General features: G+C 61.4%; 54 protein-coding genes and 1 tRNA gene. 26 read left to right on the top strand and 29 right to left on the bottom strand.

The annotated features are described in order from the left end of the window. Nucleotides 1-484: ATP-binding domain-containing protein (locus QZY01_RS16140; RefSeq protein WP_294539046.1), on the top strand; the 484-nt coding region annotated here is incomplete at its 5' end. Between the two features lie 325 nt (nt 485-809). Here the strand turns inward: QZY01_RS16140 and QZY01_RS16135 are convergent. After that, complete coding sequence (locus QZY01_RS16135) at nt 810-3,674, bottom strand: TrlF family AAA-like ATPase (protein ID WP_294539044.1); 2,865 nt, start codon at nt 3,672-3,674, stop codon at nt 810-812. Between the two features lie 40 nt (nt 3,675-3,714). Next, the gene (locus QZY01_RS16130) at nt 3,715-4,104 is read right to left on the bottom strand and encodes a hypothetical protein (protein ID WP_294539041.1); all 390 of its coding nucleotides are present in this window, start codon (nt 4,102-4,104) and stop codon (nt 3,715-3,717) included. A gap of 78 nt (nt 4,105-4,182) precedes the next feature. On the opposite strand from QZY01_RS16130, the gene QZY01_RS16125 reads away from it, so the two are divergent. Beyond that, nucleotides 4,183-5,457: a DUF2779 domain-containing protein gene (locus tag QZY01_RS16125; RefSeq protein ID WP_294539038.1), complete on the top strand. Its 1,275-nt coding sequence runs from the start codon at nt 4,183-4,185 to the stop codon at nt 5,455-5,457. Between the two features lie 320 nt (nt 5,458-5,777). After that, nucleotides 5,778-6,488 carry a hypothetical protein gene (locus QZY01_RS16120; protein WP_294539035.1) on the top strand — a complete coding sequence of 237 codons (711 nt, stop codon included), beginning with the start codon at nt 5,778-5,780 and terminating at the stop codon, nt 6,486-6,488. Between the two features lie 4 nt (nt 6,489-6,492). Here QZY01_RS16120 and QZY01_RS16115 read toward each other — a convergent pair whose 3' ends face one another. The 7 genes from QZY01_RS16115 to QZY01_RS16085 form a co-directional block, all read right to left on the bottom strand. Beyond that, on the bottom strand, nt 6,493-6,918 hold the full coding sequence (locus QZY01_RS16115; protein WP_294539050.1) for a TrmH family RNA methyltransferase: 426 nt from the start codon (nt 6,916-6,918) through the stop codon (nt 6,493-6,495). A gap of 417 nt (nt 6,919-7,335) precedes the next feature. Continuing rightward, entirely contained in the window at nt 7,336-8,013 is a 678-nt protein-coding gene (locus tag QZY01_RS16110) for a metallophosphoesterase family protein (protein WP_294539032.1), read from the bottom strand. Nucleotides 8,014-8,089: 76 nt separating this feature from the next. Then, entirely contained in the window at nt 8,090-8,641 is a 552-nt protein-coding gene (locus QZY01_RS16105; protein ID WP_294539029.1) for a hypothetical protein, read from the bottom strand. Between the two features lie 89 nt (nt 8,642-8,730). Beyond that, nucleotides 8,731-9,075, bottom strand: coding sequence for a hypothetical protein (locus QZY01_RS16100; RefSeq protein WP_294539026.1), 345 nt, complete (start codon nt 9,073-9,075; stop codon nt 8,731-8,733). Between the two features lie 136 nt (nt 9,076-9,211). Further along, on the bottom strand, nt 9,212-9,418 hold the full coding sequence (locus QZY01_RS16095; RefSeq protein ID WP_294539023.1) for a hypothetical protein: 207 nt from the start codon (nt 9,416-9,418) through the stop codon (nt 9,212-9,214). A 233-nt stretch (nt 9,419-9,651) separates the two neighbouring features. After that, nucleotides 9,652-10,860 (bottom strand): PD-(D/E)XK nuclease family protein, encoded by a 1,209-nt coding sequence (locus tag QZY01_RS16090; RefSeq protein WP_294539020.1) that lies wholly within the window; start codon nt 10,858-10,860, stop codon nt 9,652-9,654. Between the two features lie 38 nt (nt 10,861-10,898). Next, entirely contained in the window at nt 10,899-12,743 is a 1,845-nt protein-coding gene (locus QZY01_RS16085) for an AAA family ATPase (protein ID WP_294539018.1), read from the bottom strand. A 257-nt stretch (nt 12,744-13,000) separates the two neighbouring features. Here QZY01_RS16085 and QZY01_RS16080 point away from each other — a divergent pair, with 257 nt between their 5' ends. Next, entirely contained in the window at nt 13,001-14,083 is a 1,083-nt protein-coding gene (locus tag QZY01_RS16080) for a WYL domain-containing protein (protein ID WP_294539015.1), read from the top strand. Here the strand turns inward: QZY01_RS16080 and QZY01_RS16075 are convergent. Next, on the bottom strand, nt 13,987-14,358 hold the full coding sequence (locus tag QZY01_RS16075) for a hypothetical protein (RefSeq protein ID WP_294539012.1): 372 nt from the start codon (nt 14,356-14,358) through the stop codon (nt 13,987-13,989). The two genes, QZY01_RS16080 and QZY01_RS16075, sit on opposite strands and share 97 nt — an antisense overlap. A 576-nt stretch (nt 14,359-14,934) precedes the next feature. Here QZY01_RS16075 and QZY01_RS16070 point away from each other — a divergent pair. Further along, the gene (locus QZY01_RS16070) at nt 14,935-16,476 is read left to right on the top strand and encodes a Fic family protein (protein ID WP_294539009.1); all 1,542 of its coding nucleotides are present in this window, start codon (nt 14,935-14,937) and stop codon (nt 16,474-16,476) included. A 755-nt stretch (nt 16,477-17,231) separates the two neighbouring features. Here the strand turns inward: QZY01_RS16070 and QZY01_RS16065 are convergent. Together QZY01_RS16065 and QZY01_RS16060 are read right to left on the bottom strand one after the other, a co-directional pair. After that, nucleotides 17,232-17,531, bottom strand: coding sequence for a hypothetical protein (locus QZY01_RS16065; protein WP_294539006.1), 300 nt, complete (start codon nt 17,529-17,531; stop codon nt 17,232-17,234). A gap of 16 nt (nt 17,532-17,547) precedes the next feature. Beyond that, nucleotides 17,548-18,162 (bottom strand): DUF3489 domain-containing protein, encoded by a 615-nt coding sequence (locus QZY01_RS16060; protein WP_294539003.1) that lies wholly within the window; start codon nt 18,160-18,162, stop codon nt 17,548-17,550. A gap of 413 nt (nt 18,163-18,575) precedes the next feature. Between QZY01_RS16060 and QZY01_RS16055 the strand changes: the two genes are divergently transcribed. The 4 genes from QZY01_RS16055 to QZY01_RS16040 all read left to right on the top strand — a co-directional run bounded on the left by QZY01_RS16055 (nt 18,576) and on the right by QZY01_RS16040 (nt 21,545). Further along, on the top strand, nt 18,576-19,133 hold the full coding sequence (locus tag QZY01_RS16055; protein WP_294539000.1) for an ISAs1 family transposase: 558 nt from the start codon (nt 18,576-18,578) through the stop codon (nt 19,131-19,133). Continuing rightward, complete coding sequence (locus QZY01_RS16050) at nt 19,081-19,707, top strand: ISAs1 family transposase (RefSeq protein WP_294538997.1); 627 nt, start codon at nt 19,081-19,083, stop codon at nt 19,705-19,707. Before QZY01_RS16055 ends, QZY01_RS16050 begins: the two co-directional genes overlap by 53 nt. 104 nt (nt 19,708-19,811) lie before the next feature. Beyond that, nucleotides 19,812-20,240 carry a secondary thiamine-phosphate synthase enzyme YjbQ gene (locus QZY01_RS16045; protein WP_294538994.1) on the top strand — a complete coding sequence of 143 codons (429 nt, stop codon included), beginning with the start codon at nt 19,812-19,814 and terminating at the stop codon, nt 20,238-20,240. Between the two features lie 3 nt (nt 20,241-20,243). Continuing rightward, a complete protein-coding gene (locus tag QZY01_RS16040; RefSeq protein ID WP_294538991.1) occupies nt 20,244-21,545 on the top strand; it encodes a RuBisCO large subunit C-terminal-like domain-containing protein in 1,302 nt (433 codons plus the stop codon). A gap of 1,015 nt (nt 21,546-22,560) precedes the next feature. Here the strand turns inward: QZY01_RS16040 and QZY01_RS16035 are convergent. Continuing rightward, the gene (locus tag QZY01_RS16035) at nt 22,561-23,112 is read right to left on the bottom strand and encodes a Crp/Fnr family transcriptional regulator (protein WP_294538988.1); all 552 of its coding nucleotides are present in this window, start codon (nt 23,110-23,112) and stop codon (nt 22,561-22,563) included. 324 nt (nt 23,113-23,436) lie between these two features. Here QZY01_RS16035 and QZY01_RS16030 point away from each other — a divergent pair, with 324 nt between their 5' ends. The 5 genes from QZY01_RS16030 to QZY01_RS16010 all read left to right on the top strand — a co-directional run bounded on the left by QZY01_RS16030 (nt 23,437) and on the right by QZY01_RS16010 (nt 26,584). Continuing rightward, the gene (locus tag QZY01_RS16030; RefSeq protein WP_294538985.1) at nt 23,437-23,826 is read left to right on the top strand and encodes a hypothetical protein; all 390 of its coding nucleotides are present in this window, start codon (nt 23,437-23,439) and stop codon (nt 23,824-23,826) included. Nucleotides 23,827-24,416: 590 nt separating this feature from the next. After that, nucleotides 24,417-24,626: a cold-shock protein gene (locus tag QZY01_RS16025; protein WP_294538983.1), complete on the top strand. Its 210-nt coding sequence runs from the start codon at nt 24,417-24,419 to the stop codon at nt 24,624-24,626. A gap of 148 nt (nt 24,627-24,774) precedes the next feature. Beyond that, complete coding sequence (locus QZY01_RS16020) at nt 24,775-25,014, top strand: hypothetical protein (protein WP_294538979.1); 240 nt, start codon at nt 24,775-24,777, stop codon at nt 25,012-25,014. A gap of 160 nt (nt 25,015-25,174) precedes the next feature. Beyond that, nucleotides 25,175-26,137 (top strand): thioredoxin-disulfide reductase, encoded by a 963-nt coding sequence (trxB, locus tag QZY01_RS16015; RefSeq protein ID WP_294538975.1) that lies wholly within the window; start codon nt 25,175-25,177, stop codon nt 26,135-26,137. A 78-nt stretch (nt 26,138-26,215) separates the two neighbouring features. Next, a complete protein-coding gene (locus tag QZY01_RS16010) occupies nt 26,216-26,584 on the top strand; it encodes a response regulator (protein ID WP_294538972.1) in 369 nt (122 codons plus the stop codon). A gap of 155 nt (nt 26,585-26,739) precedes the next feature. On the opposite strand, the gene QZY01_RS16005 is transcribed toward QZY01_RS16010, so the two are convergent. From QZY01_RS16005 to QZY01_RS15995, 3 genes are all read right to left on the bottom strand, one after another. After that, a complete protein-coding gene (locus QZY01_RS16005) occupies nt 26,740-27,294 on the bottom strand; it encodes a GIY-YIG nuclease family protein (RefSeq protein WP_294538969.1) in 555 nt (184 codons plus the stop codon). A 162-nt stretch (nt 27,295-27,456) separates the two neighbouring features. After that, nucleotides 27,457-28,158: a response regulator transcription factor gene (locus QZY01_RS16000; RefSeq protein ID WP_294538966.1), complete on the bottom strand. Its 702-nt coding sequence runs from the start codon at nt 28,156-28,158 to the stop codon at nt 27,457-27,459. 112 nt (nt 28,159-28,270) lie between these two features. Beyond that, nucleotides 28,271-28,585 carry a hypothetical protein gene (locus QZY01_RS15995; RefSeq protein WP_294538963.1) on the bottom strand — a complete coding sequence of 105 codons (315 nt, stop codon included), beginning with the start codon at nt 28,583-28,585 and terminating at the stop codon, nt 28,271-28,273. Nucleotides 28,586-28,674: 89 nt separating this feature from the next. Here QZY01_RS15995 and QZY01_RS15990 point away from each other — a divergent pair, with 89 nt between their 5' ends. Together QZY01_RS15990 and QZY01_RS15985 are read left to right on the top strand one after the other, a co-directional pair. Then, complete coding sequence (locus QZY01_RS15990) at nt 28,675-29,073, top strand: flagellar export protein FliJ (RefSeq protein WP_294538960.1); 399 nt, start codon at nt 28,675-28,677, stop codon at nt 29,071-29,073. A 134-nt stretch (nt 29,074-29,207) separates the two neighbouring features. Continuing rightward, complete coding sequence (locus QZY01_RS15985) at nt 29,208-30,227, top strand: UPF0104 family protein (RefSeq protein ID WP_294539048.1); 1,020 nt, start codon at nt 29,208-29,210, stop codon at nt 30,225-30,227. A 134-nt stretch (nt 30,228-30,361) separates the two neighbouring features. Here QZY01_RS15985 and QZY01_RS15980 read toward each other — a convergent pair whose 3' ends face one another. Further along, a complete protein-coding gene (locus QZY01_RS15980) occupies nt 30,362-30,637 on the bottom strand; it encodes a DUF1153 domain-containing protein (protein ID WP_243066288.1) in 276 nt (91 codons plus the stop codon). Nucleotides 30,638-30,957: 320 nt separating this feature from the next. On the opposite strand from QZY01_RS15980, the gene mnmA reads away from it, so the two are divergent. The 3 genes from mnmA to QZY01_RS15965 all read left to right on the top strand — a co-directional run bounded on the left by mnmA (nt 30,958) and on the right by QZY01_RS15965 (nt 32,995). Continuing rightward, nucleotides 30,958-32,172, top strand: coding sequence for a tRNA 2-thiouridine(34) synthase MnmA (mnmA, locus tag QZY01_RS15975; protein ID WP_294538954.1), 1,215 nt, complete (start codon nt 30,958-30,960; stop codon nt 32,170-32,172). Further along, nucleotides 32,169-32,828 carry a class I SAM-dependent methyltransferase gene (locus QZY01_RS15970; RefSeq protein ID WP_294538952.1) on the top strand — a complete coding sequence of 220 codons (660 nt, stop codon included), beginning with the start codon at nt 32,169-32,171 and terminating at the stop codon, nt 32,826-32,828. The genes mnmA and QZY01_RS15970 overlap by 4 nt, the downstream gene beginning before the upstream one ends. Before the next feature lie 90 nt (nt 32,829-32,918). After that, nucleotides 32,919-32,995, top strand: a tRNA-Met gene (locus tag QZY01_RS15965). 121 nt (nt 32,996-33,116) lie between these two features. Here the strand turns inward: QZY01_RS15965 and QZY01_RS15960 are convergent. Next, on the bottom strand, nt 33,117-36,584 hold the full coding sequence (locus tag QZY01_RS15960) for an autotransporter outer membrane beta-barrel domain-containing protein (RefSeq protein ID WP_294538949.1): 3,468 nt from the start codon (nt 36,582-36,584) through the stop codon (nt 33,117-33,119). A 394-nt stretch (nt 36,585-36,978) separates the two neighbouring features. On the opposite strand from QZY01_RS15960, the gene QZY01_RS15955 reads away from it, so the two are divergent. Then, nucleotides 36,979-39,345, top strand: a complete 2,367-nt coding sequence (locus tag QZY01_RS15955) for an EAL domain-containing protein (protein WP_294538946.1) — start codon at nt 36,979-36,981, stop codon at nt 39,343-39,345. 156 nt (nt 39,346-39,501) lie between these two features. Here the strand turns inward: QZY01_RS15955 and QZY01_RS15950 are convergent, their stop codons facing one another. Next, entirely contained in the window at nt 39,502-39,717 is a 216-nt protein-coding gene (locus QZY01_RS15950; protein WP_294538942.1) for a hypothetical protein, read from the bottom strand. Between the two features lie 390 nt (nt 39,718-40,107). Between QZY01_RS15950 and QZY01_RS15945 the strand changes: the two genes are divergently transcribed. Then, a complete protein-coding gene (locus QZY01_RS15945) occupies nt 40,108-41,178 on the top strand; it encodes a glycosyltransferase family 4 protein (RefSeq protein ID WP_294538939.1) in 1,071 nt (356 codons plus the stop codon). A gap of 4 nt (nt 41,179-41,182) precedes the next feature. Here QZY01_RS15945 and QZY01_RS15940 read toward each other — a convergent pair whose 3' ends face one another. The 8 genes from QZY01_RS15940 to QZY01_RS15905 all read right to left on the bottom strand — a co-directional run bounded on the left by QZY01_RS15940 (nt 41,183) and on the right by QZY01_RS15905 (nt 48,447). Continuing rightward, nucleotides 41,183-41,827: a 2OG-Fe(II) oxygenase gene (locus QZY01_RS15940; protein ID WP_294538936.1), complete on the bottom strand. Its 645-nt coding sequence runs from the start codon at nt 41,825-41,827 to the stop codon at nt 41,183-41,185. A gap of 91 nt (nt 41,828-41,918) precedes the next feature. After that, on the bottom strand, nt 41,919-42,656 hold the full coding sequence (locus QZY01_RS15935) for a Sir2 family NAD-dependent protein deacetylase (protein ID WP_294538933.1): 738 nt from the start codon (nt 42,654-42,656) through the stop codon (nt 41,919-41,921). A 56-nt stretch (nt 42,657-42,712) separates the two neighbouring features. Further along, the gene (locus QZY01_RS15930) at nt 42,713-44,368 is read right to left on the bottom strand and encodes a CYTH and CHAD domain-containing protein (protein ID WP_294538930.1); all 1,656 of its coding nucleotides are present in this window, start codon (nt 44,366-44,368) and stop codon (nt 42,713-42,715) included. 231 nt (nt 44,369-44,599) lie between these two features. After that, nucleotides 44,600-45,613 carry a WD40 repeat domain-containing protein gene (locus QZY01_RS15925; protein ID WP_294538927.1) on the bottom strand — a complete coding sequence of 338 codons (1,014 nt, stop codon included), beginning with the start codon at nt 45,611-45,613 and terminating at the stop codon, nt 44,600-44,602. A 27-nt stretch (nt 45,614-45,640) separates the two neighbouring features. Further along, the gene (locus tag QZY01_RS15920; RefSeq protein ID WP_294538924.1) at nt 45,641-46,384 is read right to left on the bottom strand and encodes an ABC transporter ATP-binding protein; all 744 of its coding nucleotides are present in this window, start codon (nt 46,382-46,384) and stop codon (nt 45,641-45,643) included. After that, nucleotides 46,381-46,533 carry a hypothetical protein gene (locus QZY01_RS15915; protein WP_294538921.1) on the bottom strand — a complete coding sequence of 51 codons (153 nt, stop codon included), beginning with the start codon at nt 46,531-46,533 and terminating at the stop codon, nt 46,381-46,383. Before QZY01_RS15915 ends, QZY01_RS15920 begins: the two co-directional genes overlap by 4 nt. 34 nt (nt 46,534-46,567) lie before the next feature. Further along, complete coding sequence (locus QZY01_RS15910; protein WP_294538917.1) at nt 46,568-48,163, bottom strand: glucan biosynthesis protein D; 1,596 nt, start codon at nt 48,161-48,163, stop codon at nt 46,568-46,570. Between the two features lie 41 nt (nt 48,164-48,204). After that, entirely contained in the window at nt 48,205-48,447 is a 243-nt protein-coding gene (locus QZY01_RS15905) for a hypothetical protein (RefSeq protein ID WP_294538915.1), read from the bottom strand. A 395-nt stretch (nt 48,448-48,842) separates the two neighbouring features. Here QZY01_RS15905 and QZY01_RS15900 point away from each other — a divergent pair, with 395 nt between their 5' ends. The 5 genes from QZY01_RS15900 to QZY01_RS15880 all read left to right on the top strand — a co-directional run bounded on the left by QZY01_RS15900 (nt 48,843) and on the right by QZY01_RS15880 (nt 52,467). Further along, entirely contained in the window at nt 48,843-49,712 is an 870-nt protein-coding gene (locus QZY01_RS15900) for a peptidylprolyl isomerase (RefSeq protein WP_294538912.1), read from the top strand. Between the two features lie 219 nt (nt 49,713-49,931). Further along, entirely contained in the window at nt 49,932-51,179 is a 1,248-nt protein-coding gene (gene argJ, locus QZY01_RS15895; RefSeq protein ID WP_294538909.1) for a bifunctional glutamate N-acetyltransferase/amino-acid acetyltransferase ArgJ, read from the top strand. 16 nt (nt 51,180-51,195) lie between these two features. Beyond that, nucleotides 51,196-51,621 carry a (deoxy)nucleoside triphosphate pyrophosphohydrolase gene (locus tag QZY01_RS15890; protein ID WP_294538906.1) on the top strand — a complete coding sequence of 142 codons (426 nt, stop codon included), beginning with the start codon at nt 51,196-51,198 and terminating at the stop codon, nt 51,619-51,621. Then, nucleotides 51,608-51,781 carry a hypothetical protein gene (locus QZY01_RS15885; RefSeq protein ID WP_294538903.1) on the top strand — a complete coding sequence of 58 codons (174 nt, stop codon included), beginning with the start codon at nt 51,608-51,610 and terminating at the stop codon, nt 51,779-51,781. Before QZY01_RS15890 ends, QZY01_RS15885 begins: the two co-directional genes overlap by 14 nt. Nucleotides 51,782-51,879: 98 nt before the next feature. Beyond that, nucleotides 51,880-52,467, top strand: a complete 588-nt coding sequence (locus tag QZY01_RS15880) for a GNAT family N-acetyltransferase (protein ID WP_294538900.1) — start codon at nt 51,880-51,882, stop codon at nt 52,465-52,467. A gap of 176 nt (nt 52,468-52,643) precedes the next feature. On the opposite strand, the gene QZY01_RS15875 is transcribed toward QZY01_RS15880, so the two are convergent. Beyond that, entirely contained in the window at nt 52,644-53,423 is a 780-nt protein-coding gene (locus tag QZY01_RS15875; RefSeq protein ID WP_294538897.1) for a succinate dehydrogenase iron-sulfur subunit, read from the bottom strand. An 85-nt stretch (nt 53,424-53,508) separates the two neighbouring features. After that, a partial coding sequence (locus QZY01_RS15870) for an FAD-binding protein (RefSeq protein WP_294538894.1) occupies nt 53,509-54,169 on the bottom strand: 661 nt, incomplete at its 5' end.

The following is a 54,169-nucleotide window of genomic DNA, read 5'->3' as shown; positions in this document are numbered from 1 at the left end:
GAACATGGGCGAGAAAATCGAACGTTTCGGCTCGGCCTTCGCTCCCGGCGACAAGGTCATGCAGACCGAAAACGATTACGACCGCGAGGTGTTCAACGGCGATCTCGGCAGGGTCACTCGCATCGACCCGACCGACGGCGTCCTGATCGCCGATTTCGACGGGCGCGAGGTCGAATATCAGTTCGGCGAACTCGATGCACTCATCCCCGCCTACGCCACGACGATCCACAAGTCACAGGGATCGGAATATCCCGCCGTGGTGATCACGCTGGCGAAGCAACACTACACCATGCTCGCCCGCAACCTTGTCTATACGGCGGTCACCCGCGGGAAGCGGCTGGTCGTCATCGTCGGGCAGCGAAAAGCGCTGGCCATCGCCATCCGCAGCCATGGATCAAGGCGGCGGTGGACGAAGCTTCGGGAGTGGCTGATGGGCGACCGAGGCGTTCCGGAATCGAATGAAGGCGGTCTGCGCGTGATTTGACCTTGCTTATCCGGTTCCGCCAGCTCGGAACACAACTCCCAAGCCACGCGGAAACTCCCTACGCGCATATAGCTGCCGTTCGAAATGGCGGCTGTACGCCGGCTCGGCGCCAACACCAGAAATTCATTGATGCACAAAGGCGCAAAGCGTTTTTTCAAGAAGCGGCCGTTCCCGCAGACGCCATTGATAAGCGGAGTTTATAAGTCCAATCACAATACACGTGCTACTCGCACGGATCCAGGCTTCCGATTTAAGGCCGCCAATTACCTCGGCGTCATGATCTGTTGGAAACAATTTGCCACTCGGCTCCCGATGGCTCTGCGGCTTACCTGCCTTCCCCCTCGAAACGGTATTTCTTTCTCCGGAGGTCGAAGGCCTTCTGGCCGCCCTCCATGACGGTGGTGATTGCGGCGCGCACCGGCGGCGTCTCGATCGCTCCGTCAACGTCGATGACGACGCGGGCGGCGTTTTCGAACGGCCGTCCGTCCGACACTAGCGAAGCCATGGCAATGACCTTGTCCGCGTCGCCGTTGACGACGAGATTCGGGTTATGCGTGGCGAAGATCAGCTGCCTTATGTTCTTGGACGTCTTGATGAGGTCCACGATCCGCATGATGACGCGATTGTCGAGATCGTCCTCCGGCTGGTCGATCACCAATGTTCCGGCGGCCTGGTTCAGGAGAAGCTCAAGGAGGGCCGAGGCCTGCTGTCCCGGCGAGGCAAGATCGAAGGAGACCTTGTCCCCGCGCTCGTCGATGTATGTCAGCTGGATGTAGTCGCGCGGGACGGCGGAAATGATCTCGCCCACGATCTGGTCCGAGAGCTTGGCGTAAATCTTGGCGGCAGCCTGGTCGGTAATCGCTCTTTCTCCGGCGCAGAAATCGATGATCTGCTGGCTGATTTCCTTGCCCGGCGCCTGCGGCTTCCCTGTCGAAATCTTGTTCTTGTATATGGCCATGATGTCGTCGCGGACCTTGCTCCAGCCGGGACCGCCATCCTTTGCGACCGCGCTCACCCATAGTTCGCACCTGCCGAGGGCTTCGCGGACCGTGCTGCCTTCGAGCATCGCAGCCAGCGTCCGGACATATTCATCCGGCTTCCTGTCAGGCTTCATTTTGGCAGTGAGATTCGCCGATCTATTCTCCACCAAAGCCGCAGCGTCGCGCAGGATCTGACGTCTCTTTTCAAGCAGACCGTCGAACTCGGAGATCGCCGCGTCAAACTCGGCTTGGTAAGCCTTCGTGTCCATGAACTTCTCGGCGGCCTTCGACTGGGCGGCCTCGGCCTCGGTCCGCTGATCCGTCAGCTTTTTGAGCTCTTCGAGCAAGACCCTGTGGGCCTGCTGAGCCACTGTCGCCTGCTTCAGGCTTTCCACGAACGGCGCGCTGGAGATCTCAAATTTTCCGCCGCAGGCGACAAACGTGTCACTCAACGACTGGATCGCCCCGCCGATCGCCTGCAAATGACCGGCGACCGTCTGCTTGACGAACGCCAGAGCGGCGTCGGCTTCGGCAACCTCGGGAAACGCTCCGGCGTCCTGCAAAGCGCCGGTTTCCAACCGGAGGATGGAATCCTTGAGCTTGTGCAGGACGAGCAGGTCCTCCTTGGCCTTGTTCGCCCCGGCCATGAAGAAGTTTCTTGCACGTCCATACAGCGGCGCTTTCTCAAGCGCTTCCATGCTCGCGGCGTCTACGCCTTCCTCCTTTAGTCGCTTGTTGAGTGCCGCAATCCTGAAGGAAAGGTCCTCGACGACCAGCGTGGCTTGGCCATACTCATATTCGGCCTGCCAACCGGACGCGACCTTTTGTAGCGCGGTCGTCAAGCTGCGCTTCGAGTTCTGGACTTCGCGATCGACTTTCCGGCGGCGGTCGAGCTCCTCGGCCGCGACGATTCCCGTGATGTGGTCCGCGACATTCGCCTTGCTGTCGGTCATCGTCGTCGACAGCTCTTTTTGATGGAATGCGCGCGCCTGGAATCTGCGTTGCGCCAAGTCTGGCGTGATCCTTTCGGCTGCGCGTCCGACGGTCGTGACCTCGATCATGGCGCTGTCGGCGCCGGTGCGCCTCCAGGTCTCCGTCGCGCCTTCACGCTCGACAACGACCTCGACATACCCTCCGTCGAGGGTCTGTGACAGGAGCTTTGCCTCCCTTTCGCGGCCGCCGATTTCGGAAGCGCTCGGCGCCGGGAAGTCCCCGTCAGCCCGTCCAAGACCAAACCGCAGGTATTCAAGCAGGGCGCTTTTGCCCGAGCCTCGTCCGCCTATAAAGGCCGTGTATCCCGCGTTGAAGGTCAACGTCAGCGGCTCGATCCCCGTCAGCTTCGACAGGACCCGCAACTCCACGATCCTCTCGCCGGGGATCGAAGGCGCGACATGGGAAATCCTCGCCTCGTCGGCGAGAAACGCCTGCCGAAGCGCCTCGGTGCTGAATTCGCCGATCTTGATCCAGCAGTCGCGGGCGCCGAGCCGTTCCCATGTCGCGCGTTTGTTGTCGCCGGTGGCGATCAACGCGCGCCGACGCAGTCCCCATTCCCGAACCTCGCCCTTGGCCTTCTGGAGCGTCCCCTCCTCCAGTTCGGAATGATGGGACTCGAAATAGAAGCCGTCGCAATCGAGCTCCTCGAAGCGCGCGTGGTGACCTGCGGCGTTTAGCGACTTGTGGGCGGAAGGATTTCCGAAGTGGGGGATCAGAAGGCAGACTTCCTTGAGGCGCTTGTCGTCGGAAACGGTCTTGAACAGTTCCTTGATCGAAAAACCGCAGATCTCCGTGGGGCAGGTCTTAGCGTCCGCAGGCGCCGAAGGGGTCACGTTGCCAAGCTTCGAAAGGAGCTTCTCCCAATCCCTTGGATTTGAACTGGAATCGAAAAGCGCGATGGCCTGTACGGCGTCGTTGCAGGTGATCTCGACCCCGGCGAAGACCTTTATGTTGCTCTCGCCGCTAGCGAGAAGGTGGCGATGGACGTACTCCACCATGCAGGCGTCATGGTGATCCGTTATCGCGACCGCCTTCAGGCCTTTGTCCTGGCAGGCCGCGATGAACGATCCCGCCCAGGCCAATCGCGCCGCCTCGCCCTCTTCGCTTCCGCCGGGAAGATCAGGAGACCCAGCCCAGCCATGATCCCGAGGAGTATGGCATTGGAGGTCGGCCTTGTGCCAGACGGCGCCGGGATGGTGTCCTTTTGCGAAAGTCATCGGTGATCCAAACGTGAAAGCGATTCGAAACACCTGAACTTTACCGCTTGGGCGCTGCTATTAAAGCGCCGCTTCCAACAATCGTCGAAATCACTGCGAACCCGACATGGCCACGCCTCTTTGGCGGGAAGGGTGTTATCCGGAAAGCGACAAATGTTGAACGCCATAGTTGCGACAAATCGGTCAGAAGTTTCCGCCACTCGCGAATGAGCCCGTTGCATCCGAGCTGACGATGGACGAACATGGGGATCGTGTCGAAGTTCTTGCCGAGGATCGAGTGGGCATCCCGCATCTCACCAAGTCGCGCTATATCGCCGGTCTGCAATGCCTTCGACGCCTTTGGCTTCTGGTCAATCAGCCGCCGCCCTATGAGCCGCCTGAACCGGGCTCGCCGTTGGACATCGGCCAACAAATCGGACTCAAGGCCCATTTGCTCTTTCCGGGCGGCGTTTTGATTGACGAGGCGCCATGGGCGCACGCGGCCGCCGTCGCAAGGACAATCGCCTTGATGGCCGACGCCAACACGCCGGCGATCTTCGAAGCCGCGTTCAAGCACGACGGCATTCGCGTTCGCGTCGATGTTCTGGAGCGACTGCCAGATGGAAGCTGGGGCCTGAGAGAGGTCAAAAGCAGCACCGGTCCGAAGGATCACCATCTCGACGACATCGCGCTTCAAGCCCACGTCGTTCGGGGCGCTGGCGTCACGGTTTCGTCGATCGAACTAGTTCACGTAAACAACGCCTACGTGCGCTGCCTCGATGGCGTCGAGTGGCGCGCCTATTTCGTGCGCGTCGACGTTGAAGCCGGCGTCGAGGCGAGGCTCGCCGAAATCCCTTCCCGACTGCCGGCGATGCGCGAATGCCTGGCCAGTGGTCAGGCTCCATTCATCGAACCCGGCCGCCAGTGCAGTTCGCCCTACGGCTGCGAATACTGGGATCAATGCACCGCTGGCAAGCCCGTTGATTGGATCATTCGGCTGCCGCGCCTGTCGGAAGCAAACGCTACTGAGTTGAAGGCGCTGGGGGTCGAGGCGGTCTCGTCGATTCCGGCAGAGTTTCCGCTCACCGCCAAGCAGTCGGTCATTCGTGAAGCCATTGTTAGCGACCGTCCGTATATCTCGGATGATCTGCCACGCCTTTTGACGGCGTTCGGTCCGCCGGCCTGTTACCTCGATTTCGAAGCGATGGCCCCGCCGATTCCGCTCTATCAGGGAACGCGTCCCTATCAGACGCTGCCCTTCCAGTGGTCGTTGCACGAAATCGACGGCGTCGGCAGGCTCGGTCATCTCGAATTTCTGGCCGACGGCGCAGGCGATCCGCGACGGGAATTCGCAGAGACCCTGATCGCTGCGTTAAGGCGATCCTATTCGCCGATCATTGTCTATTCGTCCTACGAAAAATCCCGACTGCGGGAACTTGCCGAGGTTTTCCCCGATCTCCGCTCGTCCCTTGAGGCTGTGATCGATCGATTGGCCGATCTACTTCCTGTCGTCCGCCAATCGGTCTATCTCCCGGCTTTCGACTTCAGCTTCTCGATCAAGACTGTCGGACCGGCCCTGTGTCCGGATTTCGGCTACGATGACCTCGACGGTGTGGCCGACGGACTCGCCGCAGCCGGCGCCTTCCTGCAAATCGCCAGTGGCGCCGTCGTCGATGCAGATGAGACCGCGCGATTGCGACGCCAGTTGCTCGCTTATTGTGAACGCGACACCCTCGCCATGGTGAAGGCGCACGCAGCCCTCCTAGAACTCGCGGGGCAACCGACCATCAACTTGGCCCCTTGATAATGGCCGACGGTTTCGATGTACGTCGAATAAACTTCGTCAAGACGCTCCGGTTTGACCCGTGCTCGCGCCAAATTGGTGTCGCCTCGATCACCATGGCATTCAGGAAGGAGGGACGCGGTAACGCGCTGATTTCCCCGCGCCGCCCGCTCAGATTCACACGTGCCGTGCTACTGCAAATGGCCCCTGCCTGCCTCCGGTAATGCCGCGCGTCGCTGATTTGGATAAGGGTGCAAGTTGCGCTCCTCGGGGATCTACGTCCGCATTTGACGCAGACGACGCTAAACCTGGCTTGAATATCGCCCACAGGATGTCGCCCAATGAATTCATCGCTGCATGCCAAACAGGCGCCGTCGACCGATTTCGGTGTTTTGGCCATCAGAACAATCGGTGGAGAATGTCCCGAATGGGCGGCAGGATTTCCGCCCTTAACAGGGACGCCGACCGTTGAGATATTGATCGTCCGCGAGGCGGCGCCCGATTTTGCGACCAAGCTGTCGTCCGGGGCGGCCACAGGCGCCAACGCGCCTTGGCTAATGCTGGTCGTCGATGACGCTCTCCCGCCCGAGAATTTCATTTCCGACGGCGCTATATGGGCGATCAGCGCGACCGCGCGAGATCTCGACATCATCGCCGAGGCCTTTTTGCGGTTGGTCTGCGGACCATTGATGATTGGCGTAGATTTGGCCGACGCCTTGGACGTCGCAGGTGGGCACGCTTTCGTTCCGCATTTCGGACGAGGAGCGGTCGTCGAAGGGCTTTACGGCGACGTTGTGCAGTGCGATCTCGAAAATGCATTGCGCTTGTTCGCCGAAACAAAATTCGATGACGGCGTCTTCATCCTCCAATCCATTTCCGAAGCCGACGACGAGCAGTTCGACCTTGTAAAATCCGACGAACTTTTCACTTCGCTTCTCGGAGAGTCGCGCGCGCGCCCCGCCCTGGTGACCTCATATTGCGGCGCGAGCGCCTCCGCCGTCATTGCAATTTCATTCAAGAAGCCGGCCACAGGCGCGGGAACGGAACGCTGATCCGCTAAACGCCCGCAGACGAACTCTCGGCCTCGGCGCGACGCGACAGCTCGTAAAGAACGATCGCGGCCGCCGTGGAGACATTGATCGAATTTGCCATGCCGCGCATTGGGATCTCGATGACGGCGTCGGCCAGATTGACGACTTCCTGAGAGACGCCATCGGTTTCACCGCCAAGGACCAGGCACACCGGAAAGCTTGGGATGAACGCTTCCGGACGAACGCTGTTCGCCGCGAGTTCAGCAACCACTATCTGGTTGCCGTCGGCCTTCGCACGGATAACCGCTTCCTCGGCTGAGCTTTCCTGCGACCAGGGCGTCCAATATTGCGTTCCGCGCGCCGATTGCGACAGGCGACGATTGCGCAAGTGGATTTCGGCGCCCGTGACCACAAGCCGCTGGACCAGCATCGCATCGCAAAGCCTGAAAATCGCCCCGTATTATAGCCCTGCGTCACCCGGTCGAGCACGACCATGATCGGAAAGCGCGGTTTTGCCGCAAAAGCGTCCCGGTCGCATTTTGATCGACGCAGCTCCTCGGTTGAAAAAACACTGATGGTCCAACTCTTCGCTCATGAACCTCGCGCTTCAAATTCCGAACGAAATCTAATCAGTATCCACGCCAATATCGGACGTATCTCGTCAAATGCGACTGGGTAGAACGATGGGCGATCAAGTACGCGCGGCGCGCAGGCCCTTGTTTGGCAGGCAGAACGACAGGGCTTTGGACGCTGCCGCCGCCTTGATCTTCTCCGCCAGGGCGCGCAGATCGACGTCGGCGCGTACCGCCCGAAAAGGATCGGGAATAGGCGCTGCATTATCCAAATTCGTCCACGCGGCCCAATAGCTTCAGCGCGTGCTCGAAGCTTTCACCTGAAGAATCGCGACAGGCTTCGGTTGTAAGCAGTCGAACACCGCAGCCGTGAGGCGCCCTCCATAAACTGCGGCGGTGTCGAGGTTGATGCGATTCTCCTGCACGTCCGACTTCAGGACGGGCGTGTGACCGTGGACGATGTATTTCTCGTGCGGCCTTCTGTCCTTTAAGAACGAATGCCGGATCCACAATTTGTCGGAGTCGTTCTGATCTTTCAGCCTGACGCCCGGACGGATGCCGGCGTGGACGTAATAGCGCAGCTCGTCTTCGCAGGACGTTGGCAGTTCGGCGAGCCACGCGGCGTCATCGCGCAAGAGTTCGATATTCGGATAACTCTCGACCGTCGCGTCGCCGCCGTTATCCGGGCTCACCCAGGTTTGCTTGACGCCAAGCTCGCCACCCAGCGCAGCCTGCGCCATCATGAGTTCGTGGTTGCCCTTCAGATTTATGATGGAGGCGAAACCGGGATATAAGCTTCGCAAACGATGCCGGATCAGACGCACCACCCGAAACGAGTCCGGCCCGCGATCCACATAGTCGCCCAAGGTGATCAAGCGCGCGGGCTTGCCCGCCGCGTGCGCGCCGCACAGATCGAGCAACTCGACAAACTCTTGGAAGCACCCGTGAATATCGCCGATCACGTAGGTTCGCATTGCCGCGCCGCTCCTTGCTCACAACGAAAACCTACGACAAAATCGGACGCCAGATTGCGGCGGCTGAATGTTTCGTTCACGAAACGCGACAGGGCAAAAGGATTGGCGGTGGATCGCGCTCGGCGCGCGGGTTCTTGTCGGTCAAAGCCGAAAAATTGATCATACAGCCGCCGCCACGCAGATGCTCCGTCTGGTCATCGTTCGGCAGCAGCCGCGCCCAGGTGGCAAAGTCCGGATCGCCATGCAGCGCCAGCCATTTGGCCTTGGCGAGGTTGTCGTTGACCCATTCCAGAAAGGGCTCGAACAGATGGTCGACCCAGAGCGCCGGTCGGTCGGGAAACACACGCCGCGCCTCCGGCAAACATAAATCGCAGAAAACGCCGCCGCCACGCGCTTGTCGCGGCTCCGCTTCGAGGCTCAGCAGCAAATCCCAGCAATCGTCCGCATATTCCGCGGCGACATTGATTTCGTAAGTCGTCAGCACGCCCTGGATGGCGGTGTTGATCCCGACGAAGGAAAACTCCCAAAATCTGTCGGTTCGCCTTCCGAGCCGGATTTTCACGCTGAAGCGGTCATGGTTCTTATCGAGCCACGACGAGAAAGCACGTTGGATTTTGCGACGCGGCATGCGATCCACCGACGATTGAATTGCCGACGCCCACCTTGGCGCCGGCAACGAAGTGGAAAAGAGCGGGCGGGAAATCCCGGCCCGAAATGTCAGCGTCGTTTCGACGCCGGACGCTGCTCCGGCTTCCTGCCCGATTTCGACCCCGGGCACCGGTTCGGGTCGGGCGTCGGGTCCGGCACGACGCCCCGGCCGGGGATCAGAGTTCCCGGCCGGTCGACCTCGATGACCATGCCGCGAAGGCCGACATGGACGCTCATGGCGCAATGCAAACCGTCGGGCAGGATGGCAGGTGCATAGGCGATATGCCGCCCGTGCGATTTGATTGCATTTCCGGCCTGACGCCACAGGGCCGAAAGCGACCGCGCTCCATCCGGCCCCGCGGCCAGAATTTGATCCGCGAGGTCCTGATGCAGGCGTATGGTGATTTCTGGCAAGACTGCCTCCTCTGGCTCAAAGCGAACGGAACCCACGCTGCGGAAATCGCAGCGCGTTTCGGTTCGCGAGCAGGGGAAGGAGGTTAGGTCATGGTGTTCCCAATAATTGAATTCTCGTTTGACCGCAAATTTTGGCTTACCGCGCCGGAGTGGTCGCGATTTGCCGCCCATGTTCGTCGAAGGTCAGAATGACCTGGCACCTGCGAACGTTGATGGTCGAAGACGTATAACCAACCAGACCATCCTGAGGTCCAGGCCCCGCTGGAATCGTGCAGACTTGGCACCCCTTTTCATCGTAAACAAAAATCTGAATTCCGCGCTGAACCACGTTGCCAATCGCCATGACACATTTCCCTTCGCACGAATGGTCGCCTTTCGGCGCCGACGCTGCGGCGGTATCGAAAGCTTAGCCTCGCCGCTTGGCGTCACAAAAGGACAATAGGCGCAAGTTGCGTCAAATACGGACGCATGTATGGTCTGAAGCATTCGACTTGGACCCGATGGCAAATTATTCAAATCGCCAAAGGTTCACCCGCCTGACTCAGATCCAGGATATCCATGATAAATTCTCGCGCATCAAAGGAGGTTATTAACTGCGAGGATTCTCTCTACCCTCTTCGCTAATTCGGCCATTTTATTGGCCATAATATTTTCACGCGAGGCAATTTCCTCCCAAGAAGCCGCCTTGTTAGTCCAGTCACGATCTGCTTGGAATATGCCGTAGTCAGGGCATGCAACTTTTACCCAATACCAACATTTCAATGTAACTGGGCTACAATCTCCGCTGTCGTTAAATTCTTTTGTCAAAATTTCACGAAGTTCTGGATGCGTTTCCTGCACCGCATTCTCTTTTACGATACCGTAGCCAAAATTTCTATAATTTTTAAAATCAAACTGAAAACATAAACGAAATGTGTGAGCGGCACGTAGTTTAATATTCCATGAAAAATTTTCTTCTCCAGGTTTATTTTCTATATTTACAATATACTCATCACCCAACTTTTGCTTTAACTTATCTATAAGAACGAAGGCGAGCTTGTTTTTAATCGCATCAACTGAACTTGCGACGTCCATAGCCGCTGCGACTCGCTCCTCATTCTCAATAACATACTCGACCACGCGCATTTGCTCCGCCATATCAAGCCCTCCATTGCCAAAGTTTTTATCAAGATACTTCTCAATATCTAATAACGTACAGTTTATGTTTAGAGCACGGCATAGACTTCGACATTCGCGCAACCAAGGAATAAGTTGAATGACGCCAATCATAATTAGATGTCCAGAGCTACACTCTTCTAGCATACACTCCTGTTTAATACTGTGATCTTTTGGATCTCTACCGTCTAACGATAAATACACTAGGCAATAATTATCATCATTTATTTTTTTAATAAATTGAATGTAATCAGATACCTGATTTTTTAAATCTACCGCGCCATTAGATTTATTCTCAACGGCAATTACCCATTCTTTTTCTTGAACGACTATATCGATATATCTCTGGTTAATATATGCCTCACGTCTAACAGAAACCGTTTTCGGTGACCTTGCAGCCCATTTTTTGCTAATAATTTTAAAAAATAAATTTAAAAATATTACCCCTTGTCCGTGACTTGCATTAGGGTTCAATAACCAAGCCAATATAGACGAAATACGACGCTCATCTGGTTTAATAATTTCGAGAAAGTTAAAGTCCGGCGCACATTCAGCCGCATAAAGCTTCTTCGCGTGGGTCACGCTCTTATTTACGGAAACTATTCCATTTACAAATGTTTCATAATCCATGTGCGTGTATCCATTGGACAGCGGAAATGGGACCTATCTCAAAAGCCAATTTTCGTTCGGCTTGCTTCCGGCTTGGCCGCGACCTCTTCCTCCAACCACTTTGCAAACTGCACGGGATCGCGTTCGCCTAAAATCTCAGCCTTGCGCGCAACGATAGCGAAATCCCCCGGCGTCAAAAACTCCAGCTTGAGAATAGACCTCGGCGCCTCGATTCCGAAAGCCCTAAAAAACGCTGCGGCGATTTGTCCTTCGTCCATCGGCAGAAACCGCACCTTGAACAGAAAGCGCCGCGACGTGGCCGGGTCGAGCATCTCCGGCGCGTTGGTCGTGCAGGCGAAGGGGAGCGGATGCCGCTCCATCCACGTCAGCATTTCATTGACCTGGGTGACCTCCCAGGAATGCCGAGCCGCGCCGCGATCGCGCAGCAGGGAATCCGCCTCGTCCAGGATGAGGAAGGCGCCGAGATCGGCGGCCTCCTCGAAGGCGGCGGCGATCGCCTTTTCCGACTCGCCGAGATAGCTCGACGCCAGATCGGAATAGCGCTTTTCCAGAACCTCCAGACCAAGTTCCGCCGCCAGATGCCGGGCATAGGCCGACTTTCCCGTACCCGGCGGTCCGGACAGGCAGAACGACAGAGCCTTGGAAGGCGCCGCCTTGATCTTCGCCGCAAGGGCGCGCAGATCGACGTCGGCGCGGCTGAGCGACGGATTGAAAGCAATCGGCGCCGGCGGCGACGCGATCTCGCCAAAACCCATCGCCTTCAGGCCGCCGCCCAGAATTTGCAGCGCCTCTTCGCCAGAACCGCGCATGCGGGCGGCGGACAGGATGGCGTTTTCAATCAGCGCCGGGGCCGCCGGCAAACGCGCCAACTGGCCGATGGCTTTCACGTCAAGGTCGATGCTGGTCCGGCTGGCGACGCGTTCGACAATTCTTTGGCGCACCGCAATGCCGGGACGAGGAAAACGCACCACCAGATTCATCCGCCGCACGACCGCCGGCCCAAGCCGCGAAAGATCGTTGGTGATCCAGATCGTCGGCACGCGCGTCTGTTCGACCAGACGGTTCATGAAGACCTTTGAACCATGACGCGTCGCGGCGTCGTCCTCATCGACGCCGGCAAACAGGTCGTCGGCCTCATCGACAACGACAATCATTTTTCCTGCCGCCGCGCCCAGTTCGGTGGCGATCATCAGCGCCGCGACCCGTTCGCGGCGATTGGGCTCGTTGGCCTGCTTGTCTGCCTCGCCGATGAAATGAACGCCGCGCTTCACGCGGGCGCCCAGCGTCTTGGCAAATTCGCTCTTGCCCGTGCCGGGCGGGCCATAAAGTAGAATATTGGCTCCTCCGCCCTCACTGTTCTCCACAATGCGGGCGGCGAGATCGCGCGCGCCGATATGAGCGAAATCATCCCAATCCAGCGTCGCATGACGCGCCAGCCCCAACAGCTGGTCACGCACCTCCCGCCCGGAAAGCCGGCGCATCGAAAGGATATGCTCGACCGTGTCGGTGAGGCTCAGATTTTCGCTCGAATCCATTTCCATGAGCCCGAACCGCAACAAGGCGCCATCCTTGCTCAAATCGCGCATGTCGATGCCGGGACGGAAGACCATGGACAGCTCCTTTAGGTCAAAGGCCTGCTGGCGACACCGGTAATGGGAGGCCCCATTGGCGACGATCAGGAGTTCACTACACATGATATTCCGGGACGCCAGCGCCAGCAGCGCGAGCAGGTAGCCCTGAGACGACGTCAGCCCGCAACATTTGACGAAGAAATCAACCCGCTTTTGCAGCGGCGACGCGGCCGGTTCGATCTCGCGCGCCCTGGCCAGGGCGGCAGCGCGCCAGACCCGCCACTCCTCCCGACGCACACGCCGGGTTTCCACCAGGTTTCCAAGTTCATAGTCGACGCGCTCATTCAGATGCGGAAGCCGAAGGCCGCGTCCATAGGTTTTGATCCAATCGAGGATATCGCCGTCGCCGTCGGGGGAAACGTTAAATCGCTTCGCGCTTATAAACGCACAAAAATATTGAAGGATCGTCCATCGGTCGTGAATGTGCATGATTGGCGCCCTCTTGACAGGAACAGGAAATAGCACGCTGGTACGTCAGGATCGGACATGGTAACGTTGGGCTTCTCGACATGAGACTGGAAAAAACCACCGCCGTTCTCAAGCTGGCGCGCGCGCTGGCGAGCAATTGGGAGGGGATGACCCTCGACGAAATGGCCGATTTTATCGGTGCGGGGCGGCGCACGGCCGAGCGCATGCGCGACGTGGTGGAAGATGTTTTCGGCGTGCTGGACCACATCGATGATGGCCGCAAGCGACGCTTTCGCCTTGCCGCGCGCGGACTCGATCGTTTTGTCACGACGCCGACGATCGACGAACTGACCGAACTGGAAAACGCGGCCCGCGCGCTCGAAACGGCCCAGGCCCCTGATCGCGCCGCGCATCTCCACTCGTTGCGAGACAAGATCGGCGCCAGCCTCCGCACCGACGAACGCCGCGTTCTTAGCCGCAATGTCGAAGACCAGATCCGGGCCGAGGCATTTGCCTGTCAGGTTGGCCCGCGCCCGATGTCTGACCCGTCCGTGCTTTCTTCCCTTCGCGAGGCTTTGCTGGCCGGGCGCGTCGTCCGCTTTAATTACGGCGGCGATGACGGAGAACCACCGCGCTGGCGCAAGGTTGTGCCCTACGGCCTGCTATTCGGGCCGCGTTATTATCTTGTCGCCAGCGTCAAGAGCCGGCCCGGTCCGGTGCTGTTTCGCCTGGACATGATCCACGACGCAAAGGCGACGGAAGAGCCGGGCGCGCCGCCGGACGACTTCAACCTCAAAGCCTACGCGGAGCGTTCTTTCGGCGTGTTTCAAGAAGATCCCGAAGACGTGGAGTTGCGCTTCGCGCCATCGGCGGCGCGCGACGCTCGCACTTACCTCTTTCACCCTACTCAAACCTTCGCCTACGAAGCCGACGGCTCGCTGACGGTGCGCTTCCATGCAGGCGGCGTGAAGCAGATCGCCTACCACCTGATGACGTGGGGGCCGGCGGTGACCATCGTCGCGCCGCCGACGCTGCAAGACGAGATGTGCGAGCAGGTTGAGGCGCTGCACGCGCATTATGTCGCGTCTCAGCCGTCAGCCGGCTCGAAGCGACGCCCATCCACACGGAACTCAAGCAAATCATCGTCGCGAAAAGTCCCGATAACCAGTGTCAAAGGCTCCTGAAAATACGGGCTAGCAGCAGCATTTTCACTGGGATCGAACTGCGGGGTCGGCAAAATAGCGGTGACGATCGCGGGCTCGCCGTAATCGGGGAATTTCCTGTTCTTCAGTCCCGGCTTCCACATCACGAACTGTCCCTTGGCAAAAACATTATATTGGTCCAGACGTTCGGCTAGTTCCGACAGCATACGCTTATGGGTTTCCGCCGGATTGTCGACCTGCGGTCCATCCGCCAGACGGATTGCCGGGAAATTTCGGTCGGTCTTTTCGTTTTTCATGCTCGCTCCGCACCGGTTTCATTCAATGAAACGACTATGCCATACCACTACGACAGAAGCGGACGTATGAAGGAGAGATCCTAGGATTGATTGTCCTGACGTCAAGGTCCGGTTCCGATCATTTCCTCCCATAGCGCGCAAGATTGGCGACTGGCCGCTTCGGGTCAGGATGCGACGGTCGCTGGCGGGTCGGGAAGGTCAGCAATCGGTCCGACTTGAGACCATCATGACCTGCTTGGTTTGGCGCCATGGCAAAACCACGCTCCTGAATGGTGTGGAAATTTCATGGGAAAATTTCATAAAATGGGCGGAGAAGCAGTAATGCCCACTGGGCCCAAAGCCGATCAGGCGGGGAGCAAACGAGAACTGCGGTTCCAGCCGCCTGCCCGACCGGCTTTCCCGGGCGGCTGCGGAATTTTCCACGAAAAACCCATTAGCCATCACTCCTTGCAGGAAAATGCCCAATTTCAGCTTTTCGAATAAATTCGCTCCAGTTACGGTTTTTCATAACTCTAAACGAGTTTTCATGATAAACACGTATTGCGAACGAAAAATCAGAATTTGGGATGAATTTTCATGGTGCGTGCGCCAAAGCACAAATTTTCAGGGCCAGTCACGGTTTTTCATGACCGAAGGCTCCCGGAGCAGGCCGTGCCCATCGGCTACGCCGCCCTGATCGACGCCCTTCATCTGCACGTCCCGACGCCGCGCACTTTGTCCGCCATCGGCCCGCGCCACAAGCAATACGAGCAGGACGGCTGGCGTATTTACACGCCGCGCCATGCCCCGAAGGCCGATATCGAGGGTCATCTGACCTTCGCTCTCAAATATGAAGGGCTTGATCTCGGTGTTCTGAAGGCGCTCTTCTTGGCCACGGGCCCGGCGCCGATCGAAGCGATCGTCCGTGCCACGCCGACGGGCGCCTACGCCAGACGGACCTGGTTCCTTTACGAATGGCTGCTCGAGGCCAAACTGGACCTGCCCGACGCCGAAAAAGGCGCCTATGCCGCCGTGGTCGATCCCGAGCTGCAATGGGCGGCGCCCGGCGCGACTTCGCCCCGCCACCGCGTCAAGAATAACCTGCCGGGAACGCCGAATTTCTGCCCGATGATAACCTGGACGGACCGGTTGCGCGCCTTGACTGCGAGCAACCTGAAGGAGCGCGCGCGCGCTGCGGTCGCAAAGGTTCCGGCGGATCTATTGGGGCGCACGGCCGCCTTTCTGCTGCTGAAGGACTCTAAGTCCAGTTTCGCCATTGAAAACGAAAATCCGCCGCAGGACCGGATTCAGCGCTGGGGCCGCGCCATCGGCGACGCCGGCCGCCATCCAATTAATCTCGAAGAACTGCTGCGGTTGCAGCGCCTCGTTATCGGCGACGCCCGTTTTGTCCATTTGGGTCTGCGCGAGGAGGGCGGCTTCGTCGGCGAGCACGACCGCGACTCCGGCGCTCCGCTGCCTGTCCATATTAGCGCGCGCCCTGAAGACCTTGGGTCATTGATTTCCGGTCTGGTCGAGTTCGACCGCGTGGCGGCGCTCCATCTCGATCCGGTGCTGGCCGCTGCGGCGCTCGCTTTCGGCTTCGTCTATATTCATCCGTTCGAGGACGGCAACGGCCGGCTGCACCGTTATCTCATCCACCACGTTCTCGCCGAGCGCGGCTTCAATCCGCCCGGCATGGTCTTTCCGGTGTCGGCGGCGATCCTCGACCGGATCGACGATTACCGCCGCGCATTGGAAAGCTATTCAACGCGTCTTTTGCCGCTAATCCAGTGGGAGCCGACGCCCGGCGGCAATATCCGGGTTCTCAACCAGACGGCGGATTTTTATCGCTTCTTCGACGCCACGCCGCAGGCGGAATTTCTCTATCAATGCGTCGAGCGGACCATCGACGTGGATCTGCCGGCCGAAACGGCTTTCCTAAAGGCCTACGACAGTTTTCGACGCAAATTGGCCAACGTCATCGACATGCCGGACCGCACCGCCGACCTGCTGTTTCGTTTCTTGCGGCAAAACGACGGCGAGCTGTCGAAGCGCGGCCGCGAGCGGGAATTCGCCGAACTGACGGACGACGAGGTGGCGCGGATCGAAGCGATCTACGCCGAAGCATTTGCCTCCTGAAGGCGCCTGAATTCAGAACGGGCAGGGCGCGCATTTCGCCTTGAGCTCCGTCCCCGGAAGTGTATGCTCCGACTGTACCCGGCGTGTGCGACGGGCAAGGGAATCAAGGGTTTGCGTGGCGCCATGCCGCTGGGTGGGTATCCTCCCGCCCCAGCCAGCAAGTCATTGATTTTGAAGACTTTTCCTGTGAGATTCAGACTCCATTGTGGGCGAACGCGGAGATTTTGAGTCACTGTGCGTCGCACGGAGGCGATCACAACGTGAGAAAAGTCTGTGCAATGAGTTTGAGCGCATAAGCCGACGTAATTTCAAAGGCTTAAAATTTTTCGACACATTCGAGTTCGAATCACTACATGGCAGCCATACATTCCTGGAAATTGAGACTTTTGGCCGCACGGGCGCAAAGCCCCGCGTTTCCGGGGCTTTTGGGTAAGCCGGTCATATTTGAGACCGCTTCCAGGTGCTATTCAACGCGGTTTTGGCGGAATTCTTCGCCCGGTCTGACGCCGCGAAGTTGCAATGTCTAGGAAACTTCCGCTCAGACCGGTTCGATTTGGGCAGAGACTGGTTCGGCTTTGCCTCGCCGGTTGCGAGGGAAGCTGGGCTCTTCAGTGCAGGCCGAACATTTTTTCCTGCTCCGCCCACGAATGAGGCAGCGCCAGGGGGAGCCTGGAAACGCTCAGGCCGGTGGACGTCACTTCGTTGGCGAGAGCCTGAATGATTTTCGGCGAGAGGAAGGCCAGCGGAGCAAGCCGTCAGACGTAACGCACGCCGATCTTCTCGACCTCGGCGATTGCTTCGAAGGACGCGACCTTGCCGCCGATAATTTCATCCATCCACTTGCGGGCGCGGGCGATCGCCTGCAACAAGGCGTTGCGGTCTCGAGCGTCGAGCTTGGGCGGCTGGCCGGAAACATAAGCGACGCCTTTGAGCAAGGGGACCGTTGGGACAAACGGGAGGTTCCGTTCCGTTCCTCCATTGGCATCCGGCCTTTTCATAGCGACCGCAATATGATCGGCGAAAACAATGACGCGTTCGATTTCTTCGGCCGCCAAGTCCCTATCCGTGGTTTCAGCATTGGGTTGGAGAACACGACGGATGACTTGGCAAACGAGGCCCTCGACGTCGGGCGCGCTGACACGTTTTATGGTTCCCGCTTCCGCCTTGCGGTTTTGCAGCACTGGGTGTGAGACATAGTACCGATAAGCCAGTGAGCGCGGCCCGGGGCGTATTCGGCAGCCAACCGGTCGCATTGACCAGAGCGTCAAGCGTGGAGCCCGCGTTTTGCGACAGCATGTCGATGACCAGGGCTTGTTTCGAACCGGCGCGCGGCGGCAACACAGGTGGTTTCTGTTCGTCGTCAGCGCGCGGCAATTCGTCTTTCGCAGGATCGCTTACCGCTTCCGTCGGCTGCGCCTCAAACGGGCCGCCGTCGTCGACGACGCCGATCGCCTCGCGGCCAGCGGTTGTAATGACAAGGCTGATGCGCTCGCCCTCTTCAACCTCGCGCCAGACGGGCATTCCCCGCTCAGCAACAACCACCTGCATCAGGTTGCGCGCCACAAGGCTCGATCCGACCAAGGCGGCGCTGGCCTTGTTCAAATTTGCTGGAATAGTCGCCGCGCCGTCGTCCCGTGCCGCGGCCTTTGACAAGATAATGACTTGAGTGTCGGTAAGTTTTGGCATTTTCCTCGCCTTTGCTTGCGACAGCATCGGCCGTCACCAGCGCGACCCCGCGAGGGCTCGAAAGCCGGCAGGGTAGGAGAAAACGTGGCCTCGATCGGCGCCGCCCGGAGCCAAACAATGCTTGGCTTGGACTTGAAGTCCAGCTTGTTCGGGGGTAAGGTCAGTGTCGAGCAGGTTGGGGCCGGGATCTATCCGCTCGTGGTCGGGAGATTCGTCTTCGTCCTGCGCTGCATCGGGCTTGCGGCGGGTCCATCCCGGCGTGGGCAGGGGAGCCAACCAGGGCTGTTCAACCCTCTTTACTGAGTCCCAGATACAACAGCTTTGAAGGTTTGATGCGTAGGGCGCGCCGGGCGATTCCGCCGAGCGGAAAAGTCTGAATGCCTATGAGGCGACCGAGTCAATCGGAGGTCGCCATGAAGTCTTCGGGACCGTTGCTCTCGATACTCGCCACAATCCCCGACCCGCGCCGCGCGGAGGGCAAACTTTACCAGTTGCCGCACGTGTTGCTGTTTTCTATTTTTGCCATCGTCACCGGCGCCAGTTCGTATCGCGGCATCCAGACGTACTTCACGGCGTATCGGCAGGCGCTGAACAAAGTCTTCAAGATCAAGTGGAAGAGGGCTCCGGCGCATACGGCCATCCGCCACATTTTGCAGGGCCTCGACGCCACGAATCTGGAAAAGGCTTTTCGCGAACACAGCGCCAACCTCAGCGTCGCGCCCGGTGGCGCCGAGACTTGCGTCTTCGCGTTCGACGGCAAGACGCTGAAAGGCAGCTTCGACAATTTCAACGACGCCAAGGCCAAACAGGTGCTCAGCGCGTTCGCGGTCGATACGGCGCTGGTGCTCGCGCACATCGAGATCGATGAGAAATCTAATGAAATCCCGGCCGTGCAGAAATTGCTGGCCGAACTCGACGTTGCCGGACGCATTTTCACGTGCGACGCCAAGCACGCGCAAAAGAACCTTTGAAGCCGCTGCCGCCGCCAACGCCCATCAGATTGTTCAGCTCAAGGACAATCAACCGATCCTGCGCCACGACGTCGAAGCCGCCTGCGCGACAGCCACGCCCCTGTCCAGCGAGAAGCGCGTCGACAAGAACCGGCGCAACCGCCACGAAACCCGAGCAGTCGCCGTGTTCGAAGCCAAGCCGGCGGTCGCTGGAACGGAATTGGAGCCGCATGTGGCGGCAATCATCCGGGTCGAGCGCACGGTCCTCCGTTTCCTGCCAGCCACAGGACCCTGGGAGCACAGCAGCGAAATCTCGTTCTATCTGTCCAGCCGCCCCATCACGGCCAAAACCGCCGCAGCCGCAGTCCGCCGACACTGGCGAATAGAAAATACCTCGCATCACTCGCGAGATGTCACGTTCCGTGAAGATGCATCGAGAATCCGAAAGAATCCTGGCTTTTTCGCCAGGTTGCACAGCTTCGCTTACAATATCCTGAAGTGCCATCAAACCGACACGACCCCACAGGACCGCCTCGCCGCCGCTTTCGGCGGACTCAAATCAATGCTTGCAATGACCTTCAGCAGAGAGCGTTGAATGCGGGCTTGCCACTGATCAAACCTGCGCGAAGCCTTTAGGGTTTGCCTATCAATAGCATGTGCGATAACGTTCGGCTTGCTTCCCGCCCCCCAGGTAACCCCATGAAGATCCTAAGAACGCGGATCGAGTTCGAGACCGTCGAACCGATCCAGATCCTCGATATTACAGGACGGGTCCGCGATTGGCTGAGAACGACCGGAATTCGCGAGGGTCTTCTAACCGTGACGTCGCCTCATACGACGGCGCGTGTCAATGTGAATGAGCGCGAGCCGCAACTGCAAAAGGACATGGTGACATGGCTGAAGCGATTTGTGCCTTGCGATGGAGACTGGCTGCACAATCTTGTCGCCGTCGACGGACGCGACAACGCTCACTCCCACATCCTCGGGCTTCTCATGAATTCATCCGAGAGCATTCCGGTTGCGGACGGCGAGGTGGTCCTCGGCAGCTGGCATTCCATCCTTTTTATTGAACTTGATGGCCCGAGGGAACGTCGCGGGCTTGAGCTTCAAATCATGGGAGAAGCTTGATCCATGACGCCGGGCGATATTGCGGGATTCTACGCCAAGCGGGGTGATCTCAATCCCGAAGACTACATCGAGCTTGATTTCACCTTCGAATGCGCTGGCGATCCGCGCGAAGCTGCCGCACATCTTTGCAGCGAGCAATCCACGGCGCAATGGCGTCGCGTCGGCGTGGACGAAGACTTCCGCCCGCGCTTCGCGGCGAAGGTGCTCGACCTGGAATCCGAGCCGCGCCCTTCCGGGTTCAGCATCCCGGTCGAGTGCGCGGTCCTGGGTCCAGTATATTCGGTGCGTGCTGCCATCGCCCACCCGCATGGCAATTTCGGGCCGCGCATTCCCAATCTGCTGTCCGCTGTCTGCGGCGAAGGCGTTTTCTTCTCGCCCGGCATTCCCCTGATCAGGCTGCAGGACATCCGCTTTCCGGACTCCTACCTCGCGGGATTCGAGGGGCCGAGGTTCGGCATCGCCGGTTTGCGCGAGCGCCTGCAAGCCTTCGGCCGCCCCATCTTTTTCGGTGTCATCAAGCCGAACATCGGGCTTCCCGCGGAGCCTTTCGCGGAGCTCGGGTTTCAAAGCTGGCTTGGCGGCCTCGACATCGCCAAGGACGATGAGATGCTGGCCGACATCGGCTGGTGCCCGCTCAGCGAGCGCGCTGCGGCGTTGGGCGAAGCGCGCCTCCGGGCGGAGCGTGAGACGGGCGTTCCGAAGATCTATCTGGCCAATATTACCGATGAGGTCGACCGGCTTGCGGAACTCCACGATCTGGCGGTCGCGAAAGGCGCAAATGCGCTCCTCATCAACGCGATGCCGGTTGGATTGAGCGGCGTTCGGATGCTGCGCAAGCACGCCACGGCGCCACTTGTCGCGCATTTCCCATTCATTGCCGCATTCAGCCGGCTTTCGGGCTACGGCATTCATTCCCGGGTGCTGACCCGGCTGCAGCGGCTCGCAGGGTTCGACGCGGTCATCATGCCGGGCTTCGGCAGCCGCATGATGACGCCCGAGCACGAGGTTCTGGAATGCGTCCGCGCATGCCTGGAGCCCATGGGGCATATAAAGCCCTGCCTGCCAGTGCCCGGTGGCAGCGATTGGGCAGGCACCCTGGATGGCGTCTACCGGAAGGTTGGCAGCGTGGACTTCGGCTTCGTACCGGGACGCGGCGTTTTCGGCCATCCGATGGGACCGCGTGGCGGCGCCGCAAGCATACGGCAGGCATGGGATGCCATCTCGCAGGGAATCCCACTTGCGAAATATGCGCAAACACATGCTGAGCTTCACGCCGCGCTGGAGGCCTTCGGCCAGCGAGCCTGAGTCTTAGCGCCTGGCGATTCCACCGCTGTGGCCCGCACGCCCGAAATTGGGGCGCACGCAGCGTCATCCTGTGCGCGGCGCAGCGCGGAGCGGTGCGCTGCAGACACGGGATCGTAAAACACAACGACCTGAGTTTGGAACGACTCGTGGACCGTGCGATTCATCATGCGGAAGTCCTTCAAATCAGTGCTTGTAATGACCTTCAGCAAGGAGCGTTGAGCAGCCTGGCGAGCCAACGAAGCTAACGGCAAGCCCGCGAATCCGGGGGGCCATCCCCGCGTGGGCGGCGGAGCCTAATCTATCGCATACCATTCGCCATGAAGTTGGGGACCATCCCCGCTCGCGTGGACGGGGAGCCAAGGCCAGCGCAAGCCCGCGACGTCACAAGCGGGTCCATCCCCGCATGGGTGGGGGAGCCACGCCGCGCCCATGCGGGGATCAGGCAGGGTCCATACGCGCGTGCCCGCGTGGGCGTGGCAGCCGAGCGCCGGCCGTGCGCCGGAGTCGCAATAGCTGGTTCATCCCCGCGTCGGCGGTCGACGCGAATGACGGGGCGCAGTTTTAGGGAAACGCCTAGCCGCCGGCTCGCGTCCAAATCAGGCATGGCTTTGGCGGCGAGGGTTCCGACGCCGAGGGCAGCGAAAGCCTTTTGCCACCTCGCCCCCCAGCCCTTTTCGCAATTCGCCACGGATCCAGCGCCTGCATGTTCCCGGCCATTTGCTGCACACATCGCCGGGCGACGTGAAAGCTGTTGACGTTGCCGTTTGTGACGACGGCTTCACTTTTCAATTTCATCCGCACGTCGCCGGACGCGGCGCGCAAGACCTCGGGCGCGTTTGCTCCGAACAGGTGTATTGCCGCACTGATCTTTCTGGATCGTGGCCGGATAACCGTCGAGGATGGGCACGCTGAAACAGGGCCAACTGCCGGCTGACCACCTCACGGCCGGCGCCGATGTCTTCCGCCAGATTTTGATGCGTCGCGGTGACCGCCCCATGCTCCCCGGCGCGGGCCACTAATGCAGCGACAAGCCGGGCGTCCACCCGAAAAAAGCGATCGTCGCGATCAAACGGGTCATTTCCGAGAGCCGCGCTCTAAAACGTTCGAACACGAATTGTGCGAAAATCGCTGACTCGCGCAAAAGACAAAGAAACAAAATCGGCGGAACAATTACAAGGCGCAGATCGCTCTCCGCCATGCCCTCGGCGGAATATTTTAGGTCGCCGAGCATGCAAAGCGTCGTCTGAACGCAGGTTTCGCCAGGGAGTACGCGATAAAGCACCAACCGGCGGCCATTTTCAGCGGTCAAGCCGACGCGGATGCGCCCGGTCAGAAGCAGCACAAAACCGGGGCACGGTTCGCCCGGTGCAAACAGGCATCTGCCTTTGCGAATGTCCATCGGCAAACAGCGAGCAAGCGCCGAACGTGACGGATCTTCGAGGCGTGCAAGCGGCGGAAAAGCGTCAAGCCAAGCCGTAGCCGGTTCCTGTTTCAAGCGAAACGTCCCTATCATTGATCTTCCGGACTTTAACTTTAAAACCTGCGATTTTGGCGTATTCCGTATCAATTATTCGACATTGCCAGTTCGGTCCATGGATGGACTGCGCCGCCGGAAGATACAGTTTTTCGGTTCGCTCTCCACGCCTCGTGGTCGTGATCCAAGCCTGGGCTCGAACCCTTTGGCATGGCTGAGCCGCCGCCGGCGTTTTTGAGGCGATCGTTTGGACGGCGCGATGCAACTTTCTTCGCGCTGATTGGTTTCTGCACCAATCACCGGCGGCCGCCTGTAGCGCCTCGTCCATGCCAGCCGCCTGACAATAATCGACAGCCGTGCGCCGCTTGCGCGCGTTTCGCCGGGACGGGGCTTGGCTCTGGTCAATGGAGCGATGCCATGTGTGATTACTCACTGGAAATGTATTCGTCCCGTCCCGCCCGCGAGGGCGAAATCTATGTCACGACCCGCTTCCCGAGCGGATCGATCGGCATGGCCGCGCCGGGCGATTGCACGACGGCGGTCTGCGTCTCCTATGGAACGCGGCTGAGGCTCGAAAACCTGCCGATCGAGCTTCAGCAAACGCTAGGCGTCGCGGCGCTCGAAGACGTCGTCTTCACCCGTCTCGATAGCGGTCTGCATCATGACGGCGTGAAATTCGCCAATGGCGCCGAAATGCCGCTGCATCGCATGGGCTCGGGCGTTCTCGTGAGCCTCATCGATGCGGAAAAGCCTGCGGTCAGGGAAACCGCCCGTCAGGCGGCGACGGAACTCGAACCCGCCGAGTGACGCTGGAGCCTATTCCGATCCGATTGAACGGAAAAGGGACTCTGGTTTATCGTCTTTACGCGGCTTCTGCACGCGAACCGGGGTCCGCTTCGCTGGAAAACGCTCTCATACCAACGGCCTTTGCTTCCCACTCGTCGGAAGCAAAGGCGCCCGCCGGCTTCAGCTGGCGCCGCGCCAGTCCGAGCGGACGCCATCGGTCCTTTTCAAGGGCCGATGGTAACATCGCCATTCGCGGCGCATTCTCCAACAAGGAAGTCGCCGCTATTCCAGAGTCCCTCGCCGGGCCTAGGCGGCGGCGTGGTGAATTCGAGTTATCCGCGCTCGCCCGCTCCCAGGCTGGACGGGCGGGCGGCAACTTTGTCGTTTGATGCAATATAATCCCGCTCGACGGGAAAATGCGTGGTCCCGAAATAATTTTCAGATGGCCTTGTTTTTGCCGCCGGAGCAGTTTACTTTATCCTGATCGAACTTTCGGCCGAAGACTTGGCCTTGCGTCGAAGACGCAGCTGACGACCTCCCTAGAGATATCGATATGAAATGGTTCATTGCTTGCAACGGACCGGTTTAACTTGCTTTAAGGAGCGTCACGCATGGCTACCGGCGTAGTGAAATGGTTCAACGGTCAAAAGGGCTTCGGCTTCATCCAGCCCGACGATGGCGGCAAGGACGTGTTCGTCCATATCAGCGCCGTCGAACAGGCGGGTCTTCGCGGCCTCAACGAAGGTCAGAAGATCAGCTATGAATTGACCGCGGATAGCCGCACCGGAAAATCTTCGGCGTCCCGTCTCAAGGCGGAATGATCGAAACAGCTCGCACCCGCGTCGCCGCCCACGGATAAAATGGCGCGGCGCGGCGCGAGATCGGGAAGCCCCGGGCCATGCCTGGGGCTTTTTTTCTGCGCTTTTCCGTCGGGGGAACCTGACGCAGGCCATTCTGGAAGGACCGATCGTGAGCGACAATCTACGAAAACTCGAAGCGGACAAGGCGCGCCGCCAAACCGTCGCCGCCAGCCACAAATTCGGCGTCGGAACCTTCGTCTCGTTGATCGGCCGGGCGGAACAGGCCACATTCAAGATCACCCGGCAACTCCCCGACGGCGGGTCAGGGCCGCAATATCGCATCAAGAGCGAACGCGAGGATTACGAGCGCGTGGCTTTCGAAGCGCTGCTCAATCCGGTGCGCAAATGATCGGCGTTTAAATAATCCGGCTTTCGCTTTTTCCTTGGTCGATTTAGAAGGCGAACAGGACCAGGGTCTCAATCCAATTCGCGCTTTATTCGCCGACGCGGAAATTCGGTTCATGCGAACCCTTGTCCGCCTGGGTTGAATGCGCTTTGCCGGAGAATGCATGCCGAACGCCGATCCAACGCCGCCCAATCACGCCAGACTCATCGTCCTCGGCTCCGGCCCCGCCGGCTATACGGCGGCGATCTATGCCGCCCGCGCGATGCTCAAGCCGGTGCTGATCGCCGGTTTCGAGGCCGGCGGCCAATTGATGATCACCACCGACGTCGAGAATTATCCGGGCTTCGCCGATCCGGTCCAGGGGCCGTGGCTGATGGAGCAGATGCGGTTGCAGGCCGAACATGTCGGCGCCGATCTGGTCAGCGACCATATCGTGCGGGCGGAGCTGAGCGAGCGTCCATTCCGGCTCACCGGCGATTCCGGCCGCGTCTATACCGCCGACGCGCTGATCGTCGCCACGGGCGCCAAGGCGCAATGGCTCGGCGAGAAATCGGAAGAGAAATTCAAGGGTTTCGGGGTTTCCGCCTGCGCCACCTGCGACGGATTCTTCTTCCGCAACAGGAATGTCGTCGTCGTCGGCGGCGGCAATTCGGCGGTCGAGGAGGCGCTTTACCTCTCCCATATCGCGGCGAAAGTCACGCTGGTCCATCGCCGCGATTCGCTGCGTTCCGAGCGCATCCTGCAAGAACGGCTGTTCGCCCGCCCAAATGTCGAATTGCGCTGGAACAGCGTCATCGACGAGATTCTCGGGTCGGAAAACCCGCTTTCGGTCGAGGCCGTGCGGTTGAAGAACGTCAAGACCGGCGCGACCGAGAAGATCGACGCCGAGGGCGTTTTCATCGCCATCGGCCACCGGCCGGCGACCGAGCTTTTCGTCGGCCAGATCGAACTGAAGGCCAATGGCTATATCCGGACCGCGCCGGATTCGACCGCGACCAATATCGAGGGCGTCTTCGCCGCCGGCGACGTGGCCGACGACAAATATCGCCAGGCGGTGACGGCTGCGGGCCTCGGCTGCATGGCGGCGCTCGAAGCCGAACGCTGGCTTGCGGCGCAGGCGGGCTAAAGCTTTTTTGACGCTTCGCTCCTAAGCTGCGCACGGGCAGTCGTTTCGGGCGGCGCCGGCGCGTTCGAGGGCGGGAAAATGAAACGGGGGCTGATTGTCGACGATTCGGCGGTGATCCGCAAAGTGGCCAGCCGCATTCTCGAACTGCTGCATTTCGCCAGCGCCACGGCGGCAAATGGCCACCGGGCGCTCGACATCTGCGCCGCTGCGATGCCCGATGTGATCCTGCTGGACTGGAAGCTGCCGCAGACCGACACGCTGGAATTTTTGCGCGCCTTGCGGGCGCTGCCGGGCGGCGGCGAACCCAAGGTCATCTATTGCGCCACCGAAAACGATTCCGTGGCGATCGGCCGGGCGCTGCGCGCCGGCGCCGACGACGTCATGCTCAAGCCCTTCGACCGTCTGGCGATCGAGGAAAAACTGGCCGCGAACGGGTTGCTCGGCTGACGTCGCCGCGAAGAGAATTGTGCCAACTTAGGGTAGCGTATGCGGATTTCTGATCTGCGCCGTGAAGAATGCAAATAAGCGATGGGACGCGCGCGCGCCCTCGGCGGCGATAATGGCGGTGGGGGCGCAATCGACAAGGGCGAAAACGGGCTGGTTCATTCTTGATGGTCCAGGAAACGAGCGGCAAAGGCCTCGTCCTTGCAAACCGCCCTTAATGCAAGCAAATGTCGCCGCTGCGGATTGGGCCATCCCTTCAGGTTTAGGGGTGGCTGAAGCGTGGCGATTAGCTCCTTCTCGACCATGTTGGCAGCGACCTCGACGTTAGCGAAGCCATAGGTGAGATGAGACTTCATCCAATCCGTCAGACGCAGTTCGTCTTCATCACGGAAGCGATAGTTCCGCGTATTGCTTGGGGACTGCCCTGGCGCGCGCGGGATCGCTCGGAGTCGCAGGGGCTCCTTGAGCAAGGCTCCAAGCGAGCGACGCAGCGATGAAAATCCGCTGTGCGCATGATGGAAGTGATTGCGCTTTTCCAGACTGGTATCGGTCATGCCAAGATAAATCAATCCTGGTGGTTCGACGCTCAGCCCGTCAATGACGTTCGCTTCGGCGAGAAAAAAAGCATAGACGCCTGCCCCGACCGAGGCAGGGATCTTTTGCGCGCGATGCTTCTCCAGCAATTGTGTCTTTATCGTTGAAAGATCGGCCATCGGACGGTCCAGAAATCATTTTTGATAAAGGTCATCATCTTATGCGCTTCGCTTAAGCGGAAGACTGAAAATTGCCGAAGCGAATTTTTTGCGATGATTGAAGCAAAGAAAAACCCCGCAACTAGACGGGGTTTTCAGCCTTGATCGTCCGCTCGAAAAAACTCACGCCGTGATGCGCTCATCCGCGTCGGAAGGTTCGCGCAGCACATAGCCGCGGCCCCAGACCGTCTCGATGTAATTACGGCCGGCGCTGGCGTTGGCGAGCTTTTTGCGCAATTTGCAGATGAACACGTCGATGATCTTGAGTTCCGGCTCGTCCATGCCGCCATAGAGATGGTTGAGGAACATTTCCTTGGTCAGCGTCGTTCCCTTGCGCAGCGAAAGCAGTTCCAGCATCTGATATTCCTTGCCGGTCAGATGCACGCGGGCGCCGCCGACCTCGACCGTCTTCTGGTCGAGATTGACCACCAGGTCGCCGGTGGCGATCACCGACTGGGCATGGCCCTTGGAGCGGCGGACGATGGCGTGAATGCGCGCCACCAGCTCGTCCTTGTGGAAAGGCTTGGTGAGATAGTCATCGGCCCCGAAGCCGAGTCCTTTCACCTTGTCCTCGATGCCGGCGAGACCGGACAGGATCAGAATGGGCGTTTTCACCTTGGCGACGCGCAGGGTGCGCAATACTTCATAGCCCGACATGTCCGGCAGGTTGAGGTCGAGCAGGATGATGTCGTAATCGTAGAGCTTGCCGAGGTCGATGCCCTCTTCGCCCAGATCGGTGGTGTAGACGTTGAAATTCTCGGACTTGAGCATCAGTTCGACGCTCTGCGCGGTGGCGCTGTCATCTTCGATCAATAATACGCGCATGTGAAGTCCTCACCCCGCCCAAAGAAACTGCTACGCCGGTCGATGCCGCCGCCGGACCGCCGGCTGCCTTCGACGCGAGAAGAGCGCCCACGCAAATCGCTTCGGAAAACGCTTAATGCAGAATGGTTAACAAACGATGATCCATCCTGGCAAGCGCCTTCGACGTTAATTCGCGTTTGACCGCCTGCGGCTCCCGGCCCGCATGAAAAAGACTGTGGAAAAACGCGGGCGCCGGCGTCGAGGCCGCAATCGCTTCGCGTTCTCGTTCCCGCCTTTGGCACCGCCGCTCGGCCTTCGGGGCGGGAACATGGAGAGGAGTGTTAAGCATGGCGGTTAACGAAGGCTTAGCGGCTGCGGCGCTTTGCCCCGGCGGCGGCAGGATTTTCGACAAAAAAAACTTTTTGCCGTTGGAGTAAGGAAACGGCAACCTCCGTGCGTCACTCTTGAATTGTCTCGCGGAAATGGTTTTTTGGGGGTTGAAAGGGTCTTTCAGCCTGCGTCCTTGGAGTGAAACTGATGAAATCGCGGGATACGCTGGTCCGTCTTAAGCGGTTCCAGGTGGAGGAAAAGCGCCGCCGCCTGACGCAGATCGAAATGATGATCGCCGAATTCAACCGGATGGCCGGCGAACTCGACCGCGAAATCGCCGTCGAGGAACAGAAATCCGGGGTCAGGGATTTGGCGCATTTCGCCTATTCCACCTATGCCCGCGCGGCGCGCGCGCGCCGCGACAATCTGCTTCATTCATCGGAAGAGCTGAAAGGCCAGCTCGACGAAGCGCGCGCGCAGTTCGAACAGGCCAATGACGAGTTGGCCAAGGCGCAGGTGCTGGAAGGCCGCGACAAGGCGCCCGTGCTCAACGATCTGAGCCGCGACGTCATGGATATGGCGGTTTTCCGGGGCGCGCGCGCCTGAACGGCGCTTTGCCGCTCTCCGCCGCGAAAAACATCCGGGCTTGCGCTTGGCGCCTCGCTGTTGCAAAGGAGGCGAGGGCCGACGCATAAAAAACGTCCGCCGCCAGCGGAGCGTTCTGAGCCCGGATGAATTTCATCAAGCGCAATCTCGATTACGTCTGGCCCGTGCTCGGCCTGGCCGCGGTCCTGGTTTCCTTCTGGCTGCTCTATCGGGAATTCCAGGGCCAGGCGCTCGGCCCGCAACTCATCGCCGCCTTCCGCGCCATCCCGCCGACGCATTATCTGCTGGCGCTGGCCTCGACCATCGTGGCCTATGTCGCCCTGGCGTTCTACGACCGGATCGCGCTGCTGCATCTTGGCGTCCGGCACATCTCCTGGCGTTTCATCGCCGCCTGTTCCTTCACCACCTATGCGCTGTCGCATAATATCGGCGCTTCCGTCGTTTCCGGCGCCATGGTGCGCTATCGCGGCTATTCGTCGAAGGGCCTCAAGCCGGCGCAGATCGCGATTCTCGTGGCGATCACCTCGCTCACCTTCGTCCTTGGCGAGATCCTCGTCGGCGGCGTGGCGTTGATCCTTCGTCCGCAGGCGCTCGCGCAGCTTGGCGACCTGCTGCCGGATTTTCTTACCCATGAATCGACGGCGCGGATACTCGGCGCGGGCTGTCTCGTTCTGATCGCGCTCTATGTCGGCGGTTCGGTGCTGCGCCTGCCGACACGCACGCTGTTTGGCGTGCGCATCGAATATCCGCGCTGGGACATCGTGCTGCGGCAGTTGATCGCGGCGCCGGCGGAAATTCTCGGCGCGGCGGGGATCATCTATTTCGCTTTGCCCGAAACCGGAAATCCCGGCTTCATCGTCGTCCTCGCGGTGTTCATCTTTTCGTTTTCCGCCGCGCTGGCCTCCAACGCTCCCGGCGGACTGGGCGTGTTCGAACTGGTGTTTCTGAAAAGCATGCCCGGCGCGCCGCAGGAAGGCGTGCTCGCGGCGCTTTTGCTGTTTCGCCTGCTTTACCTGCTGATCCCGCTGGGCTTCGCCATTTTCATCGTGCTGGGATTCGAAAAGCGCCGCCTTTCCGAGGCGATCCGCCATCACCAGCAACGAGCCGGGGAACAGGCGGATATTCACGCGAAAACGCGCGCCCACAGGGATTGATGGGGAACATGCGCGCGGCGCGGATTGCCGCCGGCTTCAGAGCCCCGATCCGACTGGATCAGATCGCGGCTCCAGTCTATTTTTTTTACGCGTTTTGCTAACGCGAACCGGTATCCGCTTCGCTTGAAAACGCTTCACATGCGATATTGTTGCAGGCGGGTGGTGCGCAGGCCGGCGAGCCCATGCTGGTCGATCGACATCTGCCAGGACAGGAATTCATCCACCGTCAGCGTATAGCGGCTGCAGGCTTCCTCCAGCGACAACAGTCCGCCGCGGACGGCGGCGACGACCTCCGCCTTGCGACGGATGACCCACCTTTTGGTGGAGGGTGGCGGCAGATCGGCGATGGTCAGCGGACTGCCATCGGGCCCGATGACATATTTTACCCTCGGGCGGTGGGGCTCGGTCATGCTAGATACTCACGTTACGCAAAGAACCCTGACTATGTTTCGACATTAATCCGCGCGGCTTAAGAAACGCCTAAGCCGTCGGGGTGAATTTACGCGATGATGAGATTTGGCAAGAGTATTTTCTTGCCAAATTCTTAGCGTGGCGGCGATTGTGTTTCCGTTCGGCACAGATCAAAGGCCGGCGTTAACCATCCTGTCGGCGCACGGCGAATTTTCTCAGGCGCCGCAAGCAAGGGCGCAAAACCGCGCTGTTGAGGCATATACGTTGAAAATCGGCGCAATAGTCCCTATTGAAGGGTGTGTCCGCGAGATCCCAGTTCATGAACGCCGCCGCCTCGCCACCGCTCAACAGCCTCGACCTGCCCAAGCCGCCGGGGGAAACCCGCGTGGTCGTCGCCATGTCCGGCGGCGTCGATTCTTCGGTCGTCGCCGCGCTGCTCAAGGAGCAGGGCTATGACGTGGTCGGCGTGACCATGCAGCTTTACGACCAGGGCGAGGCCGAGCATCGGCCCGGCTCCTGCTGCGCCGGCCAGGATATTTTCGACGCCCGCCAGGTCGCGGCGCGGCTCGGCGTGCCGCATTACGTGCTGGATTACGAAACGCGGTTTCGCGCCAAGGTGATCGACGCTTTCGCCCAGTCCTATGCCGAGGGCGAAACGCCGATCCCCTGCGTCACCTGCAACCAGCAGATCAAATTCGTCGACCTGTTCGACATGGCGCGCGATCTCGGCGCCGACGCGCTGGCCACGGGCCATTATATCGCCTCGCGCGCCGACGGCGCCGAGCGCGCCCTTTACCGGGCCGTGGACGGCGACCGCGATCAGAGCTATTTCCTGTTCGCCACGACGCGCGAACAATTGCGGCTGCTGCGTTTTCCGCTCGGCGAGATGAGCAAGCCGGAAGTGCGCGAACACGCCCGGCGCTTCGGCCTTGCCATCGCCGAAAAGCCAGACAGCCAGGACATCTGCTTCGTGCCGACCGGCCGTTACAGCGACATTGTCGAGAAATTGGCGCCGCAGGCCGCCCGTCCGGGCGACATTGTCCATGTCGATGGGCGCGTGCTCGGCCGCCATAACGGCGTGATGCATTACACCATCGGCCAGAGGAAAGGACTCGGACTTGGCGCGGCGGGCGCCGTCGCCGGCGAACCGCTCTATGTGGTCAGGATCGACGCCGGTCAGGCGCGCGTCACCGTGGGACCGCGTTCGGAGCTGGCGACGCGACGGGTGTTTTTGCGCGACGTCAACTGGATCGGCCCCGGCGCGTTCGACCAGGTTGCGGCGGCGGGGCTGGAAATCGCGGTGCGGGTGCGCTCGACCCGGCCGCCCGCGCCGGCGCTGCTCGAAATCAGGGACGGCGAGGTTTGCGTCGAATTCGTCGATGACGAAAGCGGCGTCGCGCCCGGCCAGGCCTGCGTGTTTTACGAGAGCGCCGCGCCGCGCGGCAGAATGCTCGGCGGGGGGTTCATCCGCAGCGCCGAATCCGCCGCACGTTTCGCGGACGCGCCGGGACAAAGGCCCGCCGTCCGCGCATGAACCAGCCCCGCCGCGAAATCGCGCAGATGGAAAATGCGCATGTCGAAGAGGCCTACGCCCGCTGGGCGCCGGTCTACGACCTCGCCTTCGCCACGATCATGGCGCCGGGACGGCGCGCCGCCGCAGCCGCGGCGCAAAGGGGCGCCGAACTCATTCTCGACGTCGGCGTCGGCACCGGTCTCGAATTGCCGCTGTTCGACGTAGGCGTAAAACTGGTCGGCGTCGATCTGTCGGAGCCGATGCTGCGCCGCGCCCAAAATCGGGTGGAGCGGGAAAAGCTGCGGCAGGTGGCGGGGCTCTGTGTGATGGACGCGACGCGGCTGGCTTTCGCCGACGCCCGTTTCGATGCGGTGGTCGCGCCCTATGTGCTCACAGTCGTCCCCGATCCGCCCGCGACGCTCGACGAACTGGCGCGGGTGGTGAAGCCCGGCGGCGAGATCGTGCTGGTCAATCATGTCGGCGCCGAATCGGGTCCGATCGCCTGGGCCGAGCGCTGGCTGGGCCAGAAATCCGCCGCGCTGGGCTGGCGCCCGGAATTTCCCTGGAGCATCTTGAGCGACTGGCTTTTGTCGCGTGACGACATGCGGCTCGTCGAGCGGCGCAAAATCGCGCCTCTGGGCTTGTTCACATTGACGCGGATCGGGCGATTGAAATGAGGCGGCGTTGCTTGACCGGCGTTCCTTGACAATCCCGGCGCCGGCGGCTTATAGACCTCCCACTTGGAGCGTGCGCGACAAGCGCTTCTTGGCGGGGTAGCTCAGCTGGCTAGAGCACGGGAATCATAATCCTGGGGTCGGGGGTTCGAGTCCCTCCCCCGCTACCATCAAGACAGCAGCGTATTCGGAAAAACCGGGACCGGCGCGAATATCAAATACTCGCGACAATCGAACCTGCGAAACCATCGAGGCCGTCTTGCCGCGCTCCGGGACCGGGGTCGCCGCCGCTCAGAAAGCGTAGCGCAGACCGCCGTTCAGCGCCCAGCCGCGGCTGCCGCCGCCGCCGACGCCATCCTGCCAGGCGAGGTCGCCATAGACGAACAGGTTTTTGGTGATCATGCCGGTGACGCCGCCGCCGGCTTGCAGCGACGTGCCGAAATGTCCGGTGAGAAAAGTCGTGTTGCCGATGTTGACCGCGGCGCCGCCCCCGATTCCCTGCAACACATTTGCCTTGAGATAGGGCGTGAACAGCTGGCCTTCGAGTGAAACAAAGGATCGGGTCAGGCGCGCGCCGCCACGAAACACGCCCTGATCGGGGCTGCCCAAACGGGCGGTAACCTTGTCGGCGTCGGTCGTCTGAGTGAAATTGAGATTCTGGAACACGAACTGCGCCTGCGGCTCTAACGCCAGCCCCTGCCAGCCGAGCGGAATGGGATAGCCCACTTCCAGCGAACCGGAAAACGACGTCCCGTTCATGCTGGTGGACCAGCCATGGGCGCCGGTCGAAACATTGCCGTTGAACCATCCGCCCGAGAAAATGGCGTCGATATACCAACCCGCCGTGGACTGCCAGGTGAGCGTGCCGGCAAAAGAATAGCTGTTGAACAGGCCGCTGCTGACGCCGTCGACCTCTTGCGGCTGGAACCATAATTGACCGAGGGTTGCGGCGACGCCGGCCCTCAGCGCGCCGCCGGCGTCGCGATAGACGATGTGATTGCCGCCGAATTGGGTCGCCCCATAGTCCTGCGTCGAATTATAGCCAAAACCCTGAAAACTGCGATCCGAGCGGTAATTGAGCAGGCTGCCGAAACCGCGGATGAAGACCTCGCCATCCCGGCTCACGCCATGGCTCTGATCGTCGCGGATCTCGCCCAGACGGCGATGCAGGCTGTCGAGATCCTGGAATCCGGCGTTGAACAGCGCGGTCGGCAAAGTGACATAGGCGGGAACCTGCGGCGCGAGTTCGGGCCGCGCGTTCGGCGGCAGCGGATCGAGCGGAGAAACCGGCCCCGAGGGAGTCACGTAAACGTTCTCAAGCCGGTAGTCCCATTGGCCGCCGGCATTGCCGACGAGGCTTTGCGTCGCCGAAGCCGGCCCGTTGGGCGAACCCGGCCCATAGGCGTAGAGGTGATATTGATAGGGTGTGCCGCCCGTGACATAGCCGCCCGCCAGGTTAAAGGCGCCGACCGAAGAAGCGCCCGCCACCTGGATGAGCGAGATCCCGCTATTGGCGCTCGGCGCCTGCGCGCCGGTATAGGCGCCGGAGCCGAAGGCCGCGACCGAGACCGAGGTGGCGCCGGAGGCGTTGCCAGATATGAGCAGCCGGTCGGTGGACTGGTTCGACAAAGGACCGCCGGCGTTCAAAAGGGTGTTGATCCGCACGACGCCGGCGCCGGACCCGTTTCCGTAATCGCCCTTGACGGCGAGCACGTTGCCGATGCCCGCGCCGGCGATTTGCGCTACGCCCGAATTCTGGAAATTGCCGCCGATGGTGAAAACGCCGGTTGGGCCGCCGGTAAAGGCTGCAAGGGCGTTGGCGACCGCGACCGTTCCCGCATTGGCGACATTGCCCGCGACGCCGCCATAGCCGCCCAGCGTCGCGCCGGACGCGACGTTTACGGGTCCGCCCCCCGACAGCTGGGCGGAAGGGTGCGCGGCGTCGCCGACCGCGAGCGCGCCGGCCAGCACATTGGTCGGGCCGGTATAAGGATTGACGGCGTTGAGGATCGTCGTGCCGCTTCCGATCTGGTTCACGCCGCCCGTTCCCGAAACGATTCCGGCAAAGGTCACGACGTCGGAGCGATTGAAGGCCAGCGTTCCATTATCGACGACATTGCCCAGAATGCTTCCGCTGGCCCCGCCATCGCCGAGTTGCAAGGTTCCCGCCGCTATGGTCGTGCCGCCGGCATAGGTGTTGGCGCCGGTCAGGATCACCTTGCCGGTGGAGGCCGTGCTGTCCGTCACCGTGAGGCCGCCCGCGCCGGTAATGCCTTGCGAGATCGTCGTCTGGAAACCGTTGGAATCGATGGTTCCGCCGCCGGGAAGACCGTTATTGGGGCCGTTGAGGACGATCGGGCGCGCGGCGGAGAGGTTGAAGCTGGAGAGCAGTTGCAAGGCGCCGCCATTGAAGGTCAGCGGGCCGGTCGGGGCGCCGAGCGCCGAATCGGCGCCGACGGCGACTGCGCCGACGTTGAAATAGGTTCCGCCCGAATAGGTGTTCACGCCGGTCAGGGTCACCGTGCCCACGCCGATCTTGGTGACGATGCCCGAGCCATTGATCACGCCGGCGTAGGTTCCATCATTGGGCTGAATCCCGTCCGGTGAGACCTGGTTGATGAGCAGGTCGCCATGCAGGTCGTTGATGACCGGCGGCAGACTCTGGGCGCGCGCCTCCAGGGTCGCGGCGGAATCGATGGTGACGCTGCCATTGAAATTGCTGTTGTTGCCGGTGAGCACCAGCGTGCCGCCGACGATCTCGACCGCGAGCGGGGTCGCGCCGCCGTTATTGCCGATCGAACCGGTCAGGGTCCAGGTTCCCGCGCCGGTCTTTTTCATGGTCTGAAAATTGGTGACGGAGCCCGACATCGAATCCGACGAAGTCGCGGAAGCATTGAGGGTAATGAGATTGGTGCCGCCGCCGCCATCCATGTTGCCGGTGATCGACGACCCGGGATTGAGCGTGATGGTGTCGTTGCCGCCGGCGAAAACCAGATTGCCGATGACGTGAGCCCCGGATTCGTTGATGAAATCCATGCCGACGTTGTTGAAGCTCCCGATGGCCTGGCCATTCGGGTCGGGGGTCACCTGACCGTTTCGCACGACTTGAATGGTTCCAAAATTGTCGACGAGGTTGCGCGGACTCGCCGACGTCGTGTTTTTGTTCTCGAAGAACAAAGCGGAGCTTCCTCCGCCCTGAATCAGGCCATAATTGACGATCGTGTTGCCGGCGCCGTAGGGATTGATCGCCTCGGAATTGTTCTGCGTTCCCGCAGCGATGACGGACCCGCCCGCTGCGATGAAAACAGTGCTGTTGTTGTTGAATTCGATGGTGTTGTAGCCAGTTTTATACTGCCCCGTGGCGCCGGAGCTTGAACTTGTGGTCCGCACCACCGCTCCGGGGTTGACGACGACGTTGGAATTGCTGCCGAGGCTGATCGAATTATCGTTTACGACCTGGATCTGCGCAGTGGCGTTGACGGTGGCGTTGACATAGTCGGCGTTGGGGGGAGCCGGCGGGATCAGGCCGCCTTGCCCCACGCGGCTCGTCTGGGTGCTGATGGAATCGCAGGTCACGATGGTGGGGCTTCCCGCTGCGCCGGGCGCAATAAAGCCGTTCACGCCGACGTTGCTGCACGCGGCCAGCGCCGGTTGCGATGCGGCGGCAAGGATAAGGCCGCCAAGCGGTCCCGCCCAGCAAAACAGCGGCGCCAGCCGAGAAGGGCGCGTTGCCGACCTTTCGCAGTCAACACGATACATTCCGCGTTCCGCCGCAGGCGACATTTTTTTCTCCCAAATCCTTTTCTTTTGAAGACTCTATGGCGCCCGGGACCTTTGCTCAACGTAATGTTGGCGCCTGCGCTGAAACTTGCCTTGCTGTGATGAAATTGTCACTTTTGTCGGTGCGCCGGCGCCGCCGGCCTCGATCCCCGCGCGATTTTCGCCTTTTTGTCGGCGCCTGCCGCGAAATTTCTACCCACACGTCTGAATTTAAAATTCGAGTCGATACGCGCGCAGGTTGAGCGCTTGTTTACCGCAAGGCGCCAGAATTCGCACAAAGGTTTCGCTCGACCGATCCGTTTTGCCGCCGCGCGATCCGACGACCTCCGTCCGGCGCCTCAAGCCCGGAAATTGTCGGTCAAGGAGTTTGAGAGTGTTGAGATCGAAGTCCGAGCCGGCGGAGCGCAAGGGCAAGGCGGTTGCGCCCGCGAAGCCGGCTTCGTCCGGAAGAAGCGCGGTCGCTGCCTCCGGGCGGGCGAAGCGGCCGGTTTTCTTCGATGTCGCCCTTGCCCTGGCGCTCGGCGGGGCGCTGCTGACAGGCGATTTCAGCCTGCTCGCCAATTGCGCCGCTCTGGCGCTGATCGCCGCTGCCGCGATCAAGGTCGGCGTCGCGCAGGGCCTCAACGGCAAGGCCGGCGCCGACAACGATCCCTCCGTCCTGTTCTGGGAAAAGCTCTATGTGGCGGCGAGTATCGCCATGGCGGCGGCGATCGGCTTTCTGGCCTGCGCGACGTCGATCGTCAAGACGCCGGCCAGTATCGGCATGGCCTCGGCCATCGGCGCGATCGGCTTTGCCGCGCTGGCGCCCCTGCGCGAAAGGGAACGGCCCGGAATCGTCCATCTCCAGGCGGCCCTCGCCGTCGCGCCGTTTCTCGTCGGCCTTTACTTTCGCTGGGAATTCTATTCGCCGGTGGTCGTCGCCGCGGCGCTCGGCCTCGTCTACGCCTTGGTGCAGCAGACCAGGGCGCAGACCCGAAAGGTTGTGGAGACTCAAGGGACCGAACGTCAGCTGGCGGCGGCGATGGACGGCGTGGCCCATGGTTTTGCGCTGTTCGACGCGTCGGCGCGCTTCGTCGCCGGCAACCGCCGCTTCGCCGAATTGACCGGCCTGAGCGCCAAAGCGGCGGCCGACCTCGACCTCGACGCCTGGCTTGCGGGCAAATTCGCCACAAGGCTCATGCAAAGCGACGACAGCCTGCGGCTGGTCGAGATCAGGAAGGAGGCGGTTCGCCGCCGCGCGCGCGACAGCATCGTGATGAGCCTTGCCGACGGACGCTTCTTCGAATTCTCCTTCCAGCCGATGGCGGAGGGGTTTTCGCTGCTGCTCGACGACGTCACGCGGCGGCGCGAGGCCGAGGCGCGGATCGAACGCATGGCCCGCAACGACGACGTCACCGGCCTGTCCAACCGCGTGCATTTCCGTGAAAAACTCGAAGCTGCGATGGCGCGGGGCCGCGACGATTCCGGTTGCTTCGCGGTGATGATGATCGATCTCGACCGGTTCAAGCAGGTCAACGATTCGCTCGGCCATCCGGTCGGCGACAAACTCTTGAAGCGGGTCGCCGAGAGGTTGCAGAATCTGGCCCAGATCGACGATTTCGTCGCCCGGCTCGGCGGCGACGAATTCGTGGTGCTGCGCACCGGCGACCGCGACGACGCCGGCGCTTTCGCCGCCGAGGCGGTCGAGACCTTGAGTCAGCCTTATCTGATCGATGGCGACAAGCTGACCATCGGCGCCTCCATCGGCGTCGCCATGGCGCCGCAGGACGGCGCCAATGGCGACGAACTGATCCGGGCGGCAGACATGGCGCTTTACGCCGCCAAGGACGCGGGGCGCGGCGCCTTTCGTTTCTTCGAAACCGCCATGGCGGAAAAGGCCCGCCGCCGCCAGCAGATCGAATCGGACCTGCGCGTCGGCATCGGGCGCAACGAGCTGGAAGTCTGGTATCAGCCCATCGTCAGCATCGCCCGTCGCCGCATCTGTTGCTGCGAGGCGCTGGTGCGCTGGCGCCATCCCAAGCAGGGGATGATATCGCCCGGCGAATTCATCCCCATCGCCGAGGAATCGGGGCTCGTCGCGCCGCTCGGCGAATGGGTGCTGCGGCAGGCCTGTATCGACGCCAAATCCTGGCCGAGGGAAGTCGCTCTGGCGGTCAATTTCTCCGCCGTGCAATTCGGGCGCGGCAATCTGGTCGAAATGGTCAAGAGGGTGTTGCGCGAGACCAAGTTTCCGGCGGCGCGGCTCGAAATGGAAATCACCGAATCGGTGCTGATGAACGACGCCGATTCGGTGCTGGCGGCGCTCGACGAATTGCGCGATCTCGGCGTGCGCGTGGCGCTCGACGATTTCGGCACCGGCTATTCCTCCTTGTCCTATCTGAGCCGGTTCCGGCCCGACAAGGTCAAGATCGACCAGACCTTTGTGCGCGACATGGCAATGAACGGCGCGGCTTTGGCGATCATCAAGGCGGTCAAGGCGCTGGTGTTCGAACTGGGCGTGGATATGCTGGTCGAGGGCGTCGAAACCCTCGACCAGCTCGACATCTTGCGCGAGAACGGCGCCGATGAGGCGCAGGGCTTTCTGTTCAGCAAGCCGCGCCCGTCGCGCGAAATCGCCCAACTGGTCGCCGATCCCGCGCAATTGATCCGGGGCCGCAAACTGATCCTGCCGCCCTGCGCGCCCTGGATGAAACGCTACGAACGCGTCAGCCCGGCGGTGGTGCGAACCAGCCTGCATTGAGACGCAGTGGATCTCCTGCGGGCTGGATGTGTGCTGTCGCCGAATTGGCAGCGGCTAACGGGAGGTGTGCGGTCCAGCGCAACCCACAGAGCAAGCCCGTGGCCCCACGGTAATCCCGTCATCTTCGGCCGTAATCTGATGCGCCTTTACCATGCATCATTCGTAGCGCCGGCCTTCTCTTACCGGTGAAACATTCCCGACGAAGAACAAAAAGCTGACCGCCAAAAAGCTGGCGATCAAACCGGCCAGCACAATGACAAGCAAGGGTAGCTTGAACACTGCAATCGCCAAATAAGCCGACTCTCCGAGCGCGGCGAGAAAACCAAAACAAACACCTAAAAGAATGGCCAAGCGGATGACTATGTCGGACATAGCATGTGCCTCCCGTTGCGCGAATCAGTATATAACATAAATCGAGTTGATGCCAACAGTATTTATGCCAGCGATCCCGCCGATATATTGCACCGCAATATTTCATTTCTTGCTCTGTGTCTATTTGTGTTGACGTCAATCTTTCTTGACAGCGTTGTTTTCAAACCCGTCAAGCATTCCGGCCAATCCGGTGTCGCCTTTCTAAATCCCCAAATCGCAAGAATGCCGCCAACGCCCCCCGAATCCTCGCGTCGCGCGTTTGGGCGGAGCAGGGCGGATCGGCCCGCTCGCGACGACGACCAATTGTCCCGGATTGCCAAAGCCTCGTGCAAATCGCCAAAAATGCTGTAGACCGTCCCCGGAACGCGGCTTTTTGATCGGGACGGGCGGATGAAGCGGGAATGCGACGACCTTTTTCTGGACGAGCTTGAGGTCATTATTCCCAATCTGAGCGCGCGCTATTCCGGCGGCACGGCGGTCAACCGCACCATTGCGCCGCTGATCGCCCAGCGCTGCAACGCCGCCTGGCTCGGCGTCGACCGGCCCGACGGCATCAGGGGATTGGCCTGGGGCGATCTTCTGCGCTTGCGTTTTCGCGCCCCGAAAAATCACGCCTTCCGCATTTTCCATGCGCGCCGCAATGTCGAAATGCTGGCCGGACTGGCGCTCAAGGCGCTCGGCTTCAAAATCAAACTGATTTTCAATTCCGCCGCGCAGCGCCGTCATTCGCGCTATACGAGGTTGCTGCTGGCGAAAATGGACGCGATTGTCGCCACCAGCGAAATCGCCCAAAACTTTCTCGAATTTCCCTCGACAATCATCCATCACGGCATCGACGTCGAAACCTATGCGCCGCCCGCCGACCGGCTAAAAGCCTTCGCGGCATCGGGCCTGCCGGGCAAATATGGAATCGGCGTGTTCGGCCGGGTGCGCAAGCAGAAGGGCGTCGATCTGTTCGTCGAATCGATGATCCGGCTTTTGCCGCGCCATCCCGACTTCACCGCCGTGGTGATCGGCCTGACCACCGCCGACAACCGCGCCTTTCTCGAAAGTCTGAAAAGCCAGGTCGCGCGGGCGGGGCTGGAAAAGCGCATTCTGTTCCTTGGCGAATTGCCGATCGAGGAAGTGCCGCTCTGGTACAAGCGCATCTCGATCTATGTGTTTGCCTCGCGCATCGAGGGTTTTGGCCTGACCATGCTGGAGGCCATGGCGGCGGGAAACGCCGTGGTGGCGACGCGCGCCGGCGCCGCTGAAATCGTCATCGAGGACGGCAAGAGCGGCGTGCTGGCGCCGACGGGCGACGTCGAGGCGCTGGTCGCTTCGATCGAGCCGCTGATGTGCGAGCCGGAAAAGGCTTTGCGGATCGGCGAAAAGGCGCGGGAAGTGGTGTTGCGGGATTTCAATCGCGAACGCGAGGTCGATGAGATCGTCGGCGTCTACCGCAAGCTTTGGGACGCGTGAGAGGTCACGCGTATTCGTCCTGCTTCTTGCCCATAAGCCGCTTGAACGCCGCCGAAATCTGGTGGCGCAACATGGCGACGCGGCGGTCGCCCTCCGACGTCACCCAGTTGAACTGGATGACGCGGCGTTCGCCCTCATAGGGCAGGTGGCCGTGCCAGGAATTCTCGGACCGCTTGAAAGCCAGCAGGGTTCCGGCGGCAGGCGGCACTTCCATGATCGGGTCGTCGAGGCCAGCGTTGGATTTCAGCAGCCGCAGCCTGCCGCCGGAATGTTCCCACTCCGGGTTCATGTAGATCAGGATGGTGATGATCTTGCTTTTGGTGTCGGTGTGGATGCGGCCGTCCTTGGCCGCGCAACGGCCGCGCACCGTCACCGTATGCGGGCGCCCGGTCAGGTCCACGCTGAATTTCTCTTCAAAAGCGGCGCGAAATTCGTCCGACGCCAATTCGTCGAGGAATTGCTGGAAGGCGGGGCCGAAGCTGAGTTGCGCGACCGGAAAACTGCCGCTCTCGGCGATTTTGGGATAGTCGCGGTTGATCGCCTCGCAGGCCTCGGGGGTGAGGAAGTTCGGCACGGTCAGAAACTCGAACGGCGCGCGGGTCAGCGCAACGGCCTTGAAAGAATCGAGGTCAAGATAGCGTAACGTCATTGCGAGCTTCTCCCCGACCCGGCGCTTTCGAGGCCGGGTTTATATTCCCCTCGCCCCGGCCTGTCAAAAAAGCCAGAAAAATCCAACACTTTCATATCGTTGCCTTCAACCCCGGGCGCTCCATCAGCCGGGTCGCCAGCGCATCGAGTTGCGGCGCGATTTCGGCGGCGCGTCCATGCAGGACATGGTCGAAAGGCTGCTCATTGAGCCCCGGTTCGGATTCGAGATTGGACAGAATCGAAGTCGCGGGACAGCGCCGGGCGATTTCCGCGATCGGCAACACCGCGCCGGAGGTGCCGATCACCACGAGCACGTCGTCGCGGGTCAACGCGGCGAGACGACGCCACATTTCGCCATAGAGCGGCGCCGGTTCGCGGAAAAACACCACATTGGGCTTGACCCCGTGTACGCCCTGGCATTGCGGGCAGCGGTCCCGGGCGGGGTCGAATTTAGAATAGCCGATGTCCCATTGCGCCCCGCATTCGAAACAGCACATCGAGGTCAGACGGCCATGGACATGCAGCACGTCCTGGGCGCCCGCGCGTTCGAACAGGTCATCGACATTCTGGGTGATGAGGTCGGCGGCGAAACGTTTTTGCCAGGAGACCGCGAGAAAATGCGCCGGGTTCGGCGCGACCTCGGCCAATTGCTCGCGGCGGCGCGAGTAGAATTCATGGACGAGATCGAAATATTCTTCCCAGCAATCGAAATTGCAAACCTGATCGGCGTCATATTGCGCCCAGAGGCTGCGGTCGCCCGACGTCCGGAAGGTGTCCAGCCCCGAATCGGCGGAAATTCCGCTGCCGCTGAGCACAACGAGCTTTCGCATCGGGGGCCGGTCTCCTTGATTGGCAAGGCGCGGTAAAGCCGAAAGCCGGCGCGCGCTCACCGCCAGAACGGTTTGATCCGCTTGAAATCCTTCCAGTCCTGCGCCAGTTCCTCGTCGGCCAGCAGGGCGCCGCGCGCGTACCAGCCGGTGACGAGGCCGGCGGCGCGCGCGGCGCCGCTGTCGTGAAGCCCGCTCAAAAAATGATCGGCGCTCGACGCGTCATTATGGGCGCCGAGCACGTTCTGCAACCGCGCCGTCGCGCGGATGAAACTGGCGGGATTGCGGACATGGGCGAAAACGGGTGCGAAGAATTCCGCGCCATAGCGCAGGTTTTTCAGCGCGATGCGCGCCTGGTGGCGCGCCTCGTCGGGCAATTGGCTCAGATTCTTGCCGCGCTGCAAGACGCGTTTGTAAAGCCGCTCCAGCGCCTCCCCGGCGAAAACGTCGATTGGGCGGGTCAGGACCGACAATTCCTCGCCGGAAAGCGCATTGCGCCAGCCACGCCGCGCGACGAAGGCGCTGAGTTGCAGCACGAAAATCGTCGGGCGTTTTGCTGCGAGCAAGGCGCGCGCCTGCCGGTAACCCTCGACGCGCCGCTGCTCCAGCGCGTCGAGCAGCGGCGAAAAATCTTTGCCGTCGCCGAAATGCGCCAGCGGGCCGTCCTCGATCAGTTCGCGCAAGGCGTCGCAATCGCGCGCCGGCCCCAAAATCGTGGCGAGTTCGCGGGCCTCGGCGCGGAAACGTTCGAATTCGGCGCTGGGGATGGCGCGCTTGAACATGGCGAGCGCCGAGCGCAGCCGCCGCAGCGCCACCCGCATCTGATGGATGGATTCGGGGTCTTCGCTGTCGCGCAACGCCGCCCAATTGGCGAGGAAATGGTCGCAGCAGCCAAGAACGATTTGCGCCACGGCCTCGTCCAGTATGATTTCCCGCGGCAGGGCGGCCGGGCGCATCTTCACCGGCGCAGCGACGGCGCCGAGGGCAAAATGACAGGCCCGCTCCGCCTTGCTGACGATATCGACAACCAGCGGCAGGCTGTCGGCGAGAATCGCGGCGAATTCGTAAAGATCCCGCGCCTCGCCGGATTTCAGCTCCAGTTCGACCTCGCGCAGCGGCAGGCGGCGTTCGCCGACGACGACGACGCCATCGTCGATGGCCGCTTCGATTCCGGCGCCGCCAAAGCGCAACTCCCGCGCTACCCGCATAACCCTGGTTTCGTATCGGGGTTCGAGCGGGGCGTCGCCAATCAGGTCGCGCAGGCGCTCGGCCAGGTCGCCATCGAGCAGCGACAGGTCCGGCTGGAGTTTCTTGACGCCAAACTCGATTTCGCCGCGCGCAAAACTCCCCTCGCAGGCGTCCGCCTGCCATTTGAGCGTCATCACCGGGGCGGCGCGACCGCTTCGCCGCACGCGCAGGGCGATGCGGTTGCGATGCAAAATCCAGTCTGGCGTGTCGAAATAGACCGAGGTCAGCTTGCGGCCGGGCGATTTGTCTGCGCTCGCCAGCAGCGGCGAGGCGAGCGCGGCGGCAAGGCCCGCCGGATCGGCTCGGAACTTGATTTCGACTTCGCGCGCGCTTGCCGAGGGTTTTTCGGCTTCGGCGGCGGTGTCTTTCGCGGCGGCGTCATCGGCGCCGCCTTGTTCAGCCGCGCCGTCGGCGCCGGCGTCAACCTGGGTCGCCGGGCGCGGCGTCGAGGGCTCCGTTCGAATCAAGACGGGATCAATCCCTGTGGGCGCGGCAGGTCCAGCCTTGGGTCGGCCTGACGCGGGAGAAGCGGGAGACGCTTTCCTTATGGCTTCATTCTAGGACAATTCGATAAAAAAGGCGCTGAATTTTGTCTCTCCCGCCAAGTTCTTCCACCAAGTTTTTGCGTCAAGCGCTTCTCTCAATTCCCATGCCCTCGCCGCAAACGCGCCGCGCCGATCCGGTTTCCGCCGCGCGCCTCAGCCTGGAAAATCCAGCACGCCGGCCTGTCCGCCGAGGGTTCCGAACACCATTCGGGCGCCCTTGGCGTCGAAAGCCAGCGCGGCGATGGCGTCGCGCTCGCCCTCGGCGCGGCGCACCAGAATTTCCGCGCCGTCGCCCAGTCGCACCAGCAGAATCCAGCCATCGTCATAGCCGATGGCGACAACCGGCGCTTTGGGGTGGAAAGCGACGGCCGTGACGAGCACGTCGGGACGCACGCCGCATTCGCGCGGCGCCTGGCCCATCGGTCCTTCCTTGCCGGAAAACGGCCAGACCACGCAGGCGTCGGCGCCGGAAGTGGCGAGCCAGCCGCCATCCTGCGACCACGACAGCGAACGGCTCTTGGCCGGATAGCCGGACATGCGCATGTCCTTCTTGTCCGTGAGGCGCCAGCCGTGCAGCATGTTTTCCTGCATCGAGGTGACGACAAACCGCCCGTCCGGCGCGACGGCGGCGTCGAGATGCGAGCCTTTCCAAAGCAAGACTTCCGGCGCGGCGGCAATGTTGGGAAACCAGAGGCTCGCGCCGTTATAATGGGCGATGGCGAGGCGATAGCCCTTGGGAAAAAAGGCGAGGCCGCGCACGGTGGAGGGCGCCTGCCATTCCCTGATTTCGCCCCTTGCGTCGCGGGCGCGGACCGATTTGCCGCGCGACCAGGCCAGCGCGCCGTCGTCGCGACAGGCGAGGGCGTCGATCCAGCCCTTTTCCCGCGCCAAAGTTTCGCTGGCGCCGTCGGCGTCGGTGGCGACGACTTTGCCGTCGTCGCCGCCGGTATAAAGTTTTTTGCCGTTGCCGGCGGCGACGAGAATGGCGGCGTCGTCATGGGCGGAGACAAGGCGTCCGCCGCCTGTGTCGGCCAGCAGCACCGAACCGTCCGTCAAAGCCAGAGCCGGCGTGCGGCCCAGGAAATGCGCGGCGACGACGCCGGCCTTCACCTCGATGGGGGTGACGTATTGGGTCAGCGAGGACGGGGTCAGGGAGGAGGGACTCATCGAGAAAAAATCCAAATCGGCGGGAGTTCAGGCGACCCGCTCGCAGGCGCCGGCGGAATCGTCGAAAGCCTGGATCAGGCGGCGGGCGCGGCCGAGATTTTCCGGGCCGAGCGCCGCTTCGGCCGGCCCCCAGGCGATTTTCTCGCGCGCCAGCAACAGGCAGTCGGGGAAATGCGCGCGCACGAGGTCATAATCGTGCAGCACCGCGACGATGGTGCGGCCCTCGCCATGCCATTGCGCGATCAGGCGCAGGAGATCGCTCACCGTGCGCTCGTCGATCGCCGCGAAAGGCTCGTCGAGCAGGATGATCGGCGCGTCCTGCAGCAGCAGCCGCGCGAACAGCAGGCGCTGCGCCTGCCCGCCCGACAGCGCGCCGATCGGGCGCCGCTCGAAGCCCGACATGCCGACGGTTTCGAGCGCGTCGCGGACGCTTTGTTCGTCGGCGCGCGTCATGCCGCCGAACAGCCCGATGCGCCGCCACAGGCCCATCGCGGCCATGTCGAAAACATCGATCGGAAAGCCGGCGTCGATCTGCGCCGCCTGAGGCAGATAGGCGATGTCGCGCGGCCGCGCGGCGCCGAAATCGATGGACCCGCCCATCGGCTTCAAGACCCCTGTCAGGGCTTTGAGCAAAGTCGATTTGCCGGCGCCATTGGGACCGCAGACCGCCAGCAGCGCGCCCGGCGCGATCTCGCCGTCGAGATGGTGCACGGCGGGATGGCGGTCGTAGCCAAGCGTCAGATTGCGCAACCGGATGGTCTTGTCGGTCATGACAGCGCCCAATAGACGCCGGCCCACAGGGCGGCGACGGCTAACGACACAATCGCCAGCCTTTGCGCGGCGGACAGACGCAACAGCGAAAACGCGGCGGCCTTGCGCCCCCGCGCCTCGTGGCTGTGCGCATGGTGTTCGGCGCGCATCTGGCTGCTGCTCCCGCCTGGATTTTTTTCCCGTTCAGAACGGATGATATTGGAAAATCCAGGTTTCCGACAGGACCTTGTCGCCGAGCTTCAGGAAGGCCCGCAATTCGACGGGATCCTTGCCTTCGATATTGCCGAGGTCGAATTGCGCCCGCCAATGGCCGGGGACATCGTCGGGCGCGGCCTCAAGGAAACGGTAATTGCCGAAAGTGCCGCGCGAGGCGGAGACTTCCAGTTCCGGCTTGGTGCCCTTGGGCAGGTCGGACAGGCCGCCGCCGAGAAACTCGATCATGAATTTCCTGAAGCCCTTGGGGCGGGGCTGGCCGGCCTGGCCGCCATTGCCAAGGCGCGTGGCGACGACGCGGGCGAGCCCGCTCGGAAAGGGCTCTTCGGCCTGCCAATAGAGCCGGTAGGAGAAATCGAACACGGAGCCCGCGGCGGCGGGCTCGGCGGGAACCCACATGGCGACGATATTGTCGTAGATCTCGTCGTCGGTCGGAATTTCGACGAGATGGATCGACCCCTTGCCCCAATCGCCCTTGGGTTCGACCCAGACCGTCGGCCTCAGATCGTAGCGGACGCCATCGAGATAGTGATCGAAGTTACGGTCGCGCTGCGAAAGGCCGAAGCCCTTGATATTATTGTCAACGAAAGCCGAGGCCATGACGCGCGGCGGATTGTTGAGCGGGCGCCAGAGCCGTTCGCCGGCGCCTGTCCACAAGGCCAGCCCGTCCGAATCGTGCACCTCGGGGCGCCAGTCCGCCCCTTCCGGCTTGCGGGTCTCGGAAAACCAGTACATCGAGGTCAGAGGGGCGACGCCGAACCGCACGATACTGCCGCGCAGGAAAAGCTGGCTGTCCACGTCGATCTCGACATGTTTCAGACGGCGCATGAGGAAGCGGAAGGCGCCTACGATGGCGGGCCCTTCCAGCAAGGCGTGGACGATCACACCGTCTTCGGTTTCCGGGCCGATATAGACCCGGGTGAAATCGGGAAACTCCTCGTTGCGCCCAGCGACCCATGTGTCGAGCGCGACCCCGCGCGCAGAAAGACCCGGCTGATGAAATTCGCCGATGGTGCGGAAATAGGAGGCGCCCAGAAAGGATGCCCAGTCCGCGCCGCCGTCCTTGCGCCAGTCGATCGGCCCGCCCTTGGGCTCGTGCACGCGAAAGCCGGCGAACCCGGCATTGGCGGGCAGTTTGCGCGCCAGCGAATCCGCCGGCATGTCGAAATAGGACGGGTCGTAGAGGATTTCGCGCGACTGGCTCCCGTCAACGCGGAACATGCGCACCGGTTTTTTGAAGAACAGGCCGAGATGATAGAATTCGACCGGGAAACGCTCCGGCCCCTCGGCATAAAGGGCAAAGTCCGGCTTGTAATGGATTTTGCCCCAGACGTCGTAGTCGAGCTTTTCGATCAGCTCCTTGTCCGCGGAAACCCTTGGCTCGAACGGCTGTCCGACGAGTTTTTTCGCTTCCGCCTTCAGGGCGTCGAAGGAAAAGGGCGCGACGGGTCCGTATTTGAGGCCGGGCGTGGCGGCGACGGCGCCTGAACCGCCGGCGACGATCCCGGCGGCGGCGGCAAAGGTGAGCGATTGGCAGAAATGGCGGCGATCGACAGGATTCGGCATGAGGCGGATTCTTTTTGCGTCAGGCGAAGGGGGGCGGGAAATCAGTTCCGGAAAGGCTCATGGGCGACAGCCGCGCGCATGAAATAATACAGGCCGACGAAACCTATCGCGATAAACACCGCTTCGAACGCGTGGCCGACGGTGGGGCCGAGTTGAAACAGGCCGCCGAGCGCCCAGCCCGCCGCCCAGGAGGCGCCGACGAGTTCCGTGCCGACGAGAATCGCCAAAGCGATCAGCGTCCGCGCATTGGTCCAGTTGATGGGTTTTTGTTCCGCCAAGGTCATGTCTCTGTGTGAAGCAAAAGGTCTAAACCATCGAGGCGCGCGGCGCAATCGGGCCTTAAGCGCGTTTTCGAGCCAGGCGGGCGCCGGTTTGCGTGAGGAAAAAGTTCAAAAAAACGCGAGGATCGGACGCGTCAGGCGAACCGATGTTCCCTGGACGCGGGCCAACAAGGTTATCCTGCGTCGCGGCGCTTGTCGCGGCGCGCATTTTGGGGCAGAACAGCGCGCCAGTTTGCCGCCGGGGGGCGTCATCCTGCCGGCCGACAGGTGTGGCCGGGGGATGGCTCGAGCCGACCGGCAAGGCGGCGCCCGTCCGATTGAACGGCGCCGTCTTGCGCCCGAATCGTTCCGATGGGAAAGGTTCGGATTATTTTTCAACCGGAGCTTCGAGCCTGAAAATGGTCCATTTCAAATCCCTCTTCACCGGTGCGCGTCGCGCCGCCCTCGTTGTTACGTTGTGCGCCTCGGCGCTGGCGCTCGGCCAAGTCCAGGCTTCGGCGAAAGTGCTGGCGACGGTCAATGGCGCCGATATCACCGACGCCGATCTCGCCACCGCGCGCGACGACGTCGGCTCGACCCTGCCCAAGCAGATGAACGACGCGGCGCGCGACAAGGCCTTGCTCGATTATCTGATCGACGTGAAACTGGTCACCCAGAAAGCCATCGCCGACAAGCTCGACGCGACCCCCGATTTCCAGAAGAAGCTCGCCTATTTCCGCGAAAAACTGCTGATGGAGAGCTTTCTTGGCGTCATCGCCAAGAGCAGCGTGACCGAGGCGGCGATGAAGGCGACCTATGACGAGGCCGCCAAGGCGCAGAAGCCGGAAGTCGAAGTTCACGCCCTGCATATTCTGGTTCCCACCGAGGAAGAGGCCAAGACCGTCGAAAAGCGCCTCAAGGCCGGCGAGGATTTCGGCAAGCTGGCCGACCAATTGTCCAAGGATCCCGGCTCGAAGGGCGGCGATCTCGGCTTCTTCACCCGGGATCGCATGGTGCCGGAATTCGCCGACGCCGCCTTCAAGCTCAAGGCGGGCGAAGTGTCGGACCCGGTCAAGACCCAGTTCGGCTGGCATGTGATCAAGGTGCTCGAAGTCCGCGAGCGCGGCTTCCCGCCGATGGATCAGGTCAAGGACCAGCTCGAACATTTCGTCGCGCAGAAGGCGCAGAGCGAGGCCATCGTCAAGTTGCGCGAAGGCGCGAAGATCACGCGCGCCGACGAACCGGCGCCGGCTGAGCCCGCCAAGCCTACCGTCGTCCCGAAGAAGTAAGTTTTTCGCCCCGCGACTATAAATTTCAAGGGAAGCCCCGCTTCGGCGGGGCTTTGCTTTGCGTGCCGGGATCGCCCCCGGATGTTGCGGCGCCAACATGCGTTCGAGCATGGCCTGCGCGAGCGCCGCGCGATTTTCGTCTCCGCGTCGTCAAAGCGTCTTGACGCCGCGGCATGGACCGACGCAAATCCCGCGTGATCGAAACGTCAGGACAAAGCCATGGCCGCCGCCGCTCACGTCTCTCCGCTTGCGCCGAAAAATTTCGCCGAACTGCCGGCCATCGACGGCGTGCGGCTGGCGACCGGCGCGGCGGGCATTCGCTACCAGGGTCGCACCGACGTGATGCTGGCGGTTTTCGAAAGGGGCGCCTCGGTCGCCGGGGTGTTCACCACCTCCAAATGCCCCTCGGCGCCGGTGGACTGGTGCCGGAAGAACCTTCACCATGGCATGGCGCGCGCTTTGGTGGTCAATTCGGGCAACGCCAACGCCTTCACCGGCAAACTCGGGCGGGAAGCGACGGAATTGACCGCGAAATTGGCCGCCAGGGCGGTCGGCGCCGACGAGGACGAGATTTTCCTCAGCAGCACCGGGGTGATCGGCGAACCGCTCGACGCGACGAAATTCGAAGGCGTGCTCGACGAGCTTGCGGCGCGGGCGCGTCCCGAAGGGTGGCTCGACGCGGCAAAGGCGATCATGACCACCGACACTTTTCCCAAAGTCGCCACGGCGCGCGCCAGAATCGGCGCGGTCGAGGTGACGATCAACGGCTTCGCCAAGGGCGCGGGCATGATCGCCCCGGACATGGCGACGATGCTGGCCTATGTCTTCACCGACGCCGCCATTTCGCCGGAAGCGCTGCAAAAGCTGCTGACGAGCGGCGTGAAGGGCTCGTTCAATTCGGTGACGGTGGACAGCGACACGTCCACCTCCGACACCTTGCTGCTTTTCGCCACCGGCGCCGCGGAAAAGCGCGGCGCCAAAAGGATCAGGAAGGCCGACGACAAGCTTTTGCGCGATTTTGCCGACAAGCTCGACGCGCTGCTGCTCGATCTGGCGCAACAGGTGGCGCGCGACGGCGAAGGCGCGCGCAAATTCGTCGAAGTGCAGGTTTTCGGGGCGCAAAGCGACAAGGCGGCCAAAAAAATCGCCTTTTCCATCGCCAATTCGCCGCTGGTCAAGACGGCGGTGGCCGGCGAGGACGCCAATTGGGGCCGCGTCGTCATGGCGGTCGGCAAGGCGGGCGAAAAGGCCGAGCGCGACCTGTTGTCGATCTGGTTCGGCGACATCCGCGTCGCCCATCAAGGCCTGCGCGATCCCAATTACGACGAGGCGGCGGTGTCGGCGCTGATGAAACAGGACAAGATCGTGATCCGGGTCAATCTCGGCCTCGACAAGGGCAAGGCGAAAGTCTGGACCTGTGACCTGACCAAGGAATATATCGCCATCAACGGCGATTACCGGTCTTGAAGGCGGGGCGGCGCGAATGAAACTGCTGCTCGTTGTCGCCGTCGCCCTGATCGACGCCGACGACCGGATTCTCGTCGCCCAGCGCCCGCCGGGCAAGCAACTGGCCGGTCTTTGGGAATTTCCCGGCGGCAAGGTCGATGTGGGCGAGCGGCCCGAGGCCGCGCTGATTCGCGAATTGCGCGAGGAACTCGGCATCGAGGTGAAGGAAGCCTGCCTCGCGCCGCTGACTTTCGCCAGTCATGCCTACGAGGATTTTCATCTTTTGATGCCGCTTTACGTCTGTCGCCGCTGGCAGGGACTGGCGGCGCCGCGCGAGGGCCAGGCGCTCAAATGGCTCCACGCGAGGCAATTGCGCGATATTCCCATGCCGCCGGCCGACGCGCCGCTGATTCCCTCGCTGATCGACCTGTTGCCCGGATCTGGGCGCCATGGCGGTTCATAAACCGTTCAGGTCGCAAGGATTAATTCATATTTTGCAACGCAGCATTGAAGATTGCGCTTTTGTTCTACTTGCCTTTTTTGCGGGAAATGACGGTGTTAGCATTTGTGACAAGATCGGGACAAAAAAAGAGATCGATAATTTACCCAAACTTGGGGCTTGATCTTTTTGCTGCATTGCAGCATAATTCGGGTAAGGGAAACGTTCGGGAGGCAGGGTGCAACAGCGGCTCTACGCCGCGGAAAGACAAGGAACAACCACATGGAACATTCGATGATCCATGGCGGCGTCATACGCAGGTTATGGCCTGCCGATCTTCCCGCCTTTCGGGAGCACCTTCTGCGACTCGACACTCAAAGCAGGTTCGACCGCTTTGCGATGGCGGTCAATGATGCGTTTCTGGTTCGCTATGCCGAGCGGTGTTTCGGTATCGACGACGTCATCTATGGGTATTATGTCGATGGGACGATGCGCGGCGCCGGCGAATTGCGGGCGGTGGGCAATAACATCATCGGCGGTTCGGTCGAAGCGGCGTTCAGCGTCGAAGAGGCGTGGCGGCGTCGCGGCGTCGGCACCGAATTGATGTCGCGCATCGTGCGCGCGGCCCGCAACCGTCGCGCCGACGCGCTCTACATGTCGTGCCTTGCGCGCAATGTCGCAATGCAGGCGCTGGCGCGCAAGTTCGAGGCCGACCTGCGTTTCGAAACCGACGATCTGACCGGCAGGATGGTGGCGCGCGGACCCTCCGCCGCCACGGTCTGGGGCGAATTCGCCGATAATGCGACGAGTTTCGCCACGGCCATGCTGGACTTGCAGACCCGGGTGTTCTCGCTCCAGCCCCGTGCGTAACAATTCTCCGTTCGCTTCGGCGACGGGACTCGCAGTTTAGAAAAGCGCGCCGCGAGAAAGGCGCGCTTTTTTTAATGAATTGCGTCATTTTCCAACAGGGCGTTATTGCGGGCGAAGCGAAACAACGCGCCGGTTTGGTCCGGCGCGCTGGTTTTTTTGACAATGGGGCCGGCGCTTCAGATCTGGCGCGAAATCATCATGTTCTTGATTTCGGTGATCGCCTTGGCCGGGTTGAGGTTTTTCGGGCAGGCGCGGGCGCAATTCATGATGGTGTGGCAGCGATAGAGCCGGAACGGGTCTTCGAGATTGTCGAGCCGCTCGCCCGTCGATTCGTCGCGCGAATCGATGAGCCAGCGATAGGCCTGCAGCAGCGCGGAGGGGCCGAGATAGCGGTCGCCGTTCCACCAGTAGCTCGGGCAGGAGGTCGAGCAGCAGGCGCAGAGGATGCACTCATAGAGTCCGTCGAGTTTCGAGCGATCCTGAGGCGATTGCAGCCATTCCTTTTCCGGCGCCGGGGTCTGCGTCTTGAGCCAGGGCTCGATCGCCGCGTGCTGGGCGTAGAAATTGGTCAGATCGGGCACCAGATCCTTGACCACCGACATATGCGGCAGCGGATAGACCTTGACCGGCGCCTTGGCCTCGTCGATCGCCAGGGTGCAGGCGAGCGTGTTGGTTCCGTCGATGTTCATCGCGCAGGAGCCGCAAATGCCTTCGCGGCACGAGCGGCGCAGGGTCAGGGTCGGATCGATGCTGTTCTTGATATAGAGCAGGGCGTCGAGCACCATCGGTCCGCAATCGTCGCGATCGACATAATAGGTATCGATCGACGGGTTGCGACCGTCGTCCGGGTTCCAGCGGTAGATCTGGAATTCCGTCACGTTGTTGGCGCCGGCGGGTTTGGGCCAGATCTTGCCCTTGCCGACCACGGAATTTTTTGGCAGTGCGAGTTCGACCATTGGGCTTGCTCTCTCACTTTTCACCCTTGCCGGGCGAAAGAACGCTTCAAAGGGGCATTTTAAAAAACCCCTGCCGGGAAAAAACTCAGTACACGCGCGCTTTCGGCTCGATGTAGCTGACTTCGTCGGTCATGGTGTAATTATGCACCGGTCGGTAATCGATCGTCACCGACTTGGCGGCGTCGTCGATGGTCGCCAACGTGTGTTTCATCCAGTTGGCGTCGTCGCGGTCGGCAAAATCCTCGCGGGCGTGGGCGCCGAGCGATTCCTTGCGGTTGTTGGCGCCATCCATCGTCACCACCGCCTGGACGATCAGATTGTCGAATTCCAGCGTCTCGACGAGGTCGGAATTCCAGATCAGCGACCGGTCGGTGACGCGCACGTCGTCGCGGGCCTTCCAGACGTCGTGGATCAACTTCGAGCCTTCTTCGAGCACGTCGCCGGTGCGATAGACCGCGCAATTGTTCTGCATCACCTTCTGCATCCGCAGCCGCAGCTCGGCGGTCGGCGTGCCGCCCTTGGCGCGGCGGTAATGGTCGAGGCGCGACAAGGCGAGATCGGCGGAATTTTCCGGCAGATTGTCCTGGGTCGCGCCGGGCTTGACGATTTCGGCGGCGCGCAGGCCGGCGGCGCGGCCGAACACCACCAGATCGATCAGCGAATTGGAGCCGAGGCGATTGGCGCCATGGACCGAGACGCAGGCCGCCTCCCCGAGCGCCATCAGGCCGGGAACGACCACGTCGGGG

Origin of the sequence: uncultured Rhodoblastus sp. (genome assembly GCF_903903185.1) — a bacterium.
Taxonomy (GTDB): domain Bacteria; phylum Pseudomonadota; class Alphaproteobacteria; order Rhizobiales; family Beijerinckiaceae; genus Rhodoblastus.
This window is presented reverse-complemented; position numbering and strand designations above follow the sequence as displayed.

Coding starts and splice junctions, on each gene's coding strand:
- QZY01_RS16135 (WP_294539044.1), bottom strand. CDS start 3,674: ATGACTTTCGCAAAAGGACACCATCCCGGCGCCGTCTGGCACAAGGCC.
- QZY01_RS16130 (WP_294539041.1), bottom strand. CDS start 4,104: ATGGGCCTTGAGTCCGATTTGTTGGCCGATGTCCAACGGCGAGCCCGG.
- QZY01_RS16125 (WP_294539038.1), top strand. CDS start 4,183: ATGGCCGACGCCAACACGCCGGCGATCTTCGAAGCCGCGTTCAAGCAC.
- QZY01_RS16120 (WP_294539035.1), top strand. CDS start 5,778: ATGAATTCATCGCTGCATGCCAAACAGGCGCCGTCGACCGATTTCGGT.
- QZY01_RS16110 (WP_294539032.1), bottom strand. CDS start 8,013: ATGCGAACCTACGTGATCGGCGATATTCACGGGTGCTTCCAAGAGTTT.
- QZY01_RS16105 (WP_294539029.1), bottom strand. CDS start 8,641: ATGCCGCGTCGCAAAATCCAACGTGCTTTCTCGTCGTGGCTCGATAAG.
- QZY01_RS16095 (WP_294539023.1), bottom strand. CDS start 9,418: ATGGCGATTGGCAACGTGGTTCAGCGCGGAATTCAGATTTTTGTTTAC.
- QZY01_RS16090 (WP_294539020.1), bottom strand. CDS start 10,860: ATGGATTATGAAACATTTGTAAATGGAATAGTTTCCGTAAATAAGAGC.
- QZY01_RS16080 (WP_294539015.1), top strand. CDS start 13,001: ATGAGACTGGAAAAAACCACCGCCGTTCTCAAGCTGGCGCGCGCGCTG.
- QZY01_RS16075 (WP_294539012.1), bottom strand. CDS start 14,358: ATGAAAAACGAAAAGACCGACCGAAATTTCCCGGCAATCCGTCTGGCG.
- QZY01_RS16070 (WP_294539009.1), top strand. CDS start 14,935: ATGGTGCGTGCGCCAAAGCACAAATTTTCAGGGCCAGTCACGGTTTTT.
- QZY01_RS16060 (WP_294539003.1), bottom strand. CDS start 18,162: ATGCCAAAACTTACCGACACTCAAGTCATTATCTTGTCAAAGGCCGCG.
- QZY01_RS16055 (WP_294539000.1), top strand. CDS start 18,576: ATGAAGTCTTCGGGACCGTTGCTCTCGATACTCGCCACAATCCCCGAC.
- QZY01_RS16045 (WP_294538994.1), top strand. CDS start 19,812: ATGAAGATCCTAAGAACGCGGATCGAGTTCGAGACCGTCGAACCGATC.
- QZY01_RS16040 (WP_294538991.1), top strand. CDS start 20,244: ATGACGCCGGGCGATATTGCGGGATTCTACGCCAAGCGGGGTGATCTC.
- QZY01_RS16030 (WP_294538985.1), top strand. CDS start 23,437: ATGTGTGATTACTCACTGGAAATGTATTCGTCCCGTCCCGCCCGCGAG.
- QZY01_RS16025 (WP_294538983.1), top strand. CDS start 24,417: ATGGCTACCGGCGTAGTGAAATGGTTCAACGGTCAAAAGGGCTTCGGC.
- trxB (WP_294538975.1), top strand. CDS start 25,175: ATGCCGAACGCCGATCCAACGCCGCCCAATCACGCCAGACTCATCGTC.
- QZY01_RS16010 (WP_294538972.1), top strand. CDS start 26,216: ATGAAACGGGGGCTGATTGTCGACGATTCGGCGGTGATCCGCAAAGTG.
- QZY01_RS16005 (WP_294538969.1), bottom strand. CDS start 27,294: ATGGCCGATCTTTCAACGATAAAGACACAATTGCTGGAGAAGCATCGC.
- QZY01_RS16000 (WP_294538966.1), bottom strand. CDS start 28,158: ATGCGCGTATTATTGATCGAAGATGACAGCGCCACCGCGCAGAGCGTC.
- QZY01_RS15990 (WP_294538960.1), top strand. CDS start 28,675: ATGAAATCGCGGGATACGCTGGTCCGTCTTAAGCGGTTCCAGGTGGAG.
- QZY01_RS15980 (WP_243066288.1), bottom strand. CDS start 30,637: ATGACCGAGCCCCACCGCCCGAGGGTAAAATATGTCATCGGGCCCGAT.
- mnmA (WP_294538954.1), top strand. CDS start 30,958: ATGAACGCCGCCGCCTCGCCACCGCTCAACAGCCTCGACCTGCCCAAG.
- QZY01_RS15970 (WP_294538952.1), top strand. CDS start 32,169: ATGAACCAGCCCCGCCGCGAAATCGCGCAGATGGAAAATGCGCATGTC.
- QZY01_RS15960 (WP_294538949.1), bottom strand. CDS start 36,584: ATGTATCGTGTTGACTGCGAAAGGTCGGCAACGCGCCCTTCTCGGCTG.
- QZY01_RS15950 (WP_294538942.1), bottom strand. CDS start 39,717: ATGTCCGACATAGTCATCCGCTTGGCCATTCTTTTAGGTGTTTGTTTT.
- QZY01_RS15945 (WP_294538939.1), top strand. CDS start 40,108: ATGAAGCGGGAATGCGACGACCTTTTTCTGGACGAGCTTGAGGTCATT.
- QZY01_RS15940 (WP_294538936.1), bottom strand. CDS start 41,827: ATGACGTTACGCTATCTTGACCTCGATTCTTTCAAGGCCGTTGCGCTG.
- QZY01_RS15935 (WP_294538933.1), bottom strand. CDS start 42,656: ATGCGAAAGCTCGTTGTGCTCAGCGGCAGCGGAATTTCCGCCGATTCG.
- QZY01_RS15925 (WP_294538927.1), bottom strand. CDS start 45,613: ATGAGTCCCTCCTCCCTGACCCCGTCCTCGCTGACCCAATACGTCACC.
- QZY01_RS15920 (WP_294538924.1), bottom strand. CDS start 46,384: ATGACCGACAAGACCATCCGGTTGCGCAATCTGACGCTTGGCTACGAC.
- QZY01_RS15915 (WP_294538921.1), bottom strand. CDS start 46,533: ATGCGCGCCGAACACCATGCGCACAGCCACGAGGCGCGGGGGCGCAAG.
- QZY01_RS15910 (WP_294538917.1), bottom strand. CDS start 48,163: ATGCCGAATCCTGTCGATCGCCGCCATTTCTGCCAATCGCTCACCTTT.
- QZY01_RS15905 (WP_294538915.1), bottom strand. CDS start 48,447: ATGACCTTGGCGGAACAAAAACCCATCAACTGGACCAATGCGCGGACG.
- QZY01_RS15900 (WP_294538912.1), top strand. CDS start 48,843: ATGGTCCATTTCAAATCCCTCTTCACCGGTGCGCGTCGCGCCGCCCTC.
- argJ (WP_294538909.1), top strand. CDS start 49,932: ATGGCCGCCGCCGCTCACGTCTCTCCGCTTGCGCCGAAAAATTTCGCC.
- QZY01_RS15890 (WP_294538906.1), top strand. CDS start 51,196: ATGAAACTGCTGCTCGTTGTCGCCGTCGCCCTGATCGACGCCGACGAC.
- QZY01_RS15885 (WP_294538903.1), top strand. CDS start 51,608: ATGGCGGTTCATAAACCGTTCAGGTCGCAAGGATTAATTCATATTTTG.
- QZY01_RS15880 (WP_294538900.1), top strand. CDS start 51,880: ATGGAACATTCGATGATCCATGGCGGCGTCATACGCAGGTTATGGCCT.
- QZY01_RS15875 (WP_294538897.1), bottom strand. CDS start 53,423: ATGGTCGAACTCGCACTGCCAAAAAATTCCGTGGTCGGCAAGGGCAAG.